This window comes from Streptomyces sp. NPDC054765, assembly GCF_053612065.1.
In genome coordinates this window covers 1-55,478 of sequence record NZ_JBSHBP010000037.1, presented here as the reverse complement: position 1 = coordinate 55,478, position 55,478 = coordinate 1, and the positions used below count along the sequence as shown (strand labels likewise).

At 71.0% G+C, this 55,478-nt stretch carries 54 protein-coding genes, 1 tRNA gene and 1 riboswitch (1 of these 56 running past the window's edge); of the genes, 22 read left to right on the top strand and 33 right to left on the bottom strand.

The window, feature by feature from the left end; translation table 11 throughout:
- Positions 1 to 123: the end of a hypothetical protein gene (locus ACWGJY_RS22890; RefSeq protein WP_453262676.1), read on the top strand. It extends 177 nt beyond the left edge of the window; only the last 123 of its 300 coding nucleotides appear in the window; the start codon falls outside the window, past its left edge; its stop codon occupies positions 121 to 123.
- A gap of 116 nt (positions 124 to 239) precedes the next feature.
- Here ACWGJY_RS22890 and groL read toward each other — a convergent pair whose 3' ends face one another.
- From groL to thrC, 4 genes are all read right to left on the bottom strand, one after another.
- The gene (gene groL / locus ACWGJY_RS22885) at positions 240 to 1,865 is read right to left on the bottom strand and encodes a chaperonin GroEL (protein WP_453262675.1); all 1,626 of its coding nucleotides are present in this window, start codon (positions 1,863 to 1,865) and stop codon (positions 240 to 242) included.
- A gap of 412 nt (positions 1,866 to 2,277) precedes the next feature.
- Positions 2,278 to 2,481 carry a cold-shock protein gene (locus ACWGJY_RS22880; RefSeq protein WP_052859305.1) on the bottom strand — a complete coding sequence of 68 codons (204 nt, stop codon included), beginning with the start codon at positions 2,479 to 2,481 and terminating at the stop codon, positions 2,278 to 2,280.
- Positions 2,482 to 2,905: 424 nt separating this feature from the next.
- Positions 2,906 to 3,184 (bottom strand): MoaD/ThiS family protein, encoded by a 279-nt coding sequence (locus ACWGJY_RS22875; RefSeq protein WP_453262674.1) that lies wholly within the window; start codon positions 3,182 to 3,184, stop codon positions 2,906 to 2,908.
- Positions 3,185 to 3,261: 77 nt separating this feature from the next.
- The gene (gene thrC / locus ACWGJY_RS22870) at positions 3,262 to 4,545 is read right to left on the bottom strand and encodes a threonine synthase (protein WP_453262673.1); all 1,284 of its coding nucleotides are present in this window, start codon (positions 4,543 to 4,545) and stop codon (positions 3,262 to 3,264) included.
- A gap of 17 nt (positions 4,546 to 4,562) precedes the next feature.
- Positions 4,563 to 4,721, bottom strand: a riboswitch (SAM riboswitch).
- Positions 4,722 to 4,892: 171 nt separating this feature from the next.
- On the opposite strand from thrC, the gene ACWGJY_RS22865 reads away from it, so the two are divergent.
- Positions 4,893 to 5,855, top strand: coding sequence for a glucosyl-3-phosphoglycerate synthase (locus ACWGJY_RS22865; RefSeq protein ID WP_453262672.1), 963 nt, complete (start codon positions 4,893 to 4,895; stop codon positions 5,853 to 5,855).
- A gap of 21 nt (positions 5,856 to 5,876) precedes the next feature.
- Here the strand turns inward: ACWGJY_RS22865 and ACWGJY_RS22860 are convergent, their stop codons facing one another.
- Complete coding sequence (locus ACWGJY_RS22860; RefSeq protein WP_453262671.1) at positions 5,877 to 6,632, bottom strand: GntR family transcriptional regulator; 756 nt, start codon at positions 6,630 to 6,632, stop codon at positions 5,877 to 5,879.
- A gap of 585 nt (positions 6,633 to 7,217) precedes the next feature.
- Here ACWGJY_RS22860 and ACWGJY_RS22855 point away from each other — a divergent pair.
- Together ACWGJY_RS22855 and ACWGJY_RS22850 are read left to right on the top strand one after the other, a co-directional pair.
- The gene (locus ACWGJY_RS22855; protein WP_453262670.1) at positions 7,218 to 8,762 is read left to right on the top strand and encodes an alpha,alpha-trehalose-phosphate synthase (UDP-forming); all 1,545 of its coding nucleotides are present in this window, start codon (positions 7,218 to 7,220) and stop codon (positions 8,760 to 8,762) included.
- A 167-nt stretch (positions 8,763 to 8,929) separates the two neighbouring features.
- Positions 8,930 to 9,964, top strand: coding sequence for a cytochrome c oxidase assembly protein (locus ACWGJY_RS22850; protein ID WP_453262707.1), 1,035 nt, complete (start codon positions 8,930 to 8,932; stop codon positions 9,962 to 9,964).
- Between the two features lie 39 nt (positions 9,965 to 10,003).
- Here the strand turns inward: ACWGJY_RS22850 and ACWGJY_RS22845 are convergent, their stop codons facing one another.
- From ACWGJY_RS22845 to ACWGJY_RS22830, 4 genes are all read right to left on the bottom strand, one after another.
- Complete coding sequence (locus ACWGJY_RS22845; RefSeq protein WP_453262669.1) at positions 10,004 to 10,744, bottom strand: DUF4232 domain-containing protein; 741 nt, start codon at positions 10,742 to 10,744, stop codon at positions 10,004 to 10,006.
- Positions 10,745 to 11,091: 347 nt separating this feature from the next.
- On the bottom strand, positions 11,092 to 11,988 hold the full coding sequence (gene otsB, locus ACWGJY_RS22840) for a trehalose-phosphatase (protein WP_453262668.1): 897 nt from the start codon (positions 11,986 to 11,988) through the stop codon (positions 11,092 to 11,094).
- Positions 11,989 to 12,096: 108 nt separating this feature from the next.
- On the bottom strand, positions 12,097 to 12,411 hold the full coding sequence (locus ACWGJY_RS22835; protein WP_453262667.1) for a DUF3263 domain-containing protein: 315 nt from the start codon (positions 12,409 to 12,411) through the stop codon (positions 12,097 to 12,099).
- Positions 12,412 to 12,568: 157 nt separating this feature from the next.
- Positions 12,569 to 13,834 (bottom strand): ABC transporter substrate-binding protein, encoded by a 1,266-nt coding sequence (locus tag ACWGJY_RS22830; RefSeq protein WP_453262666.1) that lies wholly within the window; start codon positions 13,832 to 13,834, stop codon positions 12,569 to 12,571.
- 226 nt (positions 13,835 to 14,060) lie between these two features.
- Here ACWGJY_RS22830 and ACWGJY_RS22825 point away from each other — a divergent pair, with 226 nt between their 5' ends.
- The 3 genes from ACWGJY_RS22825 to ACWGJY_RS22815 all read left to right on the top strand — a co-directional run bounded on the left by ACWGJY_RS22825 (position 14,061) and on the right by ACWGJY_RS22815 (position 17,370).
- The gene (locus ACWGJY_RS22825; RefSeq protein ID WP_453262665.1) at positions 14,061 to 15,026 is read left to right on the top strand and encodes an ROK family protein; all 966 of its coding nucleotides are present in this window, start codon (positions 14,061 to 14,063) and stop codon (positions 15,024 to 15,026) included.
- Complete coding sequence (nagA, locus tag ACWGJY_RS22820; protein WP_453262664.1) at positions 15,026 to 16,237, top strand: N-acetylglucosamine-6-phosphate deacetylase; 1,212 nt, start codon at positions 15,026 to 15,028, stop codon at positions 16,235 to 16,237. Before ACWGJY_RS22825 ends, nagA begins: the two co-directional genes overlap by 1 nt.
- 194 nt (positions 16,238 to 16,431) lie before the next feature.
- Positions 16,432 to 17,370, top strand: a complete 939-nt coding sequence (locus tag ACWGJY_RS22815) for a 1-phosphofructokinase family hexose kinase (RefSeq protein ID WP_453262663.1) — start codon at positions 16,432 to 16,434, stop codon at positions 17,368 to 17,370.
- A gap of 108 nt (positions 17,371 to 17,478) precedes the next feature.
- Here the strand turns inward: ACWGJY_RS22815 and ACWGJY_RS22810 are convergent, their stop codons facing one another.
- Positions 17,479 to 18,402 (bottom strand): carbohydrate-binding protein, encoded by a 924-nt coding sequence (locus ACWGJY_RS22810; protein WP_453262662.1) that lies wholly within the window; start codon positions 18,400 to 18,402, stop codon positions 17,479 to 17,481.
- 260 nt (positions 18,403 to 18,662) lie between these two features.
- Entirely contained in the window at positions 18,663 to 20,339 is a 1,677-nt protein-coding gene (cdgB, locus tag ACWGJY_RS22805; RefSeq protein WP_453262661.1) for a diguanylate cyclase CdgB, read from the bottom strand.
- 391 nt (positions 20,340 to 20,730) lie between these two features.
- Here cdgB and ACWGJY_RS22800 point away from each other — a divergent pair, with 391 nt between their 5' ends.
- On the top strand, positions 20,731 to 21,267 hold the full coding sequence (locus ACWGJY_RS22800) for a flavin reductase family protein (protein WP_453262706.1): 537 nt from the start codon (positions 20,731 to 20,733) through the stop codon (positions 21,265 to 21,267).
- Between the two features lie 90 nt (positions 21,268 to 21,357).
- Here ACWGJY_RS22800 and arfB read toward each other — a convergent pair whose 3' ends face one another.
- Positions 21,358 to 21,786 carry an alternative ribosome rescue aminoacyl-tRNA hydrolase ArfB gene (gene arfB / locus ACWGJY_RS22795; RefSeq protein WP_453262660.1) on the bottom strand — a complete coding sequence of 143 codons (429 nt, stop codon included), beginning with the start codon at positions 21,784 to 21,786 and terminating at the stop codon, positions 21,358 to 21,360.
- A gap of 203 nt (positions 21,787 to 21,989) precedes the next feature.
- Here arfB and ACWGJY_RS22790 point away from each other — a divergent pair, with 203 nt between their 5' ends.
- Complete coding sequence (locus tag ACWGJY_RS22790) at positions 21,990 to 22,565, top strand: TerD family protein (RefSeq protein WP_453262659.1); 576 nt, start codon at positions 21,990 to 21,992, stop codon at positions 22,563 to 22,565.
- A gap of 197 nt (positions 22,566 to 22,762) precedes the next feature.
- A complete protein-coding gene (locus ACWGJY_RS22785; RefSeq protein WP_453262658.1) occupies positions 22,763 to 23,260 on the top strand; it encodes a hypothetical protein in 498 nt (165 codons plus the stop codon).
- A 116-nt stretch (positions 23,261 to 23,376) separates the two neighbouring features.
- Here ACWGJY_RS22785 and ACWGJY_RS22780 read toward each other — a convergent pair whose 3' ends face one another.
- The 6 genes from ACWGJY_RS22780 to ACWGJY_RS22755 form a co-directional block, all read right to left on the bottom strand.
- A complete protein-coding gene (locus tag ACWGJY_RS22780; protein WP_453262705.1) occupies positions 23,377 to 24,021 on the bottom strand; it encodes a pentapeptide repeat-containing protein in 645 nt (214 codons plus the stop codon).
- Between the two features lie 215 nt (positions 24,022 to 24,236).
- A complete protein-coding gene (locus ACWGJY_RS22775; protein ID WP_453262704.1) occupies positions 24,237 to 25,340 on the bottom strand; it encodes an aminopeptidase P family protein in 1,104 nt (367 codons plus the stop codon).
- A gap of 270 nt (positions 25,341 to 25,610) precedes the next feature.
- Positions 25,611 to 26,807, bottom strand: a complete 1,197-nt coding sequence (locus ACWGJY_RS22770) for an NAD(P)/FAD-dependent oxidoreductase (RefSeq protein ID WP_453262657.1) — start codon at positions 26,805 to 26,807, stop codon at positions 25,611 to 25,613.
- Positions 26,807 to 27,001: a ferredoxin gene (locus ACWGJY_RS22765; protein WP_453262656.1), complete on the bottom strand. Its 195-nt coding sequence runs from the start codon at positions 26,999 to 27,001 to the stop codon at positions 26,807 to 26,809. The genes ACWGJY_RS22770 and ACWGJY_RS22765 overlap by 1 nt, the downstream gene beginning before the upstream one ends.
- Positions 27,002 to 27,053: 52 nt before the next feature.
- Positions 27,054 to 28,268, bottom strand: coding sequence for a cytochrome P450 (locus ACWGJY_RS22760; protein ID WP_453262655.1), 1,215 nt, complete (start codon positions 28,266 to 28,268; stop codon positions 27,054 to 27,056).
- Positions 28,265 to 28,984 (bottom strand): DUF3159 domain-containing protein, encoded by a 720-nt coding sequence (locus tag ACWGJY_RS22755; protein ID WP_453262654.1) that lies wholly within the window; start codon positions 28,982 to 28,984, stop codon positions 28,265 to 28,267. The genes ACWGJY_RS22760 and ACWGJY_RS22755 overlap by 4 nt, the downstream gene beginning before the upstream one ends.
- 394 nt (positions 28,985 to 29,378) lie before the next feature.
- Here ACWGJY_RS22755 and ACWGJY_RS22750 point away from each other — a divergent pair, with 394 nt between their 5' ends.
- The 3 genes from ACWGJY_RS22750 to ACWGJY_RS22740 all read left to right on the top strand — a co-directional run bounded on the left by ACWGJY_RS22750 (position 29,379) and on the right by ACWGJY_RS22740 (position 32,570).
- Positions 29,379 to 30,041: a response regulator transcription factor gene (locus ACWGJY_RS22750; protein ID WP_453262653.1), complete on the top strand. Its 663-nt coding sequence runs from the start codon at positions 29,379 to 29,381 to the stop codon at positions 30,039 to 30,041.
- A 1-nt stretch (position 30,042) separates the two neighbouring features.
- Positions 30,043 to 31,479 (top strand): sensor histidine kinase, encoded by a 1,437-nt coding sequence (locus ACWGJY_RS22745; protein WP_453262652.1) that lies wholly within the window; start codon positions 30,043 to 30,045, stop codon positions 31,477 to 31,479.
- 743 nt (positions 31,480 to 32,222) lie between these two features.
- Positions 32,223 to 32,570: a MerR family transcriptional regulator gene (locus ACWGJY_RS22740; protein ID WP_453262651.1), complete on the top strand. Its 348-nt coding sequence runs from the start codon at positions 32,223 to 32,225 to the stop codon at positions 32,568 to 32,570.
- Between the two features lie 212 nt (positions 32,571 to 32,782).
- Here the strand turns inward: ACWGJY_RS22740 and ACWGJY_RS22735 are convergent, their stop codons facing one another.
- Both ACWGJY_RS22735 and ACWGJY_RS22730 read right to left on the bottom strand, forming a co-directional pair.
- The gene (locus tag ACWGJY_RS22735) at positions 32,783 to 33,142 is read right to left on the bottom strand and encodes a PRC-barrel domain containing protein (protein ID WP_453262650.1); all 360 of its coding nucleotides are present in this window, start codon (positions 33,140 to 33,142) and stop codon (positions 32,783 to 32,785) included.
- A gap of 297 nt (positions 33,143 to 33,439) precedes the next feature.
- Positions 33,440 to 33,643, bottom strand: coding sequence for a cold-shock protein (locus ACWGJY_RS22730; RefSeq protein WP_453262649.1), 204 nt, complete (start codon positions 33,641 to 33,643; stop codon positions 33,440 to 33,442).
- 733 nt (positions 33,644 to 34,376) lie between these two features.
- Between ACWGJY_RS22730 and ACWGJY_RS22725 the strand changes: the two genes are divergently transcribed.
- Entirely contained in the window at positions 34,377 to 34,580 is a 204-nt protein-coding gene (locus ACWGJY_RS22725; protein WP_030991131.1) for a cold-shock protein, read from the top strand.
- A 38-nt stretch (positions 34,581 to 34,618) separates the two neighbouring features.
- Positions 34,619 to 34,888, top strand: a complete 270-nt coding sequence (locus ACWGJY_RS22720; protein WP_453262648.1) for a hypothetical protein — start codon at positions 34,619 to 34,621, stop codon at positions 34,886 to 34,888.
- Between the two features lie 313 nt (positions 34,889 to 35,201).
- On the opposite strand, the gene ACWGJY_RS22715 is transcribed toward ACWGJY_RS22720, so the two are convergent.
- Both ACWGJY_RS22715 and ACWGJY_RS22710 read right to left on the bottom strand, forming a co-directional pair.
- Entirely contained in the window at positions 35,202 to 36,209 is a 1,008-nt protein-coding gene (locus ACWGJY_RS22715; RefSeq protein ID WP_453262647.1) for a hypothetical protein, read from the bottom strand.
- 7 nt (positions 36,210 to 36,216) lie between these two features.
- Positions 36,217 to 37,527, bottom strand: a complete 1,311-nt coding sequence (locus ACWGJY_RS22710) for an MFS transporter (RefSeq protein WP_453262646.1) — start codon at positions 37,525 to 37,527, stop codon at positions 36,217 to 36,219.
- A gap of 368 nt (positions 37,528 to 37,895) precedes the next feature.
- Here ACWGJY_RS22710 and ACWGJY_RS22705 point away from each other — a divergent pair, with 368 nt between their 5' ends.
- Positions 37,896 to 38,498 (top strand): N-acetyltransferase family protein, encoded by a 603-nt coding sequence (locus ACWGJY_RS22705; protein WP_453262645.1) that lies wholly within the window; start codon positions 37,896 to 37,898, stop codon positions 38,496 to 38,498.
- Between the two features lie 3 nt (positions 38,499 to 38,501).
- Positions 38,502 to 39,278, top strand: a complete 777-nt coding sequence (locus ACWGJY_RS22700; RefSeq protein ID WP_453262644.1) for a polysaccharide deacetylase family protein — start codon at positions 38,502 to 38,504, stop codon at positions 39,276 to 39,278.
- A gap of 459 nt (positions 39,279 to 39,737) precedes the next feature.
- Here the strand turns inward: ACWGJY_RS22700 and ACWGJY_RS22695 are convergent, their stop codons facing one another.
- Positions 39,738 to 41,180, bottom strand: coding sequence for a hypothetical protein (locus ACWGJY_RS22695; RefSeq protein ID WP_453262643.1), 1,443 nt, complete (start codon positions 41,178 to 41,180; stop codon positions 39,738 to 39,740).
- Positions 41,181 to 41,333: 153 nt separating this feature from the next.
- Positions 41,334 to 41,873: a hypothetical protein gene (locus tag ACWGJY_RS22690; protein WP_453262642.1), complete on the bottom strand. Its 540-nt coding sequence runs from the start codon at positions 41,871 to 41,873 to the stop codon at positions 41,334 to 41,336.
- Between the two features lie 114 nt (positions 41,874 to 41,987).
- Between ACWGJY_RS22690 and ACWGJY_RS22685 the strand changes: the two genes are divergently transcribed.
- Positions 41,988 to 42,482: a MarR family winged helix-turn-helix transcriptional regulator gene (locus ACWGJY_RS22685; RefSeq protein ID WP_453262641.1), complete on the top strand. Its 495-nt coding sequence runs from the start codon at positions 41,988 to 41,990 to the stop codon at positions 42,480 to 42,482.
- Between the two features lie 135 nt (positions 42,483 to 42,617).
- On the opposite strand, the gene ACWGJY_RS22680 is transcribed toward ACWGJY_RS22685, so the two are convergent.
- Both ACWGJY_RS22680 and ACWGJY_RS22675 read right to left on the bottom strand, forming a co-directional pair.
- Complete coding sequence (locus ACWGJY_RS22680) at positions 42,618 to 43,067, bottom strand: transposase (RefSeq protein ID WP_453262640.1); 450 nt, start codon at positions 43,065 to 43,067, stop codon at positions 42,618 to 42,620.
- 130 nt (positions 43,068 to 43,197) lie between these two features.
- Positions 43,198 to 43,271 (bottom strand) — tRNA-Thr (locus ACWGJY_RS22675).
- A 177-nt stretch (positions 43,272 to 43,448) separates the two neighbouring features.
- Here ACWGJY_RS22675 and ACWGJY_RS22670 point away from each other — a divergent pair.
- From ACWGJY_RS22670 to ACWGJY_RS22660, 3 genes are all read left to right on the top strand, one after another.
- The gene (locus tag ACWGJY_RS22670; RefSeq protein ID WP_453262639.1) at positions 43,449 to 44,585 is read left to right on the top strand and encodes an ABC transporter ATP-binding protein; all 1,137 of its coding nucleotides are present in this window, start codon (positions 43,449 to 43,451) and stop codon (positions 44,583 to 44,585) included.
- 294 nt (positions 44,586 to 44,879) lie between these two features.
- Positions 44,880 to 45,296 carry a hypothetical protein gene (locus ACWGJY_RS22665; RefSeq protein ID WP_453262638.1) on the top strand — a complete coding sequence of 139 codons (417 nt, stop codon included), beginning with the start codon at positions 44,880 to 44,882 and terminating at the stop codon, positions 45,294 to 45,296.
- A 30-nt stretch (positions 45,297 to 45,326) separates the two neighbouring features.
- Complete coding sequence (locus ACWGJY_RS22660; protein ID WP_453262637.1) at positions 45,327 to 46,055, top strand: nucleotidyltransferase family protein; 729 nt, start codon at positions 45,327 to 45,329, stop codon at positions 46,053 to 46,055.
- 617 nt (positions 46,056 to 46,672) lie between these two features.
- Here ACWGJY_RS22660 and ACWGJY_RS22655 read toward each other — a convergent pair.
- The 7 genes from ACWGJY_RS22655 to ACWGJY_RS22625 all read right to left on the bottom strand — a co-directional run bounded on the left by ACWGJY_RS22655 (position 46,673) and on the right by ACWGJY_RS22625 (position 53,934).
- Positions 46,673 to 48,313 carry a DoxX family membrane protein gene (locus ACWGJY_RS22655; protein WP_453262636.1) on the bottom strand — a complete coding sequence of 547 codons (1,641 nt, stop codon included), beginning with the start codon at positions 48,311 to 48,313 and terminating at the stop codon, positions 46,673 to 46,675.
- A 157-nt stretch (positions 48,314 to 48,470) separates the two neighbouring features.
- Positions 48,471 to 49,427 carry a 23S rRNA (guanosine(2251)-2'-O)-methyltransferase RlmB gene (rlmB, locus tag ACWGJY_RS22650; RefSeq protein WP_453262635.1) on the bottom strand — a complete coding sequence of 319 codons (957 nt, stop codon included), beginning with the start codon at positions 49,425 to 49,427 and terminating at the stop codon, positions 48,471 to 48,473.
- Positions 49,428 to 49,555: 128 nt separating this feature from the next.
- A complete protein-coding gene (cysS, locus tag ACWGJY_RS22645) occupies positions 49,556 to 50,950 on the bottom strand; it encodes a cysteine--tRNA ligase (protein WP_453262634.1) in 1,395 nt (464 codons plus the stop codon).
- A gap of 200 nt (positions 50,951 to 51,150) precedes the next feature.
- The gene (locus ACWGJY_RS22640) at positions 51,151 to 51,555 is read right to left on the bottom strand and encodes a PPOX class F420-dependent oxidoreductase (RefSeq protein WP_453262633.1); all 405 of its coding nucleotides are present in this window, start codon (positions 51,553 to 51,555) and stop codon (positions 51,151 to 51,153) included.
- A 200-nt stretch (positions 51,556 to 51,755) separates the two neighbouring features.
- Positions 51,756 to 52,301, bottom strand: coding sequence for a 2-C-methyl-D-erythritol 2,4-cyclodiphosphate synthase (gene ispF, locus ACWGJY_RS22635; protein ID WP_453262703.1), 546 nt, complete (start codon positions 52,299 to 52,301; stop codon positions 51,756 to 51,758).
- Positions 52,294 to 53,040 carry a 2-C-methyl-D-erythritol 4-phosphate cytidylyltransferase gene (gene ispD, locus ACWGJY_RS22630; RefSeq protein WP_453262632.1) on the bottom strand — a complete coding sequence of 249 codons (747 nt, stop codon included), beginning with the start codon at positions 53,038 to 53,040 and terminating at the stop codon, positions 52,294 to 52,296. Before ispD ends, ispF begins: the two co-directional genes overlap by 8 nt.
- Before the next feature lie 411 nt (positions 53,041 to 53,451).
- A complete protein-coding gene (locus ACWGJY_RS22625) occupies positions 53,452 to 53,934 on the bottom strand; it encodes a CarD family transcriptional regulator (protein WP_003953493.1) in 483 nt (160 codons plus the stop codon).
- 874 nt (positions 53,935 to 54,808) lie between these two features.
- On the opposite strand from ACWGJY_RS22625, the gene ACWGJY_RS22620 reads away from it, so the two are divergent.
- On the top strand, positions 54,809 to 55,435 hold the full coding sequence (locus ACWGJY_RS22620; RefSeq protein ID WP_453262631.1) for a DUF461 domain-containing protein: 627 nt from the start codon (positions 54,809 to 54,811) through the stop codon (positions 55,433 to 55,435).
- The last annotated feature ends 43 nt before the right edge of the window (positions 55,436 to 55,478 follow it).

Genomic DNA, 55,478 nt, shown 5'->3' with positions numbered 1-55,478 from the left:
CTCGACCACGACACCCCGCCCGCACCGGCCACCCTCTGCGGCGCCGTGCTGCTGTCCGTGGCGGGGGCACTGTGCCTCGCGGGCTGCCTCATCGTCCGCCGCCGGCAGCGGCCCGCCGGGTAGCGCGGGGTGGTCCCCGCGAAAACGCCGCCGGGGCGGCACCCCCTGGGAGGAGGGTGCCGCCCCGACGTACGTCTGGACGTGCGGTCCGGGAGGACCGGTGTCTGATCCGCGGGGGATCAGAAGTCCATGTCACCGCCCGGCATGCCGCCCGGAGCGCCCGCCGCGCCGGCCTTCTCCGGCTTGTCGGCGATGACGGCCTCGGTGGTGAGGAACAGCGCCGCGATGGAGGCGGCGTTCTGCAGCGCGGAGCGCGTGACCTTCGCCGGGTCGATGATGCCCTCGGCGATCATGTCGACGTAGTCGCCGGTCGCGGCGTTGAGGCCGTGACCCACGGGCAGGTTGCGCACCTTCTCCACCACAACGCCGCCCTCAAGGCCGCCGTTGACGGAGATCTGCTTCAGCGGGGCCTCCAGGGCCAGCTTCACAGCGTTGGCACCGGTGGCCTCGTCGCCGTCCAGGTCGAGCTTCTCGAAGACCGAGGAAGCCTGGAGCAGGGCGACGCCACCGCCGGCGACGATGCCCTCCTCGACGGCCGCCTTCGCGTTGCGAACGGCGTCCTCGATGCGGTGCTTGCGCTCCTTGAGCTCGACCTCGGTGGCGGCACCGGCCTTGATGACGGCCACGCCGCCGGCCAGCTTCGCCAGACGCTCCTGGAGCTTCTCGCGGTCGTAGTCCGAGTCGCTGTTCTCGATCTCGGCGCGGATCTGGTTGACCCGGCCCTGGACCTGCTCGCTGTCGCCGGCACCGTCGACGATGGTGGTCTCGTCCTTGGTGATGACGACCTTGCGGGCGCGGCCGAGCAGTTCGAGACCGGCGTTCTCCAGCTTGAGGCCGACCTCCTCGGAGATGACGGTGCCACCGGTGAGGATGGCGATGTCGCCGAGCATGGCCTTGCGGCGGTCACCGAAGCCCGGGGCCTTGACGGCGACGGACTTGAAGGTGCCACGGATCTTGTTGACGACCAGGGTCGACAGGGCCTCGCCCTCGACGTCCTCGGCGATGATCAGCAGCGGCTTGCCGGACTGCATGACCTTCTCCAGGAGCGGCAGCAGGTCCTTCACGCTGCCGATCTTGGAGTTGACGATGAGGATGTACGGGTCGTCGAGCGACGCCTCCATACGCTCCATGTCGGTGGCGAAGTACGCCGAGATGTAGCCCTTGTCGAAGCGCATACCCTCGGTGAGCTCCAGCTCCAGACCGAAGGTCTGGGACTCCTCGACGGTGATGACGCCTTCCTTGCCGACCTTGTCCATGGCCTCGGCGATGAGCTCGCCGATCTGGGTGTCAGCAGCGGAGATGGAGGCGGTCGAAGCGATCTGCTCCTTGGTCTCCACGTCCTTGGCCTGCTCCAGCAGGGCGGCGGAGACGGCCTCGACGGCGCGCTCGATGCCGCGCTTGAGGGCCATCGGGTTGGCGCCGGCGGCTACGTTGCGCAGGCCCTCGCGGACCAGCGCCTGGGCCAGGACGGTCGCGGTCGTCGTGCCGTCACCGGCGACGTCGTCCGTCTTCTTCGCGACCTCCTTGACCAGCTCGGCGCCGATCTTCTCGTACGGGTCCTCGAGCTCGATCTCCTTGGCGATGGACACGCCATCGTTGGTGATCGTGGGGGCGCCCCACTTCTTCTCGAGGACGACGTTACGGCCCTTGGGGCCGAGGGTGACCTTGACGGCGTCGGCGAGCTGGTTCATCCCGCGCTCGAGACCGCGCCGTGCCTCCTCGTCGAACGCGATGATCTTGGCCATGTGAAGTGGTCCTCCCGGACTAATGGGGTCTCCCCTGCTCGAACGCAGTTGAGAGCTTGGGGAAGGATTGCTCCGGACCGCGCTGGCGCCCGCGACGGACGGCCTGCAGACCTGCGTGGTTCCTTGCCCCACCCGGCCTACGGGCCTCACCGACCCGGTCCTTCTTTGTCACTCTCACTGGGAGAGTGCTAACGCAATGATTAGCACTCGCACCCCTTGAGTGCAAGGCGGCTTCGAAGAAGCCGCCAAGAGGAGTGGTGACCGAGTGACGGGTGAGCACAGGTATGCCGGGGAGTCGGCCGGCCCCCCGGCGTGCCCAGGAGCCGGCCCGCCGTCCGCCGGCGGCGGACAGCAGAAGGCCCGCACCCCCTACGGGGCGCGGGCCTCCTCTACGCAGCAGTTGGTCGGCGCCTCAGCCGGCCATCCGGACCATGTCCGCCTGCGGCCCCTTCTGGCCCTGCGAGATCTCGAACTCGACTCGCTGACCCTCCTCAAGGGTGCGGTAGCCGTCCATCTGGATCGCGCTGTAGTGGACGAAAACATCCGCACCACCGTCGACCGCGATGAAGCCGTACCCCTTCTCCGCGTTGAACCACTTGACGGTGCCCTGAGCCATGCCTAACTCCCCTATTACTGGCCCTTGCGCAGGACCGCACTCCGCGGACCCGGGTCAGACCTCACCCCGCGAAAGGCCCGTGGGGTGTGCGCCGGAACGCGTCGACCGCCGCTGAATGTATCTGCACAGATGCCCAGCGCAACAGGTCAATCGGACGAGAATTCTGAGGCCGGAGAATCGGCAATATGCGGCGAAATCCCGGTTCTCCAGGGCAAGTCGGGCCGGGCATAGCGCACCTAAGCGACAAAAGCTGCACACACTTTGGGCACAACTGATCGCGGTCTCATATGCGTTCGGCACACGCGGGGCGATATGCGGAGGGGGATCACCCCAATGGTATCTCCTTTCACAACATGGAATTGCCCCGTCCGCTTTCTGGCGGACGGGGCAATTCCAGTCAAGCAGGAGAAGAGATGGCGGAAAATCAGCAGCCGCCGGCCACCGCGGGAATGATCGAGACGCCCGCGCCGTCCGGGGTCGGCGTCTCCAGGCCCTGCTCGAAGCGCACATCGTCGTCATTGACGTACACATTCACGAAGCGGCGCAGCTTGCCGGCGTCGTCCAGCACCCGGGCCGCGATGCCCTGGTGGTTCTGCTCCAGGTCGGCGATCACCTCGGAGAGGGTCGCGCCCTCGGCGGGGACCTCGGCCTGGCCGCCGGTGTAGGTGCGGAGGATGGTGGGGATGCGGACCTTGACGCTCATGGTTCTGCCTTCCGGTGGTGCGGACTACGAGTTCGGGGGCCTGCGGCGCGGCCTCGTCCGGGGACGGGCCGGCGGCCTCAGCGGGCCAGGCCGGCCGCGCGGAACGCCTCCAGGTCGGGACGGATCGTGGCCGTGGGGCCGGAGGTCGGCGCGACCGCGTCCAGGGTCTTGAGGCCGTCACCGGTGTTGAGGACGACGGTGGTCAGGGACGGGTCGAGGAGGCCCTCCTCGATGAGCTTCCTGGTCACGCCGACGGTCACCCCGCCCGCGGTCTCCGCGAAGACCCCTTCCGTCCGGGCCAGCAGCTTGATCGCGTCGACGACCTGCTCGTCGTTGACGTCCTCGACCGCGCCACCGGTACGCCGGGCGATGTCGAGGACATACGGACCGTCGGCGGGGTTGCCGATCGCCAGCGACTTGGCGATGGTCTTCGGCTTCTGCGGGCGCACCACGTCGTGCCCGGCCTTGAAGGCCGTGGAGACCGGCGAGCAGCCCTCCGCCTGGGCGCCGAAGATCTTGTACGGCCGGTCCTCGACCAGGCCGAGGGCGATCAGCTCCTTGAGCCCCTTGTCGATCTTCGTCAGCTGCGAGCCGGACGCGACCGGGATGACGATCTGGTCCGGGACCCGCCAGCCCAGCTGCTCGCAGATCTCGTACGCGAGGGTCTTGGAACCCTCGCCGTAGTACGGACGCAGATTGACGTTGACGAAGCCCCAGCCCTCGCCCAGCGGGTCGCCGATGAGCTCCGAGCAGAAGCGGTTGACGTCGTCGTAGTTGCCCTCGATGCCGACCAGGTCGCCGCCGTAGACCGCGGCCATGACGACCTTGCCGGCCTCCAGGTCGTGCGGGATGAACACGCAGGACTGGAAACCGGCGCGGCGGGCCGCGGCGCCGACCGCACCGGCGAGGTTGCCGGTGGAGGAACAGGACAAGGTGGTGAAGCCGAAGGCGCGGGCGGCCTCGACGGCGATCGCCACGACGCGGTCCTTGAAGGAGTGCGTCGGGTTGCCGGAGTCGTCCTTGACGTACAGCCCGCCGGTGACGCCCAGCTCGGCGGCGAGCCGGTCGGCCTTGACGAGCTTGGTGCAGCCGGGGTTGAGGTTGGGCTTGTCGGCCACGTCGGCGGGGACGGGCAGCAGCGGGGCGTAGCGCCAGATGTTGTCCGGACCGGCCTCGATCTGCTTCCGCAGGCCCTCGGGGTCGCCACTCGGCAGGTCGTAGGCGACTTCGAGCGGCCCGAAACATTCCTGGCACGCGAAGATCGGGCCGAGCGGGAATCGCTGTCCGCACTCGCGGCACGACAGCGCGGCGGCGGGACCCAGAGCGACGGTGGGGGTGTTTTCGGTGACTTGCACAGCCATGGAGGCGAGGCCCTTTCTCCTCATCTTCCTCGCGACGCACCTCGTCACGAGACGGATTTGGCACCTTCCCTAGCCGGGAGCCTCGCGCGCGGGACGTCAGCGTCCTTGCGGCAAGACCGGCTGGAGGGTTGCCGGGGCTTCAACGGGCCGTATCCCTCTGCCCCTCTGGATGAGCGGTATGGCGCTGGGCCTCGACCCAGGCGTTTATGGCGCGGCGACCCCGACATGCGACGGCCATCCGCGTTGTTCAAGACTGTAACCGACTGCACTGACGGTTGAGATAGTCGTCCGAACCGCGAGATGGATCACAAGGCCGCCGATCCGGCGGCGACCGAGGAGTCGTAGACGTGCTGGAAGAGGTGCAGCGCTGGCTGAGCGGCCGCTCCTGGTCGGCCGCGGACCGCCCACTGGGACAGCTGCTGGAGGCCAAGCGCCAGACGGGCCGTACGGTCAGCGTCGTACTGCCGGCGCTCGACGAGGAGGCCACCGTCGGCGCCATCGTGACGACGATCCGTGACGCCCTGATGACGGACGCGGCGCCGCTGGTGGACGAGCTGGTGGTGCTGGACTCCGGCTCCACCGACCGCACCGCCGAGGTCGCGTCGGCGGCCGGCGCCCGGGTCGTGCACCGCGACACCGTCCTGCCGCGGCTGCCCGCCCTCCCCGGCAAGGGCGAGGTGCTGTGGCGTTCCCTCCTGGCCACCACCGGCGACATCATCTGCTTCATCGACGCCGACCTGCGCGAATTCGACGCCGCCTTCGTCTCCGGGATCGTCGGCCCGCTGCTGACCGACCCGGACCTCCAGTTCGTGAAGGCGATGTACGACCGTCCCCTGGAGACCGGCGCCGAGGGCTCCGGGGCCGGCCAGGGCGGCCGGGTGACGGAGCTGGTGGCCCGCCCCCTCCTCAATCTCCACTGGCCGCAGCTGGCCGGCTTCGTCCAGCCCCTGGGCGGCGAGTACGCGGCCCGCCGCTCCCTGCTGGAGCAGCTCCCCTTCCCCGTCGGCTACGGCGTCGAGCTCGGCCTGCTCGTCGACGCCCTGCACACCGTCGGCCTCGACGCGCTGGCCCAGGTGGACGTCGGCGTCCGCAAACACCGCCATCAGGACGGCCAGGCCCTGGGCCGGATGGCCGCCGCGATCTACCGCACCGCCCAACTACGCCTGACCCGCGGCCACTTGGTGCGGCCCCGGCTCACCCAGTTCGACCGCGGCGAGCAGGGCTTCGTCCCCCGCACCACGGACGTGGACACCGAGGAGCGCCCGCCGATGGCCGAAATCCCGGAGTACGCGGCGCGACGGGCGGCGTGAGCACCCGCGCGGCGTGAGGGCTCAGGCGTCGAAGTCGTACTCCAGCACGTAGGCCGACGAGTCGAGGATCATCTCGTTGGCCTCTACCGTGTGACCGTCCGCGGTCATGGCCGTGCGGCTGATGAGAAGAACGGGCGTGCCCGCCGGGAGGCTCAGCCGGTCGGCCTCCTCCGACGCCGGCATGCGCGAGCGCACCTCTTCCCGGAAACGGGCGGGAGCCGCGCCCAGCTCCGCGAGGCGGGCGTACGTCCCACCGGCCCCGGTGTCCGGCTGCGTGATCGCCGAGCCCGCGACAAGGGCGGCGGGGAGGTAGGAGGTGGAGAGGAGCACCGGCTTGCCGTCGAGCACGAACCGGCGGCGCCGGACGGTGACGGCGTCTCCGGGTGCGATGCCCAACCACGCCGCGACGTCGCCGGATGCCTGCTCCTCGTCGACAGTGACTGTATCCACCACCAGATCGCGCTCGGCGACGTCGGCCGCCCAAACCGACCGCCCTTGACCCCACTGCTCCCGAGCCAGACGCGGAACACCGCGGCGCCGGATCGGCTGGAAGTCCCGCACGAACACACCGGCGCCCTTGCGGGCCTCGGCGAGCCCCTCGGAGGTGAGAACGCCGAGGGCCTGACGTGCCGTCATCCGGGCCACTCCGTGCCGGTCCATCAGGTCATTCTCTCCGGGCAGCCGGTCACCAGGCCGGAACTCCCCTGCCGCGATCGCCTGCTTCAGCGCGTCAGCGATCCTGCGGTACTTGGGCGACGAGCCCTCCTGTGCGGCCATGGCGACGCTTCCCTCCTGGCGATCTCCAGACATCCTAGAGATCTGTTCGAGTGCAACGGCGCCTCCCCCGGAACCCGACTTCTCCAGAGAAGCAATTGACGCTACGCGCTCACTTCGCTTCAATGAGTAGCGATCCAACTTCTCTAGAGAACTGGAGTCGCCATGACGCCTCCTGCGCGTCCACGCCTGCTTCCCTGGTCAAGCCCGGAGGGAAAGCCGTGCTATCTCCTCTCCGAGGGGGACGGCCCCGTCACCCGGCAGGCGAATGCCGTTGAACAGGCCCAGCTCGCATCCGGCGAAATCCTCCTGAGGCACGCCCGTGCCCTCCTCCGCGGCAGCCCGACCACGGCACCCGAACTTCACTTCCTGGCCTGCTGTTTGACGGATGCGCTCGACGACTCGTTGCGTATCAACCGCAGCCGGGGCGACCGTCTCGGCTGCGGGCACCCGCAACCCGCCGGGGGTGAGCCGTCGTGGCCGGTCGACGCATTCCCACCAGGAGACGGCTGAGGAGCCCACCCGGACCCACGCCTCTTGGCCGCTTCCGTACGTTTGCGCGGATCTGTGGCGGGTTACTGTCGCGACATGGTCTCCGAGCGCAGTGCGGTCCAGGCAGGTGCCGAGGTTCTTGTCGCGTCCAATCGCGGGCCGGTCTCCTACGGTCTGGGGGAGGACGGGACGCTCACCGCCAAACGGGGCGGGGGCGGGCTGGTGTCCGGGCTGTCGGCGATCGGGCAGTCGACGCGCGGCGCGAAGCGCCTCGATGAGGGGCGGTGGCCGGGAGACGGGCGGGCGAATGCCGTGTGGGTGTGTGCCGCGCTCGGCGACGGGGACCGGGAGGCCGTACGGCGGACGGGTGGTGCGCTCGATCCCGGTGACACCGGTGGACAGCGCGTCCGGATGCTGGACATTCCGGCGGAGGTGTATGCCGCCGCCTACAACGGCATCGCGAACTCCGTGCTGTGGTTCGTCCACCACATGCTCTACCAGACCCCGCTGGAGCCGGTCTTCGACGCGGAGTTCCGGGCGCAGTGGGCCTGCTACGAGGCGTACAACGCGGCCTTCGCCGATGCGCTGGCCGACGGTGCGGCTCCCGGCGCGGCCGTCCTCGTCCAGGACTACCACCTGGCGCTGGTGCCCGGCATGCTCCGCGAGCGCCGCCCCGACCTGCGCATCGCGCACTTCTCGCACACCCCGTGGGCCCCCGCCGAGTACTTCGCGATGCTCCCCGACGACATCCAGCGGCAGTTGGCGCTGGGCATTCTCGGTGCCGACCGGGCGAACTTCCTCACCCGGCGGTGGGCCGAGAACTTCCTGGCCTGCGCCGAGACCGGGCTCGGCGGGCAGTGCGAGCGCGTACGGCCAAAGGACGGGGCGCCCGGCATCGTCGCACTGGTCCCGGAGCGCACGGCCCGTACGACCTGGATCGGGGTGCACGGGCTCGGCGCCGACGCCGGTTTCCTGCGCGAGCGCGCACACCGGCCCGACGTCGAGGAGCGGATGACGGCGCTGCGCGCCCAGATCGGCGGGCCGCAGCGCAAGACCATCGTCCGCGTGGACCGCACCGAACTCTCCAAGAACATCGTGCGGGGCCTGCTCGCCTACCGTCAGCTTCTCGCCGGCCACCCCGAGTGGCGCGAGCGGGTCGTCCACCTCGCCTTCGCCTACCCCTCGCGCCAGGACCTGGCCGTCTACCGCGACTACACCGCGGAGGTCGAGCGGGTGGCCGAGGCCGTCAACGCCGAGTACGGGACGGCGGATTGGCAGCCCGTCGTGCTGCACGTCAAGGACGACTTCGCCCGCTCGCTGGCCGCCTACCGGCTGGCGGACGTGGCGCTGGTCAATCCGATCAGGGACGGGATGAATCTGGTCGCCAAGGAAGTGCCGGTGGTCTCGGACGCCGGCTGTGTGCTGGTGCTCTCGCGGGAGGCGGGCGCCCATGAGGAACTCGGCGAGCACGCCCTGACCGTCAATCCGTACGACATCGTCGGCACCGCCGAGGCGCTGCACCAAGCACTGTCGATGGACGACGGCGAGCGTGCGGCGCGCACCGGGCGGCTGGCCGCGGCGGCCACCGCGCTGCCGCCCGCCCGGTGGTTCCTGGACCAGCTGCGGGAGCTGGGCGACTGATCCGCGGGGCGCCGGGCGGCCGGTCCGGGCCTTCGGGGCGGCCGGTCCGGGGCCTTCCGTGCAGCCGGTCCGGGGCCTTCCCGCCTTCCCGGCAGCCGGTCCGGGGCCTTCGGGGTGCCCCGCCCGCGGCGCGTGCCGGGGCGGGTCTAGCGTGGTGGTCCGTGACAGTGACAACCCTTTCGGCCGGTTTGCCGGCGGCTACCGCGGGGCGGCTGGCCGGCAGCTGGCAGCTCGATCCGTACGCACTGACGCTGGTGCTGCTGCTGGGCGGCCTCTACGCATGGGGCGTCGCGCGGCTCGCGCGGCGCGGTGAGCGGTGGCCGGCCGCCCGGACGGTGGCGTTCGCGGGCCTGGGGCTCGGCGCGATCGTGGTGGCGACCATGTCCGGGCTGGCGGTCTACGATCACGAGCTGTTCTGGCCCGCCGCGGTGCAGAACATCGTGCTCGACCTGATCGCCCCCTTGGGCCTGGCGCTCGGCGATCCGCTGTCGCTGGCGCTGCGGGCGCTGCCCGAGGGACGGCCGGCCGCCCGGCGGCTGCGGGCCGCGCTCTGCGGGCCGGTGCTGCGACTGCTGACGTTTCCCCTGGTCAGCACGGTGCTGGTGCTCTCCTCCGAGCTGGCGATCTACTTCACGCCGTACTTCCCGACGGCGCTGCGGCACGGCCCGCTGCACGAGCTGATGTACTTCCAGCTGCTGGTCACGGGGAGCCTGTTCGTGCTGCCGATGCTCACCCGTGCCGAGTTGCTGCCCGCGTGGTGCAGCCATCCGGTGCGGGCGCTGCTGGTCCTGCTCGACGGGCTGGTCGACGCGGTGCCCGGCATCGTCGTCATGACCAGCGGAACGCTGATCGCGGGCGGCTGGTACACCGCGCAGCACCGCCCCTGGGACCCGAGTCCGCAGCAGGACCAGATGATCGGCGGCGGGCTGATGCTGACGATCGCCGAACTCGTCGGGCTGCCGTTCCTGATCGCGGTCTTCGTGGAGTGGGTGCGGTCCGAGCGCACGCGGACCACGGCGCTGGACGCGAGGCTGGACCGCGAGCTGGCGACGGCGGTCGGGGCGCCGTCCGGCGGCGCCGGGGCGGCCGTATCCGGCGGACCGGCGGAACCGGCCGCGCCGCAGCCCGAGTTGACCCGGCCCTGGTGGGAAACCGACCAGGGCGCGGTGGGCGAGCGGTTCCGGCGCGGCGGCGGGGGCTAGTCAAGCGAACCGGACACTCGGTCAGCGGCTTCGCGGTACTCAGTTGGCGATCCCGACCGGGTGGATCTGGATCTTCTCGTCGTACGGGCCGGCCAGCTTCAGCGCCTCCGCGGGCCACTTCAGGGACACGCTGTGGGTCTCGTTCGGCGGCGTCACCAGGATGTCGGTCGGGTGCGCGAGGCTGTCGCCACTGGCGTCGACCGTGTACGAGATGCTGAAGGTGGCGGTGTCACCGGGCTTCAGGTTGGTGATGCGGGGCTGCTCACCGCCGCGGTCGACAGGGGCGGAGGTGCCATCGAGGTCCTTCAGGTCGACGCCCGCGAAGCCCGTCGCTGAGCAGGTGCTCCCGCCCTTGTTGGTCATCTGAACGGTGACCTCGCCCGTCTCCTGGTCGGGCGAGCTGTCCACGGCCTCCATGGTCAGGTCATCCGCGCGGCAGAACGCGCTCGTCGCCGCACCGTTCCCGGAGTCGGCACGGGACGAGGCGGCGGCGCCGGAGCCGGCACGGGACGAGGTGCCGTCGCCGGAGCCCGACTTCGCGTTCCCTGCCTGGGCATCTGCACCCTGCGCTCCGGCGGAGGAACCCGCGCCACCGGACTCGGTGGGGCCCGCGCCACTGGCCTCGGCGGCCACGCTGCCCGGCTGACTCGCGGGCCTGGAGGCGGCGGCGTCCGAGCCGGAGCAGGCGGTCAGGGAAAACGCGGCGGCCGCGGTCAGGGCCGCGGCGGCAACGCGCAGGGTGCGGCGACGAGCGGTGCGGGCAGTGGTGCTGGAGCTCATTTCGGATTCCCCCTGGGGAAGTCGGTGTCGGTCTCTCCTCCGTACGACACCCACTCTGGCCGGGGCCACTACCGCTGCGCTGCCGCTCCGCTAACGCCGAGCTAATGCCGCATCGGGCAAGGTTCGCCCTGTGGCGACTTGTCGCTCGGTTGCTGTGTTGGTTGCCCGAGGCGGCACCAGGTGTCCTGGGTTCTGCGCGCGGATCATGCCTGTCCGGCCCTGATCCGCCGGGGCCGCCGGCCTGCGGTCCGGAGCGACCTGCCGGCTGCCGCCGGGAAGAGCCGGCCCGCCGGGGCGCCCTTTTCCACCGTCCCGCCCCTCTCCCGTGGGGCGGGTGAGAGAACGGCTCAAGGAGTGGCGAGCCGGTCCGCCAGGGCGCCGAGCAGTCCGACGACCCCCGCCGGGCCGTCGACCACCAGGTCGGCGCGGTCGGCCAGTTCGGTGACCTCGTTGCTGCCGCTGCACACCAGGACGCCGCTGAAGCCGTCGGAGCGGAGCTCTTCGACGGCGGCGAAGGCGGCCAGGTCGCCCAGGTCGTCACCGGCGTAGAGGACGGTGGCGGCGCCGGTCTCGCGGACCCAGCCGGCCAGGGCGACGCCCTTGTCCATGCCCGGCGGGCGGAGTTCCAGGACGAGGCGGCCCGGTTCGACGATCAGGCCGTGGCGTTCGGCGAGCGCGGTGAGCGGGCCGCGCAGCCGGTCGAAGGCGCCCTGGGGGTCGGCGGCACGGCGGGTGTGGACGGCGATGGCGCGGCCGCCCTTGCGCTCGACGGCGGTCTCGACCCAGGTGCCGTGCCACACCCCGGAGGCATCGAGCACGCCGGGGAGTTCGGCCTGTATGGCGGCGACGCCGGGGTGCGGGGCGGGCGCATGGACGGTGCCGGTGGCCGCTTCCCAGCGCTCGGCGCCGTAGTGGCCGAGGACGGTGAGACGGTCCAGCCCCGGTACGTCCGCGAAGCCGCCGAGGCGGACCGCGACGGTGGCCGGGCGGCCGGTGATCACCGTGGCGGCGCGCAGCCGGGGTGCCAGGCGGCCGAGGGCGGCGACGGCGCCGTCATGGGCGCGGGCCTTCGCCGGGTCGGGGACGATCTCGGCGAGGGTGCCGTCGAAGTCGAGGGCGAGGGCGGCGCGTTCCGGGTGGGCCAGCAGCGCGGCGAGGCCGTCGCGGCCGGCCGGGGTGCGCGGTGTCGGGAGGGATCCGGGTGTCGGCTGGGAGTGCGGCGCGGCGTTCGGGGGGCTGCCCATGTGCCGACCCTACCGGCGCGGGGCGGGCGCCGGGGGTACCTCGCAGCGGTAGCCGGGAGGGGGTGCGGGCGTACGGGCGCACCGGGGCGGCGGCCCGGGGCTCCCGGGTCAGCGGCGGGCGCGGCGGGCGTCGCGGACGCGGCGCAGGCGGTTGACCGTGACGGGGTCGTGGGCGACCGCCCGGGGGTCGTCCAGCAGGGCGTTGAGGAGTTGGTAGTAGCGGGTCGGGGAGATGCCGAGCTGTTCGCGGATGGCGCGCTCCTTGGGGCCGGGGCCCGGCCAGGAGCGGCGCTCGACGGCGAGCACCGCCTCGTCCCGGGCGGAGAGCCCCGAGGGGTTCTCGCCGGCCCCGGGCCCGCCGTCCGTACCGCCCTGGCCGACCGGACCGCCCGTGCCCTCCGTACCGCCCGTACCGCCTGTCATCACGCTTCCACGATAAACGCACGGTCGGACAGCGCCCGGCGCGTCACCCCGGCGGGCGTGGTGCGGCCCACCGGCCCTCGCCCCCGCACCGGCCCTCGCCCCCGCACCTGCACGCGCGCCCGCATCCGCGCCCGCATCCGCCCCGTCAATCGCCCCGTCATTCGACGGTGTTGTCGGCCGCGTCCGCGGTGTTCTGGATGTCGGTGAGCACCCCGGCCGGGTTGCCCCTCGGGCCGACCGCGGCGCCCATCCTCGCCTTGATCGTCTTGGAGATCAGCGGCCAGGAGGTCTTGTCCGCCGGGTAGAACTCGGCGTTGGCGAGCTGCGTGAGGAAGCCGTGCAGCTTGGTGTACTTGTCGTCGGCCAGCATCGCGTTGGAGGCGGAGGTGGTGACCGGCAGCAGGCCGTAGTCGCCGGAGAACTTCTCGACGTTCTTGTCGCTGTAGACGAAGTCGAGGAACTTTCCGGCCTGGGCGCGGTGGCCGCCCTGCTTGAACGCCATCATCCAGTCCGCGACGCCCATGGTGGCCTTGGCCTTGCCGTTGGTGCCGGGCAGTTCGACGGTGCCGTAGTCGATGCCCTTGGCCTCGGCCTGCTTCATCAGGGTGGGGTGGCCGTTGAGCATGCCGACGTCGCCGTCGGCGAAGCCCTGGAAGGCTTCCCCGCGGTTGAGCTTGGCCGGGTCGGTGCCGGTCAGGCCCTTGCCAATGAGGTTCTCCTTCAGCCAGTTGAAGGTCTTGACGTTCTGCGGCGAGTCGATCGTGTACTTGCCGATGCTGTCGGTGTAGCCGCCGCCACCGCTGAGCATCCACTGCATCGTCTCGGCCTGGGTCTCCTCCGGGCCGAGCGGCAGCGCGAAGGGCATCTTGACGCCCTGGGCCTTCAGCAGCTGGGCGTCGTGGGCGATGTCGTCCCAGGTCTGCGGCGGGGCGGTGATGCCGGCCTGGGCGAACAGCTTCTTGTTGTAGAAGAGCCGCCGGGTGCTGGCGCCGAAGGGCATGCCGTACTGGACGCGCTTGTACTCGCCGGCCTCCGCGAGGGAGGGGGTGAAGTCGGCCTGGGTCGGGATGGAGAGCAGCTGGTCGGCGCTGTAGAGCTGGCCCTTGGCGGCGTAATCGGCGTAGGCGCCGATCTGTGCGAGGTCGGGGGCGTGGCCGTCCTTGACCAGGTCCTCGACCTTCTTGTCGACGTCCGTCCAGCTGTAGACGTCGACATCGACCTTGATGCCGGGGTTCTTCTTCTCGAAGGCGCGGGCGAGCTGGTCCCAGTAGTGCTGGGAGCCGTTGGACTTGCTGTCGCCGTAGTCCGCCGCGATCAGTTTGAGGGTGACGTCGCCGCCACCGGAGCCGCTGCCGCAGCCGGTAAGAGTCAGTGTCATGGTGGTGGCCATCGCCGCCGCCAGGCTCAAGTACCGCCGCTGCACCGCTGTTACCGCCCTTTGTTCTGAAAATCCGTGCTTGCCGGGGAATGCCCCGCCGTCTCAGGAGTCCCCTCCAACGGCTTGAACAGCGAGTTTCCCCCGCGCCCTTTACAAGGTCTACACCACCCCCCGTTTCGCGGCGGGACCGGCCTGCGGGCAGCTCCCCGCCGTACGATCCGCACGGCGAGTGGACTAGACCTTTCAGGCCGGATCGCGCAAAACTGTTCCCGTGAGATACGTCATCGCCCTTGATGTGGGCGGCACCGGCATGAAGGCCGCCCTCGTAGGGGTGGACACGGCGCCTTCCGGGGGGACACCCGCCGCTCCCCCCGTACTGCTGTACGAGGCGCGGCGCCCCACCGGCCGGGAGCGGGGCCCCGACGCGGTGGTCGAGGCCGTCCTCGGCTTCGCCGCCGAGCTGCGCGCGCTCGGCACGGCCCGCTTCGGCGTCCCCGCCGCGGCGGCCGGTGTCGCCGTCCCCGGCATCGTCGACGAGCAGTCCGGCACCGCCGTCTACGCCTCGAACCTCGGCTGGCAGGACGTACCGATGCGGGCGCTGCTGTCCGAGCGGCTCGGCGGGGTGCCGGTCGCCCTCGGCCATGACGTCCGCACCGGCGGGCTGGCCGAGGGCCGGATCGGGGCCGGCCGGGACGCCGACCGGTTCCTGTTCGTACCGCTGGGCACGGGGATCGCGGGCGCCATCGGCATCGGCGGCCGGATCGAGGCCGGGGCGCACGGCAGCGCGGGAGAGATCGGCCACATCGTCGTACGGCCCGGCGGGCGCGAGTGCGGCTGCGGTCAGCGCGGCTGTCTGGAGACCCTGGCCTCGGCCTCCGCGGTCGGCCGGGACTGGGCGGCGGTCTGCAAGGACCCGCAGGCCACCGCGGCCGACGCGGCCAAGGCGGTGGAGTCCGGCGACGAGCGGGCCCGCGCCGTCTGGCAGAACGCCGTGGACGCCCTCGCCGACGGTCTGGTCACCGGCCTCACCCTGCTCGACCCGCAGACGCTGATCATCGGCGGCGGGCTCGCCGAGGCGGGCGACACGCTGTTCACACCTCTGCGGGAAGCGGTCCGCCGCCGCGTTACGTTCCAGCGGCTCCCCTCGATCGTTCCGGCGGCCCTGGGGGACGCCGCCGGGTGCCTGGGCGCAGGACTGCTCGCCTGGGATCTTCTCTCCACGGAGGTAACCGCCTGATGGCACAGCAACAGTCCCCGCAGCGGGCCTCGGACCGCGGGCGCACCGTCCTGGCCGGCGCCCGGATCGCCCGGCCGTCCGGCGTCGTCGAGCGCGGCCGGATCACCGTCGAGGGCGGCCGGATCGGCGATGTCCACAGCCGTGACATCGACCTGGACGAGGCTGTGTCCGCAACCGTGGTGGACCTCTTGGGCCACCTCATCGTCCCCGGCTTCGTCGATATGCACGTCCACGGCGGAGGCGGCGGCTCGTTCTCGTCCGCCGACCCCGAGGAGTGCATGACGGTGGCCGAGACCCACCGCAGGCACGGCACCACCTCGATGGTCGCCTCCACCGTCACCGGCGAACTGGCCGATCTCGCCCGGCAGGCCGCGGTGCTCGCCGAGCTGGTCCAGCAGGGCGAGCTGGCCGGTGTCCACTTCGAGGGCCCGTTCATCTCCGCGCACCGCTGCGGCGCCCACCAGCCGGAGCTGCTGCGCGACCCGGACCCGGCCGATGTCCGCAAGCTCCTCGACGCCGCGCACGGCACCGCGTCGATGATGACCGTCGCGCCCGAACTGCCCGGCGGCCTGGAGTCCGTACGGCTGCTCGCCGACGCCGGGGTGATCGCCGCCGTCGGCCACACCGACTCCACCTACGACGCCACCCGCCAGGCCATCGAGGCCGGCGCCACCGTCGCCACCCACCTCTTCAACGCGATGCCCGCGCTGGCCCACCGCGCGCCCGGCCCGGTCGCGGCGCTCCTGGAGGACGAGCGGATCACCGTCGAGCTGATCAATGACGGCACCCATCTGCACCCCGCGGTCCTGCAACTGGCGGTCCGCGAGGCCGGCGCCGGACGGGTCGCGTTCATCACCGACGCCATGGGCGCGGCCGGGATGAACGACGGGATGTATCCGCTCGGCCCGATGCAGGTCGAGGTCAAGGACGGGGTCGCACGCATCAGCGAAGGCCCCACGGCCGGGTCGATCGCCGGGTCCACCCTCACTCTGGACCGCGCCTTCCAACGCGCCGTCACCGTCGACGGCCTGACGGTCGACCAGGCCGTACAGGCACTTTCGGCCACCCCGGCCCGGCTCCTGGGCATCGACGGCCGGACCGGCTCCCTGCAGACCGGCAAGGACGCCGACCTGGTGGTGCTGGATGCGGCATACGACCTGGTGGGGGTCATGCGCCGGGGCGAGTGGCTGGTGCGCCCGGCGGGCGTCTGACGCTCCGCACCGGCGGCGGGCAGCCGCACGGCCGGCTCCCTTCGGCCGGCCCCGGAGCATCCGGCGGCGGGCCCGGGTCTGGGCCAACCACCACCGGCGATGGCATGATCGCTCGCGCACTTGTCCGTATGCCACCGCCGCCCGCGGTTGTCCGACGCCCGGCCGCCCGGCCATGACTGCCCGGAGGGGCGACCATGATCCTCACGGTCACGCTGAACGCCGCCCTGGACATCACCTACCGCGTTCCCCGGCTCCGTCCGCATGCCACGAACCGGATCACCGAGGTGTCCGAACGCCCCGGCGGCAAGGGGCTGAACGTCGCCCGGGTGCTGGCCGCGCTCGGTCACCGCACGGTCGCCACCGGCTTCGCGGGCGGCGGCACCGGCGAGGCGCTGCGCGCGCTGCTCGCGGAGACCGAGGTCACCGACGCGCTGGTCCCGGTCGGCGGCACCACCCGCCGCACCGTCGCGGTCGTCGACGCGGGCAGCGGGGACACCACCCAGCTCAACGAGCCGGGCCCGACCGTCTCCCCCGCCGAATGGGACGCCTTCCTCGGCACCTACCGCGAACTGCTGGGCGAGGCACGGGCGGTGGCACTGTGCGGCAGCCTGCCGCCGGGCGTGCCGGTCGATGTCTACGCCCGGCTCACCCGGGCCGCCCGCAGCGCCGGCGTCCCGGTCCTGCTGGACACCAGCGGCGAACCGCTGCGCCGCGGCCTGGCCGCCCGCCCCGACCTGGCCAAGCCCAACGCCGGTGAACTCGCCGCCCTCACCGGCAGCACCGAGCCGCTGCGCGCCGCCCGCGACGCGCGCCGCCGCGGTGCCCATGCGGTGGCCGCCTCGCTCGGCCCGGACGGCATGCTCGCGGTGACCGCCGAGGGCACCTGGCAGGCCGCCCCGCCCCGGCGGATCGCCGGCAATCCGACCGGCGCCGGGGATTCCGCGGTGGCCGGTCTGCTGTCCGGCCTGGTGGAGGAGCTGCCCTGGCCGGACCGGCTGACCCGCGCGGTGGCCCTGTCCGCGGCGACCGTACGGGCCCCGGCGGCGGGCGAGTTCGATGCGGCGACGTATGAAGAGCTGCTGGCGCGGGTGGTGGTGACGAGCGCTCACTCCACGTCCGGGCCGGCCCGCTGAGAGAGGGCGCGCCGCACCACTGCGGCCGGATGAAAAGCGGTGTGCCGCGGGGATCGCTCTCCCCGCGGCACACCGCTGGTGCTCACCGGACCGGCGCCGGCCCGGCCGTCAGCCCTTGACCTGGCCCGCCTTGAGGCTGACCTTGTCCAGGTTGAAGTCGCACTGGTTTCCCTGCTCGCACGAGATCTTTATGGTGTTCGTGCCCTTGTTCAGCTGTATCCAGGCGAAGGTACGGGTCCAGCCCTTGTCCCACGCGCCCTCCTTCGCACCGGCGAAGTTCTTCATGCTCAGCTTCGCCGAGCGCGGCTGACCGTTGATGGTCAGCGAGGAATCGGCGTCCTTGCCCGGCACGCCGTAGCCGACGAAGAGCGTGTAGTCGCCGGACCGGGGCACATCGACGCTCCACGTGGCCGAAGCACCGGGGGTGTTCATGCCCGCCACATACGTCCCGCCGTCCGAGCGGGCGCCGGGGACATCCTTGGCCGTGCTCGCCCCGCCGTCGAGCCGCAGGCTGCCCGCGTCCTGCTCGGGCAGTTTGCCGGGAGCGGGCTTCTTGGTGGGTTTGTCACTGGGGGCCACCGTGTCACCGGCCGTCGGCCCCGGCTTGCCCGCGGTGTCGCCCTTGGAGCCCTTGCCGTTGGTGAGCATCGCCACGCCGATGCCTATGCACACCACCGCGACCACCGCGACGGTGCCTATCAGCAGGCCGTTGCGGCCGCGGCGCGGCTCCTGGCCGGCGTGGCCCTGGGCCGCGGACGAACGCGTACGGTCACCGCCGGGCAGCGTTTCCGGCGCGGCGTAGTGGGCGTTCTGCTGCCCGTACGTCACCTGCTGCGGGGCCTGCTGGCCGTACTGGCGCTGGCCGACCGCCCGCACCTGGTTGTAGGAGGTGCGCGGGACGCCCGGCTGCCGCCCCGGCGCACCGTCGCCCGACGGCCCCGGCGCGCCGCCCTCGCCGCCTTCCGAGCGGTAGAGATAGGCGAACGGGTCGTCGTTCTCCGGCGTGTCCGCGCCGTTGTTGCCGGCCGTCATTCCGTGTCACTCCCAAGCGATCTGTGCGCGTCCGTACGCGTCGTCGCGCATGCGCTGTCGTCTTCTGCGCGAACTGTCTTTCGGGCCCCCGGCGGCGCCGCGCCGCATCGGCGCAGCCTACCCCCTTGGGGCTTGCGCATACCGAGCCCGGAGGGCCACAAGATCGCTACGGAACGGTGAACCGCTGGTGCAAAGGCCGCGGCGGGCCCGCTGTGAGATTCGCGGCACGGGCCGCGGACGCCGCGGCGGGCCGCCCCGGCTCAGCCCGCCGCCCGCCGGTTCGCCTTCGAGCGGGACCGCTTCTCGACGTACATCCGCTGATCGGCCGACTCCAGCACTTCCTCGGCCGTCATCCCGCAGCTCGCCCAGCCGATGCCGAAGCTGGCGCCGACCCGGACCGCCCGGCCCTCCACCCGGATCGGCGGGATGATCGCGTTCCGCAGCCGGACCGCGAGATCCTGGGCATCGGCGGTCCCCAGGCCGTCGGCGAGCACCACGAATTCATCGCCGCCGAGCCGGGCGACCGTATCGCCGTCCCGGACGCCGCTGGTCAGCCGGCGGGCGACCTCGATCAGCACCGCATCGCCGGTGTTGTGCCCGAAGCGGTCGTTGATCGACTTGAAGCCGTCGAGATCGCAGAAGAGGACCGCGAGCCCCTTGGAGCCGTCGTCGGCCGGGCCGTCCGCGGGGGCGACGAGATGGACATGGTGGTCGAACGGGACCGGGGGCCCGCCCTCGAAGCCGTCGAGCCCGTCGAAGGGCTCCTTGCCGTCCGCACGGAAGCCGTGCGGATCCCGCGGATCGGTGTGGATGACGCCCGAGGAGGCGTAGGCGTCCGCCATCGAGCCCGCGGGGCGGGAGCACAGCCGGGCGCCGAGCCGGGCCCGCAGCTCCGCGCTGTTGGGCAGCCCGGTCAGCGAATCGTGGCTGGCGCGATGGGCGAGCTGCAGCTCATGGCGCTTGCGCTCCTCGATGTCCTCGACGTGGGTGAGCAGGAAGCGGGGGCCGTCGGCGGTGTCGGCGACGACGGAGTTGCGCAGCGAGACCCACACGTACGTGCCGTCCCGGCGGGCCAGCCGCAGCTCGGCGCGGCCGCCCTCGGCGGAGGTGCGCAGCAGGGTGCCGATGTCCTCGGGGTGGACGAGGTCGGAGAAGGAGTAGCGGCGCATCCCGGAGGCCGGGCGGCCCAGCAGCCGGCACAGCGCGTCATTGGTGCGCAGCAGCCGTCCGTGCTGGTCACCGCCCATTTCGGCGACGGCCATCCCGCTCGGCGCGTACTCGAAGGCCTGCCGGAAGCTCTCCTCGCTGGCCCGCAGCGCCTGCTGATCGCGCTCCAGCCGGACCAGCGCGCGCTGCATGTTCGCCCGCAGCCGGGCGTTGCTGATCGCGATGGCGGACTGGAAGGCGTACATCTGCAGGGCTTCCTGGCCCCAGGCGCCGGGCCGCCGGCCGTTGCGCGGCCGGTCGACGGAGATCACCCCCAGCAGCTCACCGCCGCCGTTGGCCGCGGGGTACATGGGTGCGAGGAGGCGGTCCATGGAGTGCCACTCGTCGGGGAACCGGGGCGCGGGTCCGGCCGTGTGCCACTGCGGTACGTCGTCGTCATCGAGCACCCAGCCCTCGGTGTGCGGGATGAAGATGAGGTCGCCCCAGCGCTCGCCCATGGACAGCCGGCGGTCCCAGGCGGCCCGGGAGCCGACCCGTCCGGCCATCAGCGCCTCGGCGCCCGCACTGCCGGCGACCGCGGCGACCACGAGATCGCCGTCGGGGCGGACGAGATTGACCGCGGCCAGCTCATAGCCGAGCCCGGTGATCACACCGTCGGCGACCGTCTGCAGGGTGTCCGCGAGGCTGCGCGCGGTGTTCAGTTCGGCGACCACTCGGTACAGCTGCCGCAGGGTCGCAAGACGGACGTATGGCTCCGACTCGGCCTCCATCGCTCGCTCTCCCTGAGACCTCGACAGCAAACTCCACGATTCTTTGTCGTCCGATTCCACGCTCACTGAATCACAGTGAGCTGTTCACTCGGTACACAGGGTCAACAATTAGCGCCTGCTGTGACTCAAGTCACAGACCCTGAAGCCCCCTTGGCGATCTTCCAGAAATTCGCCACAGGAGCACGCCTTCACTCTTTCTACACTTCCAGAACGCAAATTTCCGAGTGTTCCGGACTTCCGTCGTCAGACCTAGGGCGCGGGTGGTCCCCCGGCCCGATGCGCGCGGGGGACCGGCGAAGTTAGCGTTTATGGCGTGTTCACGAAAAGCCCTGCCGATACGGCGGCCTCCGGGCCCGCCGCCCCGTCCGCACCCGCCGTCGCCCTCGCTTCCGTGCCGGGCGGGACGCCCATCCCGCATTCTGTTGGAGTGAGTGACGACGAATTCCGTGCCGCCCTGTCCCGCCTCGCCGCCGGGGTGGTGCTGATCACCGCCCACGACCCGGACGACGGGCCGCACGGCGAGGACGTCGGCATGACCGCCACGGCATTCCTGTCGGTGTCCCTCGACCCGCCGCTCGTGATGCTGAGCGTTCGCAACGACTCACGCATGGACGACCTGCTGGAGCTGCAGCCGCTCTGGGCCGTGTCGGTGCTCTCGGGGCATCAGCGGCAGATTGCCGGACGGTTCGCGATGAAGGGCCGCATCAGCGACCGGCTTCTCTTCGAGGACCTTCCGTTCGTCCGGGGCGAGGTGTCCGGGGCCCCGCTCATCGGCGGAGCGCTGGCGACCCTGGAATGCCGCACCGAGCAGCGGGTCGTGGCGGGCGATCACACCCTCGTCATCGCCCGTGTACTGGCCACGTCGACCCTGAACGAGGACGACGGGCCGCTGGCGTACTTCCGGGGGAAGTACCGGCAGCTGAGGTGAAGGACGGACGGCGCCGACGGGGCGGGGGTGGCCGACAGGGCAGGGGTGGCCGACGGGGCGACGGGGGTGACGGGGGGCCGACGGGGGTGGTCACCCCCAGTCCCGTCCCGAGCGGCCGCGCTTGGTGTCGCCGCGCTGCTTCTTCTCGCGCAGCCGCCGCTCGTTGATGCCGCGCGGGATCCGCGACTTACGGCGCGCCTTGGGCGGTGGCGCGGTGGCCTCGGCGAGCAGCGCGGCCAGCCGGACGGCGGCGGTCTCGCGGTTGCGCCACTGGGAGCGGTGCTCGGAGGCCCGCACGGACAGCACGCCGCCGGTCAGCCGGCCCGCCAGCCGCTCCAGGGCGCGCTCCTTCCACACCGGCGGCAGCGCCTGCGTCCGGTCGAGGTCGAAGCGCAGCTCGACCTGGCTGTCGCTGGTGTTGACGTGCTGGCCGCCCGGACCTGAGGAGCGCGAGAAACGCCAGACGAGCTCGGCCTCTGGAAGGACGACCGAACCGCGGATGACATAGGGCCCGGACATGAGTCCTATGATCTCGCGCGCTTTGGGGCCCGTCACCCACTTTTCCTGGTCCATCACGGCACATCCGCCATCAGGGTTCGGCAAAGAAAGTAAAGAGGGCTGGAACCTCGCGGTCCCCTCATGGCGTTGTGGTGGGTGACGGTAGCTTCGTGCGCAGTACGGAGCCCGACGATTCGACGAGTCGACAAGGAAAGGGACATCCCATGGCTGTAAGCCTGTCCAAGGGCGGCAACGTCTCGCTCACCAAGGAGGCACCGGGCCTGACCGCCATCACGGTCGGCCTCGGCTGGGACGTCCGGACCACCACCGGCACGGACTTCGACCTCGACGCGAGCGCGATCGCGGTCAACCCGAGCGGCAAGGTCTACTCCGACCAGCACTTCGTCTTCTTCAACAACAAGGCCACGCCGGACCAGTCGATCGTGCACACCGGCGACAACGTCACCGGCCAGGGCGAGGGCGACGACGAGCAGATCAACGTCAACCTGGCGGCGCTGCCGGCCGACGTCGACAAGATCGTCTTCCCGGTCTCGATCTACGACGCCGAGAACCGCAGCCAGAACTTCGGCCAGGTGCGGAACGCCTTCATCCGCATCGTCAACCAGGCCGGTGGCACCGAGGTCGCCCGCTACGACCTCAGCGAGGACGCGGCCACCGAGACGGCCATGGTCTTCGGCGAGCTGTACCGCAACGGCGCGGAGTGGAAGTTCCGCGCGGTGGGCCAGGGTTACGCGTCGGGCCTCGTCGGCATCGCGCAGGACTTCGGCGTCAACGTCTGAGCCGCGCCTGCGGCCCGGCGCGGCCAGGTCACAGCGCAGACGGAGGGCCGGTTCCCCATGGCGGGGGCCGGCTCTCGGCGTGTTCAGGGGCCTCGCGGCGGGCGGGGCGGGACCGGGGCTTCGCGCGGGCGCGGCCGGGCTTCGCGGAGGGCGGATGCGGGCGCCCCGCCGCCGCACCGGCGTGACACCATCAAGACGTGATCGACCTCGGCTACTCCCTCTCCCGCCGCTTCCCTGATCCGCCGCAGACGGACTACCGGACGGCGGACGTGCGCACGCTGCGCCATGACCTCTTCTGCGGCGATGTCTATCTCGCCGACACGAAGACGGACCGCGAGCTGTCCACGGCCTGGGGCTGGGTGCCGGTCCTCGACTTCGCCTGGGCGCTGTGCGACATCGTCGAGCAGCTCGACACCGATCCCCGCGGCAACCGCTCCGCCCGCCCGGTCCACGCCGAGCTGGACTTCACCGAATCCGCCGACCGGATCTTCTTCGAGCGCCGCTTCGGGTGGGTGGACGTGGACGCCGACTGGATGCCGGCCGACGAGGCCCCGCTCACCTTCAACCACTCCGCGCTGCGCCGCGAGGCCCGCGACTTCCTGCACGACCTGATCGCCGACCTCACCGACATGCACGACGGCCTCGACGACAACCCCGCCGTCTGGGACCTCCAGGCCCGCTTCCCCCGCGTCTGACCACGGACGGACCCCGGAACGGACGGACCCCGGAACGGCGGGACCCAGGCGCGGAGGGACCCCGGCGCGGAGGGACCCCTACGCCTCGGGAGAGCCTCCGCCGTACGGCAGCGGCCTCACTCGACCCGCACCCCTATCTGCGCCGCGAACGCCGGGGCGAGATCGAGCAGTTGGGACGCGCTGATCACCGCGCCCGACAGCCGGTCGATCCCCCGCGCGATGTCCACCGCGGCCGCGCCCCGCAGATCGACGTCCTTCATCCGCGCCTCGGAGAAGTCCACCCGGGCCAGGGTGCAGTCGTCGAACGTCACCCGCTCCAGCTCCGCCCCCGCGAAGTCCGCCTCGACCAGCACACAGCCCTCGAAGGCGACATCCCGCAGCTTCGCCCTGCGCAGATTGGGGAAGTCGATCTTCCCGCCGCGCACCACGACCCGCTCCAGGACCGCACCATGCAGCTGCGTCCCGCCGAGCCGGGCGTCCGTGACCTCCACATCGCGCAAGGACGCCTGGGAGAGGTCCGTGCCGACCCCGCGCACTCCGCTCAGCACGCTGTCGATGATCCGCGCCCGGCCGAGCACCGTCTCATCGAGCGTGCACCGCCGGAGCGCGCAGTCCATGAAGCGGGCGCCGCGTGCCGACTGCCCGGCCCAGTCGGCATCGGCGAACTCCAGCCCGTCGTAATCCCCCTCCACCTCCAGCTCCCCGCCGTCGTACGCCGCCAGCTCCGGCAGCCGGACCTCCGGCCGCCGCACCGCCCGCACCGTCTCCTTGCCGCGCCCTGCCACGCGATCACCGCCTTCCCTGCCGTCCGAGCCCGTCGCCGTGCCGGTCCACTCCTGCACACCCCATCGTGGACCACACCACTGACAATGCACTCTGAGCTGCGGAAACACCCGGTTTCCGGACAGTGTGGCGGGGCAGGCACCGCGGGGTGCCCCAGCGGCCGGCGGCCGCGCCCGGCGGCCGGCGCCCGGTCCTACCGCACCACCGCCAGCTCCCGAGCCGTTTCGTTCAGCCGCCGCCCGCCCGAGTCCGTACACGTCACGATGTCCTCGATCCGGACCCCGAACCGCCCCGGCAGATAGATCCCCGGCTCGATCGAGAAGCACATCCCGGGCACCAGCGGCAGATGCTCGCCCTCCACCAGATACGGCGGCTCGTGCGTGGTCACCCCGATGCCGTGCCCGGTCCGGTGGATGAAGTACTCGCCGTACCCGGCAGCCTTGATCACCTTTCTGGCCACCCGGTCGATGTCCTGGCACGCGACACCCGGCCGCACCGCCTCGAACGCCGCCTGCTGCGCCTGGCGCACGATGTCGTGCACCTTGCGCTCCTCGGCGTCCGGCTCCCCGACGTGCACGGTCCGCGAGGTGTCCGACCCGTACCCGTCCTTGAGGCCGCCGAAGTCGAGCACGACCATGTCACCGTCCTCGATGACCCGCTCCCCGGCCTCGTGGTGCGGATTGGCGCCGTTGGGGCCCGACCCGACCACCGTGAAATCCACCTGGCTGTGGCCGTGCTCGGTCAGCAGCCGCGCCAGGTCCGCCGCCACCTCGGACTCCCGCCGCCCGCCGAAGCGCACCCGCAGGATCCCCTCGTACGCCGCGTCCGCGGCGGCTCCGGCCGCGGCCAGCAGCGCCACCTCATGGGCGTCCTTGACGGCGCGCAGCATCGGCAGCACCTCCGTCAACGCGGCGTAGGCGGTCCCCGGCAGCGACCGCTGCAGCCCCAGCAGATGCAGCGCCCAGGTCGCGTCGGACACCCCGTAACGCCCGTGCGGGTCCACCCACTTGGCGATCTCGGCATACGGCTCCGAGCCATCGGTCCACCCCGACACGTCCAGCGCCGGCGCCCCGGGCGAGGATTCCGCGTCCGGGAACTCCAATACGGGCACCAGCAGCCGCGAGCGCCGCCCCGGCTCGATCACCAGAGCGGTCAGCCGCTCGGTGACCGCGGGCGGCCGGTAGCCGCACAGCCATACCAGGTCCGGCCCCGGCGTCACGATCAGCCCGGCCAGCCCGACAACGGCGGCGGCCCGGCCCGCCCGGTCCATCCGCCGCTCGTAGTCCTCATGCGTCATCGAAGTCACCATGCCGGTGAACTTACGCCGGTGCACCCCTTCCCGCCCGCCAAAACCCTTCCCCGACGGGCCCCTTCACCCCTCCAGTTCACCCCTCCAGTTCACCCCTCCGGTGCACGCCCTCCCGCCGGCCCTTGGGACGCTTCCCCGGCTCGCCCCGGCCGGCCCGCTGCCGGCCTCTCCGCCGGCCCCTCCGCCGGGTCCCCGGCCGGGGCGACCCCCCCGTCCTCCCCCGGGTCCCCGGCCGGGGCGCCCCCGTCCTCCCCCGGCTCACCGCTCCAGTGCCGCCGGCGCCGCCCCCTCGCCGATGCGCCCGCGGTAGGCGCGCAGCGCGCGTGCGCTGTTCCAGCCGAGCACGCCCACCACGCGGCCACGGTCCCGGTAGAGCGCGACGAACCTGCGCTCCCGTGGATCGCCGTCGACGCATTCGACCTGCGCACCGTCGGGGCACCAGCCGTGAAACTGGATCTTGGCGTCGTACTGATCGGTCCAGCCGAACGGGACCGGCGCGTACGGCGCCTCCTCCCCGGGGGCGGCGAGGAGGTTCTTGGCGACGGCGAGGGCCTGGGTGGTGGCGTTGGTGCGCTGTTCCAGACGGACGCGGCCGCCGGTGGCCGGGTGCGGCCAGTTGGCGACGTCGCCTGCCGCGTAGATCCCGGGCGCGGCCCGGCAGTGGCTGTCGCAGAGCACCCCGTCCCCCAGGGGAATCCCGGAGCCGGCCAGCCAGTCGGTGGCCGGTACCGAGCCGATCGCGACCACGACCACCTCGGCGGGGAGCCGGCTGCCGTCGTCGAGCACCACCTCGGTGACCCGGCCGCTCGCGCCGGTCAGGCCGGTGACACCGCGGCCCATGCGCAGCCGGACCCCGTGGTCCCGGTGCAGCCCGGCCACCAACTCTCCTGCCCAGGTGCCGACTTGCGCGGCCAGCGGGGTGGGCGCGACATCGACGAGCGTGACGTCCAGGCCGAGCCCCCGGGCGGTGGCCGCGATCTCGCTGCCGAGGAATCCGGCGCCGATCACCACGACCCGGGGGCCGCCCAGCAACTGCGCCCGCAGCGTCAGGGCGTCGTCGAGGGTGCGCAGCACGTGCACACCGGCGAGTTCATGGCCGAAGGGCAGCCGGCGCGGCCGCAGCCCCGTCGCGATGACCAGACCGTCGTAGTGCAGCCGGTCCCCGTCCGCGAGGGTGACGGTGCGCGCCGCCGGGTCCAGTCCGGTCGCCCGGCAGCCCGGCCGCAGATCCAGCGCCAGGCGCCGCAGGTCCGCGTCCCGGCGCAGCAGCGTCGTCTCCGGCTCCCGGTCACCGGCCAGGACCTGCTTGGACAGCGGCGGCCGGTCGTAGGGTGCCCAGAGTTCCGCGCCGACCATGGTCAGCGTCCCGTTGAAGCCCTCGCGGCGCAGGGCCTCGGCCGCGGTCAGGCCCGCCGCCGAGGCGCCCACCACGACGATCCGGTCCCGCGCAGGCACTACTTCAGCACCTCGATGGCCAGCGCCGGGCAGCGGGCCGCGGCGTCCTCCACCGAGGGGTGCAGCGCCTTCGGCGGGAGGGGGTCGAGGAGGACGACGATGCCGTCGTCCTCCCGCTGGTCGAACACCTCGGCGGCAGCCAGCACACACTGACCGGCACCGACGCACTTGTCCTCATCGATGATGACCTTCATCGGGGTTCTCCTTCTGTGGGAATGCGGTATCGCGGGGCAGCCGTGCCGCCGGCTACCAGGTCACGGGCAGCTCGTGGACGCCGTAGATGAGCATGTCGTCGCGCATCGGCACCTGCTCCGCCGGAACCGCCAGCCGCAGGGAGGGGAAGCGGTCGAAGAGAGCGGACAGCGCGGCCTTCATCTCCACCCGGGCCAGCTGCTGGCCGATGCACTGGTGGACGCCGTGCCCGAAAGCGAGGTGCGGGCTGTACGGCCTGTGCACGTCCAGCTGGTCGGGGTCGCCGGAGAACTGGTCCGCGTCACGGTTGCCCGAGGTGAGGGAGGCGAGCACCGTGGTGCCGGCCGGGATCCGGTGGCCGTCCAGCTCCACGTCCTCCCGCGTCACCCGGCGCAGACCGAACTGAATGATCGTCAAGTAGCGGAGCAGTTCCTCGACGGCATTGTCCATCAGCGAGGGGTCCGCGCGCAGCGCCGCCAGCTGGCCGGGGTTGCCCAGCAGGCACATGGTGCCCAGCGCGATCATGTTCGCCGTCGTCTCGTGCCCGGCGAGCAGCAGCAGCGCACCGACGCCGGCCACTTCCTCGTCGGTGAGCCGGCCGTCCTGCACCAGACCGCTGAGGATGTCGTCGGCGGGGTCGGTGCGCTTGGCGACGGCCAGTTGGTGGATGTACTGGTTCATCGCCTGCTGGGCCTGCTGGACCTCCTCCTGGCTCGCGTCGAGCCGGAGCACGGTGCCCGAGTTCCGCTGGAAGTCCGCACGGTCGGCGTACGGCACCCCGAGCAGCTCGCAGATCACCAGCGAGGGAATGGGCAGGGCGAAGGCCTGGACGAGGTCGACCGGCTGCTCGGCGGACGCCATCGCGTCCAGCTGCTCGGCGACGATCCGCTCCACCGCGGGGGCCAGCTTCTGCATCCGGCGCACCGTGAACTGGCCGGTGAGCAGCCGGCGGATCCGGGTGTGCTCCGGGGCGTCCATCATGATGAACATCCCCGGCGGAGGCGGCGGCAGCGGGGCGTCGACGGGCGCGGCGGTGGCCCGCCCCGGCCGGCGGTTCGCGCCGAACCGCGGGTCGGCGAGCACCGCCCGTACGTCCGCATGCCGGGTGACCAGCCAGCCGTTCGTACCGTCCGGGAAGGCCACCGGCGCGATCGGGTCCTCCTCGCGCAGCGTCCGGTACTCCTCCGGCGGGTCGAACGGGCAGGTCCGCGCGGTCGGCTGGGGCCTGGCGGCCGGCTGCGTCCCGGTGGTGTGCTGGGTGTCGGTCATCGAACGGTCCTTTCCAGAGGGTGTGACGGTGCGGCGCCGCGGTCGGCGCTCTCACGGGCAGGGGCGTCGCAGCGGTGCGTACCGACGGAGCGCCGGTAGACGCGCCACCCCAGCAGTGCGCCGAGCGCGAAGACGAGGGGCCCGAAGACATCGACCGAGCCGAGGGCGACGGCCTGTCCGGACAGGAACAGCGGGAGCTGGACGGCCAGCATCAGAACATTTCCGGCGAACATGACGAGGCTGCCCTTGGCGAACGCCCGGCGGCGCACCGCGCAGCGGCGCCACGCGGTCCGCTCCCCCGTGAGCAGCCCCACCATCAGCCCCATCGGCGGCCGTCCGAGCAGGATCAGCACCGGCCCCGCCACGGCCATCGTGCAGTGCAGCAACAGATGCGGGAGGAAGAAGGTGGTGGCCTGCCCGGTGCGTGCGGCCAGTGCGCCCTGGACACAGACCAGGCCGAGGATTCCCAGCGCGCGCCGTACGGGCTCTTTGCGGGCCAGCCGGTGGACGAAGACCCCGGCCCCGGCGGCGAAGGCGAGCGTCAGCGCGACGGCGAGCCGGTGCGTGAGGGCGAAGGTCAGGGTGAATCCGAAGACGGGCGCGATGTCGACCACGGTGCTGCGCAGCCGGTTCCGCACAGCCGTCTGCACGGCGGTCTGCAGGGCGGTCTGCACGGCGTCCGTACCGCCGGCTTCATGAGATGCGGCAGGGTCCACGGGGGTCTCCAGGCTTCTCTACGGACGGCTTGTCGGCGGACGGCTTTCTCTACGGACTGCTTCTCGACAGACGGCTTTCTCTACGGACTGCTTCTCGACAGACGGCTTCTCGATGAACTGCGTCTCGATGAACTGCATCTCGACGGACGGCGCTCAATCCGGTGTCGTGGCTCAAGAGAAACCGGCCCCGCTGACCCGTCCCGGTCAGCAACCTGACCGTTGCCTGACAGCCACCGCGGCCCCGGGGCAATGTCCGCCGCCCGGGGGGAACCGGGGGCCGGGGCGGCTCGTTGTCGTCGCAGACTCCATGACCCGATTGGTGCCAGCCATGCCCTCCGCCTCGCCGACGAGTGGTGCACCGTTGCCCCGGGGGACCGGGCAACGGCTGCTTGTCGTGGACGACGACCCGCGGATGGCGGAGCTGCTGGAGACCACCTTGGGCCTCGCGGGGTACACGGTCGCGACGGCGGGGTGCGGCGCCGAGGCCCTGCGCGCGTACGAGGCCCAGCCCCCGGACCTGCTGGTGCTGGACGTCATGCTGCCCGACATGGACGGCTTCGCCGTCTGCCGGCGGCTGGTGGCGGACGGGGCGCGGCTGCCGGTGCTGTTCCTGACGGCGCGGGATTCCGTCGAGGACCGGGTGACGGGTTTCGCCATGGGCGCGGACGACTACCTCACCAAGCCCTTCAGCCTGCCCGAACTGCTCGCCAGGGTGCACGCCTTGCTACGGCGGGCCGGCCGGTCCGCGGAACCGGCCCCGAGGCTGCGCTTCGCCGATCTGACGGTGGACGAGCGCAGCAGGCGGGTGCACCGCGGGGACCGGCTGATCGCGCTGTCGCCGACCGAGTACAAGCTGCTGCGGTATCTGCTCATCAACGCCGACCACGTGATGTCGAAAGAACAGATCATGGACCACGTGTGGCAGCACCACTTCGGCGAGGGCGTCGTCGAGAAGCTGGTCTCCCGTCTCCGGGCGAAGGTGGACGCGCAGGCCCCCGCCCTGATCCACACCATGCGCGGTTTCGGCTACAGCCTGCGGATGCCCGGAGGCGGCTGAGATGGCCGGCGCCTGGCGCGGCTCCTTGCGGGCACGGCTGATGGTGGGGGTCGTCCTGCTGGCGGCCGGGGGCATGGTGGCCGTCAACGCGGTGTCGCTGATCGGGCTGCGCCTCAACCTCGTCGATGTCGCCGACGCCACGCTCACCAAGACCCGCGAGACCGTTCAGCACCGGGTGCGCCATCTGACCACCCCGGTCGACGACGCCGCCCTCGACTCCCTGATACCCGACGGCATCTATATCGCAATGATCGACCGCCACGGCCGGGTGGTCGCCCAGACCCCGGCACGGGACCTCAACGGACAGCTCAGAGCCCGCCCCGACCTGCCGACGCCGGTCCCGGCCGGGTTCGCCGGGCAGCCTCTCACCCTGTCGGCGAACGGAGCGCCCGTACCGCGCTACCGCGTCCTGAGCTTCCCCGTAGGCCGGCCGGCCACGGTCCGGCTCGCGCCCGGCACGGCGCCCCGGCAGTTCAGCACGGTCGTGGTCGCCAAGAGCCTCCAGCCGGCCGAGGACGTCGTGTACTGGCTGATCGGCGCCGACGCCGCCGCCACCCTGGCCGCGCTCGGCGGCATCGTGCTCCTCAGTCGCGGCGTACTGCGCGTGGGCCTGCGGCCGTTGCGGGACATGGCCGCCACCGCCACCGCGATCGCCGACGGCGACGCCGACCAGCGCATCGAGGTCGCCCGGCGCCACTCCGAGGTGGGCGAGGTCGGCACCGCCCTCAACCGGGCGTTCGACGAACGGCAGCGGTCCGAGGAACAGCTCCGGCAGTTCGTCGCCAACGCCTCGCACGAGCTGCGCACCCCGCTGACCACGATCCGGGGCTGGGCCCAACTGCATCTGCACGGTCTGGCCCAGGACCCCGAACTCATCGAGCGGGCGATGCTGCGCATCGAGGGCGAGGCCGCCCGGATGCACGCCATGGTCGAGGAGCTGCTGCTGCTCGCCCGGCTCGACCAGGGCCGCCCGCTCGCCGACGCGCCGGTCAACCTCGGCACGCTCGCCGACGACGCCGTCACCGACGCCCGCGTCCGCGACCCCGGCAAACCGATCACCGTCGAAGTGCCGGACGAGGTCTTCACCTGCGGCGACGAGGACCGGCTCCGCCAGGTACTGCAGAACCTCCTGAGCAACGCGCTGCGCTACACCCCGCCGGGCACTCCGATATCCGTGGCCGCGCGTCCGCTGCCCGGCGGCGACACGGTGGAGCTCACGGTCTCCGACCGGGGCCCCGGCATGACCCGCGAAACCGCGGACCGCATCTTCGAACGCTTCTACCGCGGCGACGAGTCCCGCGATCCGGCCGCCGGCGGCGCGGGCCTGGGCCTGAGCATCGTCAAGTCGATCGCCGAAGCACACGGCGGCACGGTGACCGTACGCACGGCGCCCGGCGAAGGCAGCACCTTCACCGTCACCCTGCCCGCGGCACGGTGAACGGCCACAGGGCTCCGACCTGCTGAGCGACCTGCTGGGCGACCTGCTGGGCGAACGCGCCCACCGCGGGTTCCCCGCTCGGCGCCTCCCACTCCTCGCCCCCACACGACCGAAGCCGAACGGTCACCTGGCGGCCACGCGTCAGCTTGGGGCGGAAAGCCAGGCACCAGCCATGGGTACCGGAGGCGTGCGCCGACGCCCGGACCGGCGGATGAATGGGTGGAGATTACATGGATCCAACGCAAAGAGAAATCTGCTATGGCCGCAGTAGACATTGGGAGTCACCATGGCTAGAATTCCTGGCGTAACGCGCAAGTCAGCAAGTCAGCAAGTCAGCAAGTCAGCAAGTCAGCAAGCTGCGGCACGGATGAGATGAACTGCCGCAGTGAGGTACGGCGCGAAAGCGGAGCTCAGGGGCCAGGATGAACAGCAGGGCCCCCGGACTGGCTGCCGCGCCGGGCGGCCTCAAGGCCGCCACCGAGAAGGAGCAGCAGAAAAGAAGGGAGAGGAGCAACCCCATCAGGATCGCCCGGACCGTGAGGTAGCCGGTTCGGGTACCGCAGACCCCGGATTGGCAGGTGGTCCCCGGTCACGCAGCCGCGATCCCCGCACGCCCGCCCTCCCAGGCGGCCACGCGGAAAGAAGAAACCGGCGCAGTCAGCCGGTAGATGGTGTTGATCCGCTCGGGTCCCTGGCGCCGGCACGGCGCCAGGGACCCTCGACGTGCGTGAAGAAAAGGTGCAATGACTTCCAAAAACCCATCGAACCTCGCTCACAGCCTTGATGATGACGACTATCCCGCCTACACCATGGGCCGTGCCGCCGAGATGGTCGGCACCACCCCCGCGTTCCTCAGGGCCCTGGGCGAAGCGCGTCTGGTCACCCCACTGCGCTCGGAGGGCGGCCACCGCCGCTACTCCCGATACCAACTGCGCCTGGCTTCACGGGTCCGCGAACTCGTCGACGGCGGCACTCCCATCGACGCCGCCTGCCGCATCGTCATCCTGGAGGACCAGCTCGAAGAGGCCCAGCGCATCAACGAGGAACTTCGCCGGCCCTCCGCTCCGGCCACACCCGACCAGGCCTCCTGAGGCAGGAGGCACGTCGAGCCGCGGACCACGGCGCGCCCCGAAGAGGCCGCAGCCCGGATACGGTCGGCCGCAAGCCGGAGATGCAGCGGGGTGACACGGGCGGCAGGGCGACAGGAGGCAGGGCGGCAGGGCGGCACGTTCGACCGCACATTCGCCGCGCACAAAGCGGCGGCGGCCCGGAGGACACGCCACCGGGCCACCGCCGCCGGCCGTCAGCCGGTGAGTGCGCCGTCCAGGGTGGCGTAGTACGCACCCACCTCGGTCAGGTAAGCGGGGTCGGTGGTCTGGCTGTCGACGGTGAACCGGGGTGCGCCCTTGATCTCGTCCTTGGTACGGGCCACCGTCACCTTCTTCGTGTCGCGGTTGATGCGCGTCACGGCTCCGGCCGGGATCAGGACGCTCTTACCGAAGACCCATACGCCGGTATCGACGACCAGGTGCTGCCTGCCGGGCCGGTCCACCTGCCGGTCCACCTGTCCGATCGTTCCGTCACAGGCTTGCACCGTGAACCCCGTCAAGGACTCCTGGCCCTGATAGCCACTGCCTTCCGGGTAAGCCCAGATGTAGTTCACGATGTGTCACTCCTCTATCTCACGAGCAATGGCGGGGCCTGGCGCGAGCGCCGTACTGAAACCCCGGCCGCACCGCCCATGTACCCCGGTAACGTTCTGGTCACGCCACCGCTTCGCCGCAATCTGATGGGTACCCACCGACAGCACCGGCCCGGCGACATACGCCCGGGTGACGCGAGGAGAACCGGGCCGGACGCTCAGAGGCGTCACGCGTCACGCGTCACGCGTCACGCGTCACGCGTCACGCGTCAGGCGTCAGGCGTCAGGCGTCAGGCGTCAGGTATCAGATATCAGGTGTCAGGCCGGGCGAATATTCTCCGCGTACGGGCCTTTGGGGCTCTGCGCCAGATCGAAATGCACCTGCTGGCCCGCGTGCAGCGCAAGAAGTTCGGGGACGGCGATGTGCGAGTAGTGAGCGAACACATCAGCCCCGCCCTGCGCCTCTTCGATGAAGCCGAAACCCTTCGCCGCGCTGAACCACTTCACCATTCCGGTAGCCATTTCGCCTTCTCCTTACGAGATGGCGGCCGAGGACCGCCTCGCGCGGGCCTGTCGTCGCCGCGATGATCACCTGGCCCGGAGAAACACCGAAAAGCGGAGTGACCAGGCCGACGCGCCGGAACACCGGGGGCATAATCTTTTCAACTCCGCCACGAATAGCCGCAGCCAGTCGCCGACCGTAGCACGGGAAACCGGCCGAGCGGAAAAATGTGATAGCCCTCCCCACTCCGGTCCATAAACCCTCCACACGCGCCGCGCTCATTCCTCCACCGGGTGCGGAATATATTCTTCTCCGGCGATCGGCGATCGGCGGTCGACAGTCGGCGGGCGGCGGTCAGGGGTCGGCGGTCAGCGAGGAGCTCCGGCGACCCGGGGCCCGTCACGGGCGGGGCGAGAGCCGTCCGACGGCCGGTCAGGGCGGTGCTCCCGGGCAGGCCGAGGAGGGCACCGCCGGAAAATATCTGTTTCCGCGACAACAGAAAGACAGGGCGCGGCATGCGCGTTTTCTTACGCCCTGAGCAGACGGTGAAAGTTTTCCCGCACAGCCGGTCCGACCGTGCTACCGTCGTTCGCAGTTGCAGTTGTGGTTCCCAAAGACTTCAAGTGCCCCCGCCGGCGTGTACGGCGGGAGCGCTTTTGCATTTCCGGGGTATTTCCGGACGGGCAATCATCTCGGCGACGCGGGCGGCGGCACAGTGCGGCCACCCGGGCACGGCCCCGAAGGAGATATGACATGGCTACTGGCACCGTGAAGTGGTTCAACGCGGAAAAGGGCTTCGGCTTCATCGAGCAGGACGGCGGCGGAGCTGACGTCTTCGCCCACTACTCGAACATCAACGCCCAGGGCTTCCGCGAGCTGCAGGAAGGCCAGAAGGTGAGCTTCGACGTCACGCAGGGCCAGAAGGGCCCGCAGGCCGAGAACATCGTTCCCGCCTGACACCGGCGCGTACGACACAGCTGGGGTCCGCACCTTGGGTGCGGGCCCCAGCTCGTTTTTGCCACGGGCCCCGCTGGGAGGGGCACCGCGGAGCGGCACCCGGCCGGGCCGGTGGGCGGGGCAACCGTCGCCCACACCCCGAGCCCATTGCAGCCCCCACCCGCCGTACTCGGTCCGCGAGCCCGAAGAACCCGCCCGCCCTCTACACCCTCCTGACCGAGTCCATCGGCACCCTGGAACACCTCACCGGCATCGAGGTCACCCCGATCCTGACCACCGTCAAACGCACCGGGGTCATCCGCCCGTGAGTGTGCATCGCCGGCTCAGCACCGTGGCATCCGCTCACGCACCCCACAACCGCTCACGCACCCCACAACGCAATCGGCCCCGGACACGGAAGTCCGGGGCCGACGAGAACGCCGCACCTGGCAAAACCACAGCTCACGCCGTTCCCGCTCAGAGACCCCTGCCGGATTCGACCCGACGGCCTTCCCTTGCCACATATTCCCTTTGCAGGCCGCTGACCTGCAAGGATGTCAAGCATGGGGCCGTTGAGCTGCAAAGATCACGTTCAGCAGATCACCAGCGGGCGGGCCGCCCCACGCCCCACCGGGATGTCCCTCAAGAGCGCACTTGCGCGTACAGATCGCACACGCCGTTCACAAAACCCTCGGCCGACAGGTGCTTCTCGGCCAGAAGGCGCACATCACGGCGGTCGGTCCGCAAGGCGTTCCGGACGTCCGCCATGACCTGCGTGGCGTCCTGACCGCAGTACGCGCCGGTGAGGTTGTAGTGCATCAGGGCGTCGATGTTGTCCTCGGTGACGAGACCGGCATAGCCGTAGCCCGCGCAGATGGTCGGTATTCCCGTCGCCATTGCCTCCATGGCGCCACGGCCGAGTGAGATGACCACGTCCATTTCGCCCAGCAGATTCGGTATGGAGTGGCAGGGCACATGGTTGATCAGAATGATCTCGCTGCCGAAGCGGTCGCTGATGTCCCAGAAGCCCGGTCCGTCACCCGCCGCGTAGACGAGGAGACCGGCCCGATCGAGGTTCTCCATGACCTGGCCGATCAGTGCCTCACGTCCCGAATCCATACGGCAGTAGACGAGTACCCGGGGCCGTTCCGGAGTGCTCGCGCGAGGGACTTCCGGGAAGCGGTCCAGATCCACGCCCTGGCGGACCAGTGCCGCCTTTCCCGCAGGGAGATACGCCTCCTGAAGGGTGCGCGAGTTCTCCGTCATGCAGATGAAGCGTTCGCAGCGCGAGACGACGTAGTCCGACGAACGGCGACCCGGGTGGTGCACGACCCGGAAGGCGGGGATCGTGACGGGAAACTGCCTGAGCATCTGTTCGGCGTCCTCGTCGACGAGGATCAGGTCGGTCTCATCCGACGGCCCGACGTCCTCGGTCACGGAGATCGAGTCCACGTCCCTGAGCATCGGCGCAAGGGGGAAGTTGCGCAGATCGTCGACCACCAGGCGGACGTCGTGCCCCTCCCTTCCCATGACTCTGAGCAGGTCGAGGATGAAGCTGTGCTGGCCGTAGGTGTGGTACCGCCCGCCTTGCTTGTGCTTCCCGTCGTAGATCGAGTTGGAGCCGGCGGCGAGCAGATAGGTTATGTGCACGGTTTCCTCATGAATTGTCCTGTGTCGGCCGGACTGTGGTAGCGCCGACCAGGGTGGCCGTTGGTCGCGGAAGTACAAGTCGGAGTCCCGTGGCGGTGCGCGTGACCGACAGGACGCGGGCCATCACCAGGGCGATGCCGATGACCAGCACGGTGACGGCCACGGCGCCCCCGCTGAGGCCGAGGACCGCCCGGGGCCCCCAGAGGCGTGCCAGCCAACCCGACGTCAACGTGCCCAGCAGCCAGCCGACTCGGTAGACCGACAGGTAGAGCGCCAGCACACGGCCGCGGAGTTCGGGGTCGGTCCACAGTTGCGCCAGAGTGAGCAGGGCGGTGCGCAGCACCACGGATATCACTCCGATCGGGAAGAGGACCGCGATCAGCGTGACGACGGTCGGCATCGCCCCGGCTGCTGATTCCAGGACACCGAGCAGCAGGGTGCCGACCAGCACGGTGCCGAGCGCGGGCTTGGCCCGCCACATGGCGCAGGCTCCGGTGAGCGCACCGACCGAGATGGCGGTCAGCAGCGTGCCGTAGGTGTCCGCCCCCTTCCCGAGCCGGTCCGACAGGAGCAGCAGCAACGGCGGAAGGCTGGTCGCGAAAACGCTCACCACCGCCGTGATGGCCAACAGCAGGAGGAGATCGATCCGCGGCGTGAGGTAGCCCACGGCGCGCCACAACTGTGCCCGCTCCTTGGGTGCCTTCTGCCGCTCGTGCAGTTCTCCGGGCCGCATGAAGAGCAGTGCCGCAATGACCGCGACGTAGGACACGGCGTTCGCCGAGATCACCCCGGCCGTGCCCAGCCAGCCGATCACGGGCCCCACCAGCGCGGCCCCCACGACCACCGAGAGGTCCAGTATCGCGTTGTTGATGGTGATCGCCTGGCGCAGATGGTTGTCCGCCGCGATCTCGGACACGAACACCTGCGTGGTGGGCACCCCCACCGCGTTCACCGCGCCCACGAGCAGAGCGCTGACGATGAGTTGCCACACGGTGAGCGCGTTGTGCGAGGCCAGCAGGCCGAGCACGGCCGACAGGACCCCCAGGGCCGCGTTGGTCCCGATCAGTACGGGACGCGCGGGCAGGCGGTCGGCGACGAAACCGCCGAACGGTCCCGCGACCAGCATGGCGAAGATGGGCGCGGCGGTGACGAGGCCGAGCACAAAACCGTTGTGGCTCAGGCGCAGTGCGATCCAACCCAGCGCCACCACCTGCATGCTGGAGCCGATCTGGGATATCAGTTGTCCGATGAAGAAGAGCCTGCTGTTCCGGAAAGAGAACAGACTGCTCCCCTTCGTTCCCGGCGGCTGCGAACGCATACTCACCACGGTCAGGCGGCGGTCAGGTGGATCAGATCGCGCATTGCTCGGGCGGCTCTCACTTCGCAACGACGGGAGGAATCGTGGACGGTGGCGGCGAATACGGGGCGAGTTGCGTGCATGGTTCCTCAGGCGTCGGGAGACTGCAGTCATCGAGGGCGCGTCGGCAGCCTCACACCCGTTTCCACGTGTTCCAGCATAGGTCGGTTCCACTCAGGCGCGTGAAGTTTCGGCAACAATGCGCTGAAGCACGTGTGTTGCTCCCGTGCCCCCACATCACGCAATTCCTGACGGTACGTCATATTCGAGACGTCGTCCGCACAGGCATAGACTGCCCATCGGCGGATGCTTGGTCGTAACCTGTCGCCATGTCGTTCACGCACCATCTCAAGCACACACGCGAGGCGTTTTTCCCACTCGCCCTGCCCGAAATCGACGCCGAAGTGACCGTCTGCACCGATGCCGCCCACTTCAAGGCGGAGATAGGGCAGATATATGACAGCGTCTTCCCGGAATCCGAGCGGTCCTTCGCCGTACCACCGGAACGCCGCGAGGCGGTCGACCGGATCCGCGCGCAGCACGACGACACACACCGGGAGTACCTGCTGCTCCGGGACGGCCAAGGGTCCGTGGCCGGCTGGCTGACCGGGGAGGTGGAGGACCACGAGACGTTCTATGTGCGCACCGTGGGAATCGTTCCCAAATATCGCCACACCGGAATTTCCGAGCGCTTCTACCCTCATTTCCTCGGATACATCAAGGCGTTGGGGTACGAACGGCTGACGTCCCAACACCACCCGAACAACAGGGCCATCATCATTCTGCAACTCCGCGCGGGATTCAGCATTGAGGGCTACAACGTCGACGAACGATGGGGCCCGCAGGTCAAGATGGTGCGCTATTTGCACGACGACCGTGAGGCCGAGTTCCATCGGCGGCTTCGGCTTCCGGTGTACGACCGGAGGCGCTGAGCGGTGACGCGGATCACTCACGACGAGAGCACGCCGGGCTGGTCAGCTCCCGACTCCCTTCCCCCGGTGGTGCGGCACGGTCCTCGCACCAGGCGCGAGGTGGCGCTGACGTTCGACGCTGACCTCACGGCGCACATGCGCAAACGCCTCGCGTCCGGCGAGGTCGCCTCGTACGCCAACATGCAGGTGGTTGAGGAACTTCAGCGGGCAAATGTGCCCGCGACGATGTTTCTCACCGGCCTCTGGATGGAGGAATACCCGGCCGAAACCCGCTATCTGGCCGCTGACGAGCGGTTCGAGCTGGCGACGCACTCGCAGACCCACCGTGCTTTCCGGAGGAAGTGTTTCACCCTCGGATATGCGCCCCCCGAGGAGATGCTCGAAGAAGTCGTCCGGCCGATCGAACACCTCCGGGATATGACACCGCGGTACACCCGCTACTTCCGTTTTCCCGGCGGCTGTTACGACGAGACGGCACTGCGCGCCATCGCGCCGGCGGCCGTCACGGTCGTGGATTTCGACGTGGTATCAGGCGACGCGTTCTGTGATTCCGCCGACAAGATCGTCGAACAGACCCTCGGTCAGGCGGCCAACGGCTCCATCATCCTCATGCACCTCGGGGGCCCCAACGCCCCACAGACCGCCAACGCTTTGCCACAAGTGCTCAACGGCCTGCACGCCGCAGGGCTGACCCCGGTCACCCTCACCCGGCTCCTCGACGGGACAACCGCTCACGCATCGGTTCCCACGGGCGAACGGCCGGCCACGACCGCGCGGTGACGTCGCGCACCACGCAGCAGGCGGCAGCCCTTCTGCTTCGCCGACCGGCAAGCAGAAGGGCTGCCCCTACGGGCAGAACCGCCAGCGCGGACACCAGGCCTTCCACCCCGAATGATGAGCAGTCGGGAACCAGCAGTCGGGAACCAGCGGGCTCGCGAAGGGGGTGGCCCGGCTGCAGATCGTGAGGCGGGCGCACTGGCGGGACGGCGTTTCGCCGGCCACGACTTCTTGGCGGAGGCGTCGAGCTGTGGCGCGTAGGGCCGGGGCGGCTGTCGCATACGCATGCAGGCGGTCGTGGAGGGAGTCGGCCCAGCTGTGGCGTTGCCGGGCACCGGCGAGGCAGCCGAAGTGGTGCCCGCTCACGCCCCGCGCACACAAACGACCTACGGGTGCCTTGGCGCCGCCTCACCTCAATGGCGTGGCGGCGCGGTGGCTGGCTGCCCTGGGTGCTGAGGCCGGTCAGCGTGCGGCGATGCGCAGGATGCCGGTCATGGTGCCTTCGTAGAGGACGCCGCCCGGTGCGATGGTGCCGACCTGCTGGAGGGTGTCATACGGCGCGCCCACGCCGAGCGGGAGGGTGCGGGTGACCGTGCCGGTGTCGGGGTCGATCTGGGCGTATGGGAAGGAGTCCTGCGGCGAGGGGGCGTTGGAGCCGGGGGTGGCCGACGCGCGCAGCACGGTGTGGATGCGGTGGTCGGCAAGGGAGAGGCGCGGTACGGCGGCGGAGCGCACCCTGGTGTCCCACTTCAGGTCGCAGCCTGTGCCGTCACGGCGGACGTCGACGCGGCTCATGCCGCCGGCGAAGTCGGCCGTGGGCGGCACGCTGGGGCCGGCGTCCGGGGGCAGTGCGGGGTAGGGGTAGCCGTAGGTGCTGGCCACGTAGAGCGAACGTCCGGCGCCGATGGGGGAGTTCTCGCTTCCGCTGCCGCCCGCCTTCAGTACCGGAACCCTGCAGACCTGCCGGCCGTCGTCGGTGCGGTAGACGAGGAGGTGGACGGTGGGGGCGGCGTTGTCGACGAGGGTGACGTAGTCGGTGCCGGTGCGCGGGCCGAAGAAGGTGGGGGTGGATCCCGTTCCCCAGCTCAGCTGGCCCGGCTTGCGGCCCGGCCCTCGGTCGTATGCCCGTCGCCAGCGCATGTGCGGGGTGCCGTCGGCCCCGGTGGCCAGCAGATAGGTCGCATGCGTGGTGGAGAGCAGGGTGCCCTGCGGGGCGGTGGAGATGCTGTTGGCGATGTGTTCCCCGGCGGGCAGCGCCAGGGTCTTGACCACTGTGGTGGTCTCGTCGGCTGTGCCGACGACGCCGCCTGCGGTGGCGAACCACACCCGCCCCTGCCAGTCCGGCGACAGTCCCACCACCGCGTCGCCCTCCGGTACCGCCTGTGCCAGGGAGAGTGAGTGGTCCACATACAGATCCCAGGTACCGTCCGGGTTCGTGCGATGGGCGATGCGCAGCAGGTCCCGGTTGCCGTCCACGACCACCAGACGGTCCCGGTTGTCGAGGTAGGCGTACACGCCGCCCAGCAGCGAGCCCTTGGTGAGGGGGAGTTGGGCCAGTGAGTCACCGGTGTGCGGGTCCAGGAGGTGCACGGTGGGGATCTGTCCGGCGTGTGTGGTGCACAGGGCGACGGGGTGGCCGTCGTGCCCGTCGAGCACGGTCGGGCAGGCCGCGGCGAGCGCGGTGAGGTGTGAGGTGAGCGGACCCGTGCCGGGGCCGGGCAGGCGGGTGGCGTCCGAGGAGCCGGTGTCGGCGTGCATGGTGGCGGTGCCGTCCGGGCCCGTGTACGGGTTGTGCGGGGGCAGCGGCACCCCGCCCCCGGGGCAGGCGGCGGCTGAGGCTGCCCCGACGGAGAGGAGCAAGGCGGCCGCGAGAGCGGCGACGCGGGACGAGAATGCACCACGCATGAGGACTCCTGCCATGGAGGTCAACTCCCCTACGCAGGAGGGAAGTTCAGGTCGTTCAGGTCGTTCAGGTCTGAGTCGAACCGGCGGCGGTTCGGTACGCGCCCGGTCGACGTGGCGCGTGGACGCCTGGCTGTCGGCGCCGGGGCGCGCGTCTCAGTGGACGAGGCGGCGGGCGATGCGCAGGGAGCCGAAGTTCACCCTGGCGCCCACGGCGCGAGCCCGCAGCAGCACCCCCGCCGTCCGCACCATGATCATGGCCAGCACCATGAGGACGAACGCGGTGCCGTAGGCGGCCCCGGCGACGTGGTGCTGGAGCGAGAACGTCGCCAGAGCGTGGGTGAACCAGTGGGTGGAGCCGTAGGCGAAGCCGAGGCGCAGCACCATCGCCAGCGTCCACAGCGCCGCGTACGGCCAGCCGGCCACGGTCACCAGCCGCGAGTCGGCCGGGTCCTTGCGCACCCGGATGAGTGCGACCGAGGCCAGCCCGAACAACAGCCCCACCGCGAGCCCGGCAGCCTCGATCAGGTGCGCGGTGCCTCCGGAGGGCACGGTGCGCAGGTACTTGAAGCCGACACCGGCGACGATCGCGACCGGCAGTAGCAGCCGCCTGGCGTCCGGGCGGCGGGTGCCGAGCTGGGTGGCGAGGATCGCGACGAACAGGCCGGTGTAGAGCAGGTAGTCGCTGACGCTCATGGTGTCCTCCAGGAAGGGTGACCGGTTATCTACATCCCTAAAGATGCATCCCGATAGATTCATCTTTCAAGATGAATCTATCGGGATGCATAACTAGAGATGTACCTTGGAGGCATGGAGATGAGCGACCTGTACCAGCTCGGCCGACGCCTCGCCGAGATCGCCCTCGAAGACATGGGCGCCAATGAACTCGGCCTGGCACCGGGCGAGTTCCTCGTCCTGCAGGACCTCTACCTGAACGGGCGCAGCCCCATCAAGGACATCGCCCGGCGCACCGGTCTGGCTCAGAGTCGCGTCTCGACCAGCGTCCGGTCCTTTGCCGAGCGCGGCTGGGTCACCACCTCGGCCGATCCCGACGACGGCCGCAAGACCCTCGTCGACCTCACCACCGACATCCGTGCCGCCAGCGGTGAACGCCGTGCCGCACGCGCGGACAGGGCCCTGACCGCGGCCCTCGCCGCAGCGGACGACGACGAGCGGGCCGCCCTCACCGGTGCCCTCGCCCGCCTGCACCAGCTCCTCGTCGCCGGCCACGCGCCCCGCCGATTCCCCGAACCGGCCTCCGCACCACCGGCCCCGCCGGCCGGCAACGAGCAGCGGCCGGCCTGACCGAGGGCCCGGCCGGTCCAGTCCGCGGCGGCGACCGAAGGCTGGACGCGCCCGGAATCTGGGGCCAGGGGATGCTGTGCTCTTGCCGGCCTGCCCTGACAGGGCTGATGCGCCTCGCGCAGAAGGCCGTAGCGTTCAGACCTTGCGGGCGTCACGGGCTGGGCCCGGTCGACGTGGCCACGGAAGCCTGCCACGTGCCGAGGCTGCGAGCGCGGTCCGCCGTCGTGCGCGGGGCTGAGCCCGGTCACACCTCGCTCCGGCAACCGGCGGAGCATCGGCTGGAGTGAAAGACCCCTTGCCGGGCGCGAGTTGGCCCGGCAGTGGCCCGCTGACGGTGAACTGGTGTTCGCGCTGGGCTCGTTCCAGGTGGACCAGCTCGTCCAGTTCCACGGCCAGGGCGTATGTGAAGTCGATGCGGCAGCGGACCGCTTCGGCCGCACGCCGGTCCGACAGACCACGCAGGAACTGCAGGACACAGATGGTGGCCGGCTGGGCGGGTGAGAACCCGCGACGCCCGTCGCGCGGGTACCGGTCGGCGAAGTCCTCGTCGCACCACAGCCCGTCCAGCCGGTCTCTCACCCGCATCGCTGTCGTGCCGCCCGGGTCTGCCCAAATCCCCCGCCGTTACGTTCCCAGAACGTTCCCAGCGAGCGCACAAAGGGCCTTCCGCGGCGTCCGCGGAAGGCCCTTGCGGCCTCTGACCTGGGCTTCTCAGAGCCCCCTGTCGGATTCGAACCGACGACCTTCGCTTTACAAGAGCGGTGCTCTGGCCAGCTGAGCTAAGGAGGCGTGCGTGAAGCAGTGTACCCAGGCGCGCCGGATGCCGGTCCCCTAATTCGTGAGTGCAGGGCTACTGACACCGGGAGCCGTCGCGGGTAGCGTCACGGAGGGTCCGCATCAGTGGACTACACCACTCCTTTTACTCGGATCGTCCGGCACGTTCCTGCCGGTGAAGGGACTCTCACCATGGCTACGGTCACGTATGACCAGGCAACCCGTATCTACCCGGGTTCCGACAAGCCCGCCGTCGACAAATTGGACATCGCCATCGAGGACGGCGAGTTCCTCGTCCTGGTCGGCCCCTCCGGATGCGGCAAGTCCACCTCACTGCGGATGCTCGCGGGGCTGGAGGACGTCGACAACGGCGCCATCCGCATCGGGGACCGCGATGTCACCCACCTTCCGCCCAAGGACCGGGACATCGCCATGGTGTTCCAGAACTACGCGCTCTACCCGCACATGACGGTCGCCGACAACATGGGCTTCGCGCTCAAGATCGCCGGTGTGCCGAAGGCGGAGATCCGGCAGAAGGTCGAGGACGCGGCGAAGATCCTGGACCTCACGGAGTTTCTGGGGCGCAAGCCCAAGGCGCTGTCCGGTGGCCAGCGGCAGCGGGTCGCGATGGGCCGGGCGATCGTCCGGGAGCCGCAGGTGTTCCTCATGGACGAGCCGCTGTCCAACCTCGACGCCAAGCTCCGCGTCCAGACCCGTACGCAGATCGCGGGGCTGCAGCGACGGCTCGGCACCACGACGGTGTACGTCACGCACGACCAGGTCGAGGCCATGACCATGGGCGACCGGGTGGCCGTGCTCAAGGACGGTCTGCTGCAGCAGATCGATTCACCGCGGAACATGTACGACCGGCCGGCGAACCTGTTCGTGGCGGGGTTCATCGGGTCACCGGCGATGAACCTGGTCGAGGTGCCGATCACGGACGGCGGGGTGAAGTTCGGCAACAGCGTCATCCCCGTCAACCGTGAGGCGCTGTCCACCGCCGCCGACAAGGGCGACCGGACGGTGACGGTCGGCGTCCGACCCGAGCACTTCGACATCGTCGAGCAGAACGGCGACGCCGCGAAGTCGCTGTCCAAGGAGACCGCGGACGCACCGGCCGGTCTGGCCGTCACGGTCAATGTCGTCGAGGAACTCGGCGCCGACGGTTATGTGTACGGCACCGCGGAGGTCGGCGGCGAGGTCAAGGATCTCGTCGTACGGGTCAACGGCCGCCAGGTCCCGGACAAGGGCGCCCGGCTGCACGTCGTGCCGCGGCCGGGCGAGACGCATGTCTTCTCGACGTCGTCCGGGGAGCGCCTCACCGACTGATACGCGATGAGCGGCGAGTGAGAGCGGCGGCGGTTCCGGGGAGTACTCGGTGCCGCCGCCGCTGCGTTGTCCGGTCGCGCCGCGGGCGCCGTCCGCCGCACCACGCCGCACCGGGCCGCACCGGATGACGCCGCGCCGAGTCGCCACCATGCCGCGCCGAGTCGCCACCATAGGGACATAACCTCACTTTTCGTACCAGTGCGTCAACACCGGAACCGCACCAACGACCCATTACGTCCCTCGATACGGTGACCAAATGTCGCCAAATCATCACTCCTCGCTACCATCTCGACCGTGAACTCCGCAGCCCGCCGCATCGGCAGAACTCTCGCCCTCGTCCTCCCCGTCGTCCTCGTGCTGTCCGGGACCCTCGCGGTCACCCGCGTCCCGTGGGCATCGACGGCCACCGACTCCCAGGTGCTGACCGCCTCCTCCGGGACGGCCTCCACCAAGGCCGGCCCCCTCGCCCCCGAGGAAGCCCTGCGCAAGCGCCTCCTCGTCGAGCTCCAGGAGAAGGATCCGGGCGTCGCCCTGACCCACCTCCAGGAGGCGACCACCAGGCGGCCCTCGCTGGCCAAGCACTGCGTCTCCATCGCCCGCGACCTCGGCCGGGCCGCGGTCGCCAAGTACGGTGCCGCACACCGCGCCCAGGCCTTCTCCCGCCCGGTCTGCGACACCTCCTTCGCCACCGGCGTCGCCGCCGCCCAGTGACCCCCGCTCGCACCGCATAGGGTGCGAACCATGACAGATGCCCAGCATCCTCACCCCACGCAGGCCGTGGTCCTGGCCGGCGGCCAGGGCTCACGTCTCCGCCCGTACACCGATGACCGCCCCAAGCCGATGGTCGAGATTCCCGGCACCGGGACCCCGATCATCGGCCATCAGCTGAACTGGCTGGCCGAGGAGGGCGTCACGGACGCCGTCATCTCCTGCGGGCATCTCGCCGGCGTGCTCCAGGAATGGCTGGACCGGACCCAACTGCCGTTGCGCGTCACGACCGTTGTCGAGACCGAGCCACTGGGCCGCGGCGGCGGCCTCAAGCACGCGGCCGGCTCACTCCCCCGCCCGGACGAGCCCTGGTACGCCACCAACGGCGACATCTGGACCCGCTTCCCGCTCCGTGAGATGGCCGCCTTCCACCACGAGCGCGACGCCGCGGCCACCCTCGCGCTGGCCCGCCCCCACATCCCCTGGGGCGCCGTGGAGACCGACGCGTTCGGACACGTCCTGGACTTCATCGAGTCGCCGCCCTCGCCCTACCTCATCAACGCCGGCGTCTACGTCTTCTCCGCCGCCTTCACGGAGCTGCTCCCCGACCGCGGCGACCATGAGCGCACCACGTTCCCGCGCCTCGCCCGCGAACGCCGGCTGGCCGGCTTCCCGCTCCCCCAGGGCGCCTACTGGCGCGCCATCGACACCGCCAAGGACCTCACCGAGGCCGCCAAGGAACTGAGCGCACACGGGGGTTGAGCGAGCGGCTCGGGGTCCCAGGGCATGTTGCGTGCCGCCCGGGACGGCATCGCGCACGCCCGGGACGGCATCGGGTACGCGCGGGTCGGTTTCGAGCGCGCCCGGGGCGGTTTCGAGCACGCCCGGGTCGGTTTCGAGCACGCCCGGGGCGGCATTGAGTACGCCGCCGACGGCATCGCGCACGCCCGGACGTCGACCCGCCCGCAGGGACGGCACCGGGCCGCGTCCGGAGGCGCGGGAGCGGCGCCCTGCGGGCGTGCCGCGCAAAGGATGACGCCCCGGGCCACCGAGGCCCCGAGGAAGCCCCCAGCGCCCCGTCACGGCCCAGCACCCGGTCACGGCCCCCGACGCCCGTGGCGCCACCCCTCAGGCCCCCGTCCCCGTCTCCCCGTCCCCGTCCCCCTGTCTCCCTGTCCCCCTTCAGACGCCGGCCGTGCCACCCCTCACCTCCGCCCCGCCCCCTTCAAACGCCCGCCCCTGCCCCCCACACACACCTGTCCCCGACCGCTCCCCGTCCCCGTAGTGGCCGGTGGTTCCGAGCCGTACGGAGAGAGCGGGGCGATCGGGGACAAGTGCGGGGAAGCCGGTCAGCCGAGGAGGCCGCCCAGGGAGGCCGGTCAGCCGAGGAGGCCGCCCAGGGTGTTGCCGCGGCCGGAGTCGCCTCCGGAGCTGCCGGTGCCGGTGCTGCCCGTGCCGGTGGTGCCGCCGCCGGTGCCGCCCGCGGACGTCGGCACCCGGCTGGGTACCGGGGCCCGGGTCGGCACGGTCTGCTGCGGGGCGCTGGTGGTCGCTCCCGGCTGCTGCGACAGGCCGCTGGTGCTGCCCGCCGACCGTCCGGTGCCGGAAGTCGACGCGGACGGTGTGCCGGGCTTGCGCGCCTTGTGCGAGGCGTTTGCGGAGGGCGTTCCGGGGCGCGGTGCGGCGCTGCCCTTGTGCCGCTGGCCGGGCCGGGGGGTGTGCTTGCCGGGCCGGGGCAGCGGGGAGCCGGGCAGGTTGTTGATCGCGGGCTCGCCGGGCCGCGGCACGGGCGCGACCGTCGCGGACCGTACGGCGCCGCCGAGCAGCGAGCCGATGAGCAGGGTCAGCCCGGCCACCACCGCGGTCATCACGGCGCCGCGGCGCAGCACCCGGCGCCGCAGGTCGGCCACCTCGACGCGGGGGCCGAGACGCCGCCAGGCCTCGCCGGCCAGCCGTCCGTCCACGGAGTAGACGGGGGCGCCCGCGATGATCAGCGGGCTCCAGGCGGCGAGGTAGATGATGTCGGGGGCGTCGTAGGCGGGCAGGGTGCGCCAGCTGACGGTCATCAGCAGCGCCGCGGACAGCATCGCGCCGATCGACGCGGCGACGCGCTGCCACAGTCCGCAGATGGTCAGGACGCCGACGACGACCTGGAGGAAGGCGACGGTCAGACCGGCGCCGACGGGATGCGAGACCGCGAAGTCCCGCAGCGGCACGGCCAGCGCCCAGGGGTCGAGCGACAGCAGCCACTTGACCATCGAGCCCCGTTCGCCGCCGTCGAAGTAGACGGGGTCACAGAGCTTGCCCATGCCGGCGTAGACGGAGATCAGTCCGAGGAAGATGCGCAGCGGCAGCAGGACGACGCCGAGGTTCATCCGGCGGCCGGGATAGTACGCGTGCCGCACGCTGTCGGTGCCGCGCCGCCGGGCACCGGAGTCGTAGGGGTCGCGCGCTTCGAACCGGTCGTCGTCGTAGCCGTCGTCGGTGTGGCCGCGGTCGCCGTAGGGGCTGCGGTAGGGGTGGTCGCGGTAGATGTCGCCGTACGCGCTGCCCACGGGGCGCGCGCCGCGCAGCAGGTTGCTGCCGGATTCGGCGGGGCCGCGCTGGCCGATCACGGTCTGGGCGGGGGCGCCGTCGCCGAGGCGGACCCGGGGCAGGACCTGGGTCGTGCCGACGTCCTCGCCCTGGCCGCCGTCGAGGCCGATGCCCGCGTTGCGCACCGCGTGCAGGAGTTGGGTGGTGGCGCCGGCCGTGCCGCCCGGTTCGGTGCGGCCGCTCCACACCACGGGCGCCCGGCGTCTGGCACCGGCGGCCGAGCCCCGGATGACGGGGATGCGCGCGGTGTCTGCCATGGCGCCGCCCGCCGCGGGCGCGGCGAGCTGTACGCGGAAGCTGGCGTGGTTGACGATGACCTGCGCGGGATCGCACGGCACCTTGACCGAGCTCAGGCCCGGCTCGTCATCAAAGCCCGGCGAGCGTCCCCCCGTAGGCGTGCGGGGTGTTCTGGTGTCCACGCTCATCTAACCGAGTGACTCGCGTTTAAGACACTGCCTTGACCGGGTCGATCTGTCCGAGACCCGTCAAAAGATCACGGGATACGGGAAAGGCGTACAGAGGGTCAGGTCGTGCCCCGGGGTGCGGCACAGATGCGTACCGGCCGCCCCGGGGCACCCGGACTCAGGCGCGGCGCCGCGCCGCCTCCCACAGGACGACACCGGCCGCGACACCGGCGTTCAGCGACTCGGCGCCGCCCGGCATCGGGATCCGCACCCGTACGTCACAGGTCTCGCCGACCAGCCGCGACAGGCCCTTGCCCTCGCTGCCGACCACGATGACGACCGGGCCGTCGAGCGCCGCGACGTCCTGCAGCTCCATCTCGCCGTCCGCGGCCAGACCGACGACCGTCAGACCGGCCTTCTGGTACGACTCCAGGGTCCGGGTCAGGTTGGTGGCGCGGGCGACCGGCGTACGGGCCGCGGTGCCCGCCGAGGTCTTCCACGCACCGGCCGTCATCCCGGCCGCCCGGCGCTCCGGCACGACCACGCCATGGCCGCCGAAGGCACACACGGAGCGGACCACGGCGCCGAGGTTGCGCGGGTCGGTGACGCCGTCGAGCGCGACGATCAGCGGGTCGGCACCCTCGTCGAAGGCGGCCGCGGCCAGGTCCTCGGGGTGCGCGTAGTCGTACGGCGGGACCTGCAGGACCAGGCCCTGGTGGTTGAGACCGTTGGTCATCCGGTCCAGCTCGGGACGCGGCGCTTCCATCAGGTTGATGTCGCCGCGCTCCGAGGCGAGCTGCAGTGCGGCGCGCACCCGCTCGTCGGTGTCGATGAACTGCTGGACGTAAAGGGTCGTCGCGGGCACGCCGTCGCGCAGCGCCTCGAAGACCGGGTTACGGCCGACGACCAGCTCTGCGGTGCCCTTGGCGCCGCCGCGCCGCGGAGCCGGGCGGCGCGCCGCGGCCTGCTTCGCCTTGGCGTTGGCCACGCGGTTCTTGACATGCCCCTTCCGGTCGGAGGCGGGCGGGGTCGGCCCCTTGCCTTCCAGGCCCCGGCGCCGCTTGCCGCCGCTGCCGACCTGCGCGCCCTTCTTGTTGGACGTGCGGCGGTTCCTGCGCTGGCTGTTGCCGGCCATGGGTCACCTGTTTCTTCACTGCTCTCGACGTCTCGCGACGTGGAGTGGGTACGTACGTATGGATTGAGTGTCGCCCGCGGCCACCGTGCGGGGCGAATCCGGGTGGCCGGCGGGGCGTGGGACCGGGGTCAGGACAGCGACCAGCGCGGGCCCGAGGGGGTGTCCTCGATGGCGAGTCCGGACTGCTGGAGCTGGTCGCGGATGGCGTCGGCGGTGGCGTAGTCCTTGCGGGAGCGGGCCGCCTGGCGCTGATCGAGGACGAGGCGGACCAGGGAGTCCACGACGCCGTGGAGGTCTTCCCCGCGGTCGGTGCCGCCGCCGGACCAGCGCTCGTCGAGCGGGTCCAGACCGAGCACCCCGAGCATCGCCCGCAGCTCGGCCAGGCGGGCCACCGCCGCTTCCTTGTCGTCGGCGGTCAGTGCGGAATTGCCCTGCCGGACGGTCGTGTGCACGATCGCCAGCGCCTGCGGGACGCCCAGGTCGTCGTCCATCGCCTCGGCGAAGGCCGGCGGAACCTCGGCCGCCGGCTCGACGGCCCCGGCCTTCTCCACGACCCGCTGGACGAACCCCTCGATCCGCGCGAACGCGGACTCGGCCTCGCGCAGCGCGTCCTCGCTGTACTCGATCATGGAGCGGTAGTGCGGGGTGCCCAGGTAGTAACGCAGCACGATCGGGCGCGAGCGCTTGACCATCTCCGAGACCAGCAGGGAGTTGCCCAGCGACTTGGACATCTTCTCGCCGCTCATGGTCACCCAGGCGTTGTGGGTCCAGTACGCGGCGAAGCCGTCGCCGAAGGCCTTGGCCTGGGCGATCTCGTTCTCGTGGTGGGGGAAGATCAGGTCGATGCCGCCGCCGTGGATGTCGAAGGCCGCACCCAGGTACTTGTGCGCCATCGCCGAGCACTCCAGGTGCCAGCCGGGGCGGCCGCGGCCCCACGGGGTCTCCCAGCTGGGCTCGCCCTCCTTCGCCGCCTTCCACATGGCGAAGTCGCGCGGGTCCCGCTTGCCGGTCTCCCCCTCGCCGGACGGCTGGAGAAGGTTGTCCAACTCCTGGTTGGACAGCTGAAGATACTCCGGGAAGGACCTGACGTCGAAGTAGACGTTGCCGTCCGCGGCGTAGGCATGACCGCGCTCGATCAGGCCGCGCATCATCTCGATCATCTCGGGGATGTGTCCGGTGGCACGCGGCTCGTAGGTGGGGCGCAGGCAGCCGAGGGTGTCGTAGGCCGTATTGAAGGCGACTTCGTTCTCGTAGCCGATCGACCACCAGGGGCGGCCCTGCTCGGCCGACTTCTTGATGATCTTGTCGTCGATGTCCGTGACATTGCGCACGAACGTCACGTCGTAGCCGCGGTACTCGAACCAGCGGCGCATGATGTCGAAGTTCAGCCCCGACCTGATGTGCCCGATGTGCGGGGCGGCCTGCACGGTCGCACCACAGAGGTAGATCGAGACACAGCCCGGCGTGAGCGGGGTGAAATCGCGAATCTGCCGGGCGCTGGTGTCGTACAGGCGAATCGTCACGGAACCAGGGTAGTCGGAACGAGGCAGTGCCCCGCGACCCATTGGGCCACGGGGACACAGATCCGTCACAACCGCCCGATTCGCCGGAAGTGTCGCCACTTCCGGAGCGGGCGCCGGCACTTTCCGGAGCGCCCCGGGGCTCTCTTTCCGGAGCGGGCGGAGCGGGCCCGGGGCTCCTCGGGGCGGGCCCCGAGGCCGGGTCAGATGCTCCCGACCACCTTGCGCGGGGTGATCCGGACGACCACCCGCTCGGCGTCCTTGCCCGCCTCCGGGTTGAACTCGGCGTACGGCTTGCCGGTGTATTTCCGCGACAACTCGTCGATGAGCTGCTGCCCGCCCTCGGTGGTGAGCGAGGCGGTGCCGCGGACCTCGGCGTACGTATACGGGGCGTCGAAGGGCTGGACGAGGACCGTGACCCGGGGGTCACGCCGGAGGTTGGCCTCCTTGCGGCGGCCGACGGTCGTCGAGAACAGCAGGTCGTCGCCGTCCCGCTTCACCCACACCGGGGAGACCTGCGGGCTGCCGTCGGGCTGGATCGTGGCCACGGTCACGAAGACCGGGGTGTCGAGGAGCTTCTTGAGGTCGTCGGACGGGGTGGGGCTCACGGGAGGGTCCTTCCTGCGGGCAGTTCCGGGGGACGCACGTACGTCGATCCTGCCCCAACGGCCGCGCGGCACCCGGAATTCCCGCGCCATCCGGGGGAATTCCGGGCGCTGCGGCGCCCCTCACGTCAGGCCATACGGAAGACGCTCACCTCAGGCCGTACGGAAGACGATCACGTCAGGCCGTACGGAAGACGATCACGTCAGGCCGTACGGAAGACGATCGCCGTGGCCACCGCGGCCAGGCCCTCGGCGCGGCCCGTCAGTCCCAGCCCGTCCGAGGTCGTCCCGGAGACCGAGACCGGCGCGCCGACCGCCGCCGACAGCGCCTTCTGGGCCTCATCCCGCCGCTTGCCGACCTTCGGACGGACCCCGATGACCTGCACCGCGACATTGCCGATGGTGAAGCCCTCGGCCCGGACGATCCGCGCGGCCTCGGCCAGCAGCGTCACACCGGAGGCACCGGACCACTCGGGCCGGCTGGTGCCGAAGTGCGCGCCCAGGTCGCCGACGCCGGCCGCCGAGAACAGCGCGTCACAGGCGGCGTGTGCGGCCACATCGCCGTCGCTGTGGCCGGCCAGGCCGTAGCCGTCGCTCTCTGTGGCATCCCAGAGCAGCCCGGCGCACCACAGCTCCCGGCCCTGCTCGAAGGCGTGCACATCCGTGCCGATGCCGACGAGGGGCAGGGCGGTGAGCGGCCCGGCGGGGGCCGTCCCGGCGGCCTGCGTGCCGCCGCTCTGCTCAGACATAGCCATCGGTGGCCCTCCTGCGGGCGAGTACGGCCTCGGCCAGGACCAGGTCCAGCGGCCGGGTCACCTTGAATGCTTCCTCGTGGCCCGGGACGACCACAACCGGCGACCCGAGCCGTTCGACCAGCCCGGCGTCGTCCGTGGCGCCCTCGCCCTCGACGACGGTCTCGTGCGCCTTGCGCAGCGTCGCCAGGTCGAAGCCCTGCGGGGTCTGTACGGCGCGCAGCAGGGCGCGTTCCGGGGTGCCGACCACCGGCTCCGGGGTGCCCTGCGGCTGCGGGTCGACCTGCTTGACGGTGTCGGCGAGCGGCAGCGCGGGGACGACGGCGGGCGCACCGGCGCGTACGGCGGCGACCACCGCGTCGACCGTGTCGACCGGCACCAGCGGGCGCGCGGCGTCATGCACCAGCACGACGTCGATGGTCTCCGGGAGCGCCGCCAGACCGAGCTGTACGGACTCCTGGCGGGTCTGGCCGCCGGGGACGACCACGAGGTCGGTGCGCTCGGCGAGCGGGTGCTCATGGAGGAGGCGGCCGACCTCGGTGGCGCCGTCGGGCGGGGCGACCACCACGATCAGGGAGACGGCACGCGAGGCGGCCATCGCGCGGACGGCGTGCACCAGCATGGGGGTGCCGCCCAGCGTGCGCAGGGCCTTGGGCGTGCCGGGACCGAGCCGGACACCGCGGCCGGCGGCGGGGATCACCGCTGCGGTGCGGACCGGGCGGGAAGGATCTGACATCGATGGCTCCGGAGTCCGGGGCGAGCCCGGAATTGACGCAGACAGGTTTGTTTCCTCGGGCGAGGTGGGTATGGCCTGGAAGGCACCCCGGCCGACGGCTGGGGGAGTGCCGGGCGCGACGCCTTGACCGGACCCTTCCGTGACATCGGTCGAGGCAGCTGACCGGGCCCGGCACGCCACGGGGGACCGGGGGGCCTCGCCGATTCCGGCGGGTCACCCCGTAAGCCGTGTCGCATAAGTCGTGTCGCACATCGCAAATATCGCAAGCAAATATCGCAACGAGTCATGTCGCAGCAGCAGATATGCCGCAGCGCCCGGCAACAGACCGCTCCACTGGGGAGTCGGTCGTCACTCGGGCACCGCGGCATTGCTACGTCGTCGCTGCGCTGGATCTCGCCGGCGCAGACGTCGTCAGGACGCGAGTACCTCGTCGAGCAGGGCCTCGGCCTTGTCCTCGTTGGTGTTCTCCGCGAGGGCGAGCTCGCTCACCAGAATCTGGCGTGCCTTCGCGAGCATCCTCTTCTCACCGGCGGACAGCCCGCGCTCACGCTCACGCCGCCACAGGTCGCGAACCACTTCGGCAACCTTGATCACATCACCGGAAGCGAGCTTCTCGAGATTTGCCTTGTAGCGACGGGACCAGTTCGTCGGCTCTTCGGCATACGGCGCACGAAGCACCTCGAAGACCCGGTCCAGCCCGTCCTGACCAACCACGTCGCGTACGCCGACGAACTCCGCATTGTCCGCTGGCACACGAACAGTCAAGTCGCCCTGGGCGACCTTCAGCACCAAGTAGGTCTTGTCCACGCCTTTGATCTGGCGAGTTTCGATGGCCTCGATCAGCGCGGCCCCGTGATGGGGATAGACCACGGTGTCGCCAACCTTGAACGTCATGTGACAGGTACCCCTTCCGTGGCTATCCATGCTAACACGGGAACGGGCCGTTCTGAATGGCGTTTTCGCAGGTCAGGGCATATCTCGGGGCTTGACAACAGCGACCGGAACGTGCTGCGAGGGACCTCTGGAGGCAGGTATTCGCAGGTCGGAGGGGCTGCACGGGTGAGCGGAAACATGCCCGTCACGTGCCGGGAACGCGATGACCGACAGGCCGAACGCCCCGGTTTGCACCGATCCGCATGAGCGAGTTCCGCTACTCCGTTCGGCTGCTCGCGGGGCCCTCGGGACCGATTCTGGAATTGATCACGATCCGGGGTCGCGAACAGTGTGATCAATTCCCCGAGGCCTTCACATTCCCTGCGAATACTGCTTTTCCCCGGGAAGAAACCCACCGGTCGCCACCCGAACAGCCGCTTGCCGAAAATTCCCTCCCGTTGTTGCGGAACGTTCTCGGTGAGTGGCCTTGATGGGGGGTCTTGTGGAGGGTGGGCTTGGCGGGTGATCTTTGGCGAGTGGGCTTGGTGAGTGGGCTTGGTGAGTGGGCTTGGCAAGTGGTCTCGATGAACCTCCGTCGGGGGTGTGTCGCGGCGGAGTGCCGCGCAGGGCGGCGCGGCGTCCGCCGGCTCTTTCCCCGGCTCGCCGGGGCCGGGAAACGCCCACTCGGGCAGGGGTCGTGGGCGCCTGAGCGCGCTGGGGGCGGGTCGGGTGCGGCGGCGTGGGGACGGCTCGGTAACCTAGCGGCGCTGACACACCCTTAGGGCGGCTTTACGCACCCGTCGTCATGACGCGTACGCAGTGCCGCCCCAGCCGCCCATCCGCGACCGGGCACGAACGTTCGGCCGCCGTAGCTCGTCAAGGAGATGCCGCCGCCGTGAGCCGCAGCCTTCGACGCGGCGTCCTCGCCGCCACCGTCCTTTCGCTCTCGATCGCCACGCTGTCCGCGTGCGGGGCCGGGAACGACGCCCAGACGCTGGAGGTCAAGCCGGACAATGCCGCGACCTCCGTCGGCGACATCAAGGTCCAGAACGCGTCCGTCATCACCCAGCCCGACGTGAACGCCAAGGGCCCGGCCGTGGTCTCCGCGACGGTCTTCAACAACGGCACCACGGACCAGAAGCTGACCGCGATCTCCGTCGACGGCACCGGTGAGTCGGCCAAGCTCTCGCCGGCCGGCGGCGGCTCCGGCGCGATCACCGTCCCCGCCGGCGGCTCCGTCCTGATCGGCGGCCAGGGCAACGCCTCGGCCGTCCTGGCCAGCGGCCGCGAGGCCGTCCAGGACGGGAACGCCCAGCCGTTGACGTTCGCGCTCAGCTCCACCGGCAAGGTGAAGATCAGTGCCTATGTCGTCCCGGCGAACAACTACTTCGCGGGCTACGGCCCCTCGCAGCTGCCGCAGCCGTCCGGTTCGGCGTCCCCGTCGGGCTCCGCCAAGCCCTCGCACTCGGGCAAGCCCTCCGGCTCCGCCAAGCCCTCCGGGTCGGCGAGCGCCGGTCACTGACCCCGGCCGTCACCACTACGCGTCAGGGGCGCCCCTCCGGGAT

Coding starts and splice junctions, on each gene's coding strand:
- groL (WP_453262675.1), bottom strand. CDS start 1,865: ATGGCCAAGATCATCGCGTTCGACGAGGAGGCACGGCGCGGTCTCGAG.
- ACWGJY_RS22880 (WP_052859305.1), bottom strand. CDS start 2,481: ATGGCTCAGGGCACCGTCAAGTGGTTCAACGCGGAGAAGGGGTACGGC.
- ACWGJY_RS22875 (WP_453262674.1), bottom strand. CDS start 3,184: ATGAGCGTCAAGGTCCGCATCCCCACCATCCTCCGCACCTACACCGGC.
- thrC (WP_453262673.1), bottom strand. CDS start 4,545: ATGGCTGTGCAAGTCACCGAAAACACCCCCACCGTCGCTCTGGGTCCC.
- ACWGJY_RS22860 (WP_453262671.1), bottom strand. CDS start 6,632: ATGGCCGCACAGGAGGGCTCGTCGCCCAAGTACCGCAGGATCGCTGAC.
- ACWGJY_RS22855 (WP_453262670.1), top strand. CDS start 7,218: ATGGTCTCCGAGCGCAGTGCGGTCCAGGCAGGTGCCGAGGTTCTTGTC.
- ACWGJY_RS22845 (WP_453262669.1), bottom strand. CDS start 10,744: ATGAGCTCCAGCACCACTGCCCGCACCGCTCGTCGCCGCACCCTGCGC.
- otsB (WP_453262668.1), bottom strand. CDS start 11,988: ATGGGCAGCCCCCCGAACGCCGCGCCGCACTCCCAGCCGACACCCGGA.
- ACWGJY_RS22835 (WP_453262667.1), bottom strand. CDS start 12,411: ATGACAGGCGGTACGGGCGGTACGGAGGGCACGGGCGGTCCGGTCGGC.
- nagA (WP_453262664.1), top strand. CDS start 15,026: ATGGCACAGCAACAGTCCCCGCAGCGGGCCTCGGACCGCGGGCGCACC.
- ACWGJY_RS22815 (WP_453262663.1), top strand. CDS start 16,432: ATGATCCTCACGGTCACGCTGAACGCCGCCCTGGACATCACCTACCGC.
- ACWGJY_RS22810 (WP_453262662.1), bottom strand. CDS start 18,402: ATGACGGCCGGCAACAACGGCGCGGACACGCCGGAGAACGACGACCCG.
- cdgB (WP_453262661.1), bottom strand. CDS start 20,339: ATGGAGGCCGAGTCGGAGCCATACGTCCGTCTTGCGACCCTGCGGCAG.
- arfB (WP_453262660.1), bottom strand. CDS start 21,786: ATGTCCGGGCCCTATGTCATCCGCGGTTCGGTCGTCCTTCCAGAGGCC.
- ACWGJY_RS22790 (WP_453262659.1), top strand. CDS start 21,990: ATGGCTGTAAGCCTGTCCAAGGGCGGCAACGTCTCGCTCACCAAGGAG.
- ACWGJY_RS22775 (WP_453262704.1), bottom strand. CDS start 25,340: ATGACGCATGAGGACTACGAGCGGCGGATGGACCGGGCGGGCCGGGCC.
- ACWGJY_RS22765 (WP_453262656.1), bottom strand. CDS start 27,001: ATGAAGGTCATCATCGATGAGGACAAGTGCGTCGGTGCCGGTCAGTGT.
- ACWGJY_RS22760 (WP_453262655.1), bottom strand. CDS start 28,268: ATGACCGACACCCAGCACACCACCGGGACGCAGCCGGCCGCCAGGCCC.
- ACWGJY_RS22745 (WP_453262652.1), top strand. CDS start 30,043: ATGGCCGGCGCCTGGCGCGGCTCCTTGCGGGCACGGCTGATGGTGGGG.
- ACWGJY_RS22740 (WP_453262651.1), top strand. CDS start 32,223: ATGACTTCCAAAAACCCATCGAACCTCGCTCACAGCCTTGATGATGAC.
- ACWGJY_RS22730 (WP_453262649.1), bottom strand. CDS start 33,643: ATGGCTACCGGAATGGTGAAGTGGTTCAGCGCGGCGAAGGGTTTCGGC.
- ACWGJY_RS22725 (WP_030991131.1), top strand. CDS start 34,377: ATGGCTACTGGCACCGTGAAGTGGTTCAACGCGGAAAAGGGCTTCGGC.
- ACWGJY_RS22710 (WP_453262646.1), bottom strand. CDS start 37,527: ATGCGTTCGCAGCCGCCGGGAACGAAGGGGAGCAGTCTGTTCTCTTTC.
- ACWGJY_RS22705 (WP_453262645.1), top strand. CDS start 37,896: ATGTCGTTCACGCACCATCTCAAGCACACACGCGAGGCGTTTTTCCCA.
- ACWGJY_RS22695 (WP_453262643.1), bottom strand. CDS start 41,180: ATGCGTGGTGCATTCTCGTCCCGCGTCGCCGCTCTCGCGGCCGCCTTG.
- ACWGJY_RS22690 (WP_453262642.1), bottom strand. CDS start 41,873: ATGAGCGTCAGCGACTACCTGCTCTACACCGGCCTGTTCGTCGCGATC.
- ACWGJY_RS22685 (WP_453262641.1), top strand. CDS start 41,988: ATGGAGATGAGCGACCTGTACCAGCTCGGCCGACGCCTCGCCGAGATC.
- ACWGJY_RS22680 (WP_453262640.1), bottom strand. CDS start 43,067: ATGCGGGTGAGAGACCGGCTGGACGGGCTGTGGTGCGACGAGGACTTC.
- ACWGJY_RS22670 (WP_453262639.1), top strand. CDS start 43,449: ATGGCTACGGTCACGTATGACCAGGCAACCCGTATCTACCCGGGTTCC.
- ACWGJY_RS22660 (WP_453262637.1), top strand. CDS start 45,327: ATGACAGATGCCCAGCATCCTCACCCCACGCAGGCCGTGGTCCTGGCC.
- ACWGJY_RS22655 (WP_453262636.1), bottom strand. CDS start 48,313: ATGAGCGTGGACACCAGAACACCCCGCACGCCTACGGGGGGACGCTCG.
- rlmB (WP_453262635.1), bottom strand. CDS start 49,427: ATGGCCGGCAACAGCCAGCGCAGGAACCGCCGCACGTCCAACAAGAAG.
- ispF (WP_453262703.1), bottom strand. CDS start 52,301: ATGTCTGAGCAGAGCGGCGGCACGCAGGCCGCCGGGACGGCCCCCGCC.
- ispD (WP_453262632.1), bottom strand. CDS start 53,040: ATGTCAGATCCTTCCCGCCCGGTCCGCACCGCAGCGGTGATCCCCGCC.
- ACWGJY_RS22625 (WP_003953493.1), bottom strand. CDS start 53,934: ATGACGTTCAAGGTTGGCGACACCGTGGTCTATCCCCATCACGGGGCC.